Origin of the sequence: Pseudomonas sp. UBA6562, from assembly GCF_002434265.1 — a bacterium.
GTDB lineage: Bacteria > Pseudomonadota > Gammaproteobacteria > Pseudomonadales > Pseudomonadaceae > Aquipseudomonas.
The window spans coordinates 419512-475910 of record NZ_DJJS01000004.1; the positions used below are offsets into that span (position 1 = coordinate 419512).

Sequence of the window (56399 nt, forward strand, 5' to 3'; positions counted from 1 at the left end):
CATGCGCGATTACCAGTGGCTGCACGAGTTCTGCCTGAACCGCTTCGGCTCGGTGAAAGCCTTCGAAGCGTCCCTGCCCAAGCCGCGTACGGACGCGCAGTTGCGTGCCACGCCTGCGGACCGTTACCTCTCCACCCTGGCCTTGCGGGTGTTTCGCGCCGGGCTCAAGCACAGCCTGGTGGACGCCAAGTGGCCGGCCTTCGAGCAGGTGTTCTTTGGTTTCGATCCGGAGAAGGTGGTGCTGATGGGCGCCGAGCACCTGGAGCGGCTGATGCAGGACGCGCGCATCATCCGCCACCTGGGCAAGCTCAAGAGCGTGCCACGCAACGCGCAGATGATCCTCGACGTCGAGCAGACCCACGGCAGCTTCGGTGATTTCATCGCCGACTGGCCGGTGACCGACATCGTCGGGCTGTGGAAATACCTGATCAAGCACGGCAACCAGCTCGGCGGGCTGTCGGCACCGCGCTTCCTGCGCATGGTCGGCAAGGACACCTTCGTGGCCTCGGACGACGTGTCGGCAGCCCTGATCGCGCAGAAGATCGTCGACAAGCGCCCGACCAGCCAGCGCGACCAGGCCGCGGTGCAGGCGGCGTTCAACCAATGGCACGCAGAGAGCGGACGGCCCTTGTGCCAGCTGTCGGTGATGCTGGCGCACACCGTCAATCATTGAGGTGGTCGGGGCGGCACCGCCGCCCCATGACACTCAGCGACCTTCGCCCGCCAAGCGCCGCTCCAACTGATACTTCCAGCGCACATACAGCAGCGCCGCCAGAAACAGCCCCAGGCTCAGCCCGATTTCCATCGCCCCCAGCACGACCCGCGCCGGATCGAACGCCGCCAGCACCCCTTTGATGAAGTACAGGTTGACCACGAAGCAGGTCCAGGCATGGGCGCGCGCGCTACCCAGGAGCATGCCGGGCAGCAACAGCAGCAACGGCAGCAGTTCGATCGCCAGGATCACCCCGGTGCGCGCACCGTGCAGGTTGGCGAAGAACAGCGTATTGAGGCCCAGCAGGGCAATCAGGCCAAGGAAGCAGGCCAGGCTCGCCACGCGCGTGACCGCCACCCGCGGTGCAAGCCAGCTGTGCGTGGGCAGGGCTTTAGGCGTTCTGGCCACGGCTCGGCTCCAGGGCCTTGGCGGTGGCACCGATGCGTTGGCCGAGCGCGCGGCACAGGCTGATCTCGTGGGTGTCCAGCTCGCGTTTGCCGTCGGCACCGGCATGGTGGCTGGCGCCGTACGGCGTGCCGCCCCCGCGGGTGTCGATCAGCGCCGACTCGCTGTAGGGCAGGCCCATCACCAGCATGCCGTGGTGCAGCAAGGGCAACAGCATCGACAGCAAGGTGGTCTCCTGGCCGCCGTGCAGGCTGGCGGTGGAGGTGAACACCGCCGCCGGCTTGCCGACCAGTTCGCCGCCCAGCCACAGGCTGCTGGTGCCGTCGAGGAAATACTTCAAAGGCGCGGCCATGTTGCCGAAGCGGGTGGGGCTGCCGAGGATCAGACCGGCGCAGTGGCGCAGATCGTCGAGGGTAGCGTAGGGCGCGCCGTTGGCGGGAATGTCGGGCGCCATCGCCTCGCACTCGGTCGACACCGCCGGCACCGTGCGCAGGCGCGCTTCCAGGCCGCTCAGCTCGACGCCACGGGCGATGTGCCGGGCCATTTCGCTGGTGGCGCCATGACGGCTGTAGTACAGCACCAGAATGTAAGGCGAGCTCATGGCAGGATCTCCAGGACGTTTTCCGGTGGGCGGCCGATCACGGCGTTGTCGCCGGCGACCAGAATGGGGCGTTCGATGAGGATGGGTTGCTCGACCATCGCGGCGATGAGCTGCTCGTCGGTCAGCGCGGGGTCGGCAAGGCCCAGAGCCTGGTAGGCGTCTTCGCCCGTGCGCAGCAACTGGCGGGCGCCGAGGCCTAGGCGTGCCAGCAGCGTGCGCAGCGTGGCGGCATCGGGCGGCGTTTCCAGGTAGCGCACTACGGTCGGCGCAAGGCCCCGGGCTTCGAGCAGTGCGAGGGCGCTGCGGGATTTCGAACAGCGGGGGTTATGATAGAGCGTCAGTTCAGTCATGACGGGGACCACAGGCAGCTGGAAATGCCGGCTAGTCTAACCGCTCATGCTGACCCACAGGCTGTTAACTTCGAGAAGGATTGACCCATGGCAAGGCGTTTGGCAGTGGCACTGGCCATCACCGCGAGCCTGTTGCTCGCCGGTTGCGGTGCGGACTATGGCGTGGACCAGAACGGCAAGACGGTGAAGACCGAACAACTCGACGGCCACTGGCTGGTGCTCAACTACTGGGCCGAATGGTGCGGGCCCTGCCGCACCGAAGTGCCCGAGCTCAATGCTGCCGCCAAGCAGTGGCAGGCGCAGAACGTCAAAGTGGTCGGGGTGAACTTCGACGGCCTGCAAGGGGCCGATCTGAAGGAGGCGGTGAACGCGCTGGGCATCGAGTTCACCGTACTGGCGCAGGATCCGGCCGAACGCTACGAGCTGCCCCGTAGCGAGGCCTTGCCGGTCACCTACATCATCGACGACAAGGGCAAGGTGCGTGAGCAACTGCTCGGCGAGCAGACCCTCGAAGGCCTGCAAGAGAAGCTCAAAGCGCTCAAGGGCGGCGCCTGATCCGGCATCCGTACCGGCGGCGCCTACGCGGCGCCGTCAGCTTTCCTCAGGCCAGAAGCGCAAGGCCTTGCCATCGTCCAGCCAGAAACGCACCTGCCCTTGATTCGACGTATCCCAGCGCTGTACCCGCTCCAGCGCCTTGAGAAAGCGCCCTTCCTGTTCCATCAGCGCCGGCGCGCAGAGCTTGCGCGTGCTGCCTACCGGACCGAAGTGCAATGCCTCGCCCTGCAAGGTGTAGGGCGCGAACCAGTGGTTGCAGCCGGCATTGCCGTACGCCCGGCCATCGCCGCCCAGGGTCAGGCTGAGGTGACTGTAGTCCATGAGCGGACGTTCGCCGATCCATTCCAGGGTGTAGGCTTGGTCTTGTTGCAGCGGGGTGGGCGCGCTGGCGCAGCCGACCAGCGCTGCAGCCATCAACGCACTGGCCGCCAGCGCCTTCACGACGCGCTCGCCTGGCAGCGTGGGCAGAGGTGGCGCTCGCCTTGGTTGCTCCAACCCAGCTCTTCGAGCCGCGCGTTGGCCGCTGGCTGACGCGCCTTGTTGCCCAGGGAGGAGTCCACCGCGAACTCGAGGTCCAGCGAGGTCTGGCAACCATCGCATTCGACCTGCCAGGTCAGGATCTCCAGCTCTTTGAACGCCGGGCCATTGGCCGTGGCCACCCACTGCCCCTGCGGGTTGATCAGGTGGCGCACGGTCTGCACCGTCAGGCGCATCGACAGGGTTTTACTGCCTTTGAGGCTGACCAGCAGGACATCGTCCTTTCTGATCGAGCCGCCATTGCCGGTGACCTGATAGCGGCCCGGCACCAGTGCGCGGCACTCGATCAGGGTGTGTTGCGGGTTGAAAAGGGTGTAGCGGAAATCGTGCTCGACCATGGGTCCTCCAGAAATGCGGCGTATCCTAGCATCAACCCTCGACCAGATTCTGCGGATTGCCTGCCGCCCAGCCGATGATGTTGGCCAGGGTGGTGCCGGCGATGGCGTCCAGCGCTTCACGGGTGAGGAACGCCTGGTGGGCGGTGACGATCACGTTGGGGAAGGTCAGCAGGCGTGCCAGCACATCGTCCTGCAAGGGGTGGTCGGAGCGGTCCTGGAAGAACAGCTGCGCCTCCTCTTCGTACACGTCCAGGCCCAGGTACCCCAGCTGACCGCTTTTCAGCGCCTCGATCAGTGCCGGGGTGTCGACCAGCGCGCCGCGGCCGGTGTTGATCAGCATGGCGCCGTGCTGCATCTGCGCCAGGGTCCGGGCATCGATCAGGTGGTGGCTGTCGGCGGTCAGCGGGCAGTGCAGGCTGACGATGCGCGACTCGCGCAGCAGCGCATCCAGCGGCAGGTAGCGTGCGCCCAAGGCCAGCAGGCGCGGGTTGGGGTAGGGGTCGTGGGCGAGTATCTGGCAGCCGAAGCCGGCCATGATGCGGGCGAAGGCTTCGCCGATCTGACCGGTGCCGATCACCCCGACGGTCTTGCCGTGCAGGTCGAAGCCGGTCAAGCCGTGCAAGGTGAAGTCGCCTTCGCGGGTGCGGTTGTAGGCACGGTGCAGGCGCCGGTTCAATGCCATCACCAGAGCCACCGCGTGCTCGGCCACGGCGTGCGGCGAGTAGGCGGGCACGCGCACCACACCCAGGCCCAGGCGCTCGGCGGCGGCCAGGTCGACGTGGTTGTAGCCGGCCGAGCGCAAAGCGATCAGCCGAGTGCCGCCTGCGGCCAGTCGTTCGAGCACGGCGGCGTCGAGTTCGTCGTTGATAAAGGCACACACCACCTCGAAACCTTGCGCCAGCGCGGCGGTGTCGACGCTCAGGCGGGTGGGTTGGTAATGCAGGTCCAGGGGCAGCCCGGTGCCGGCGCGGGCGAAGCTTTCCTGGTCGTAATGCTGGCTACTGAACAACAGCACGCGCATGGGCGGCGCTCCTTGTGTTGGGGGCGGGCCAGCAAGGCGCAGACCCGTCAGAAGGGTGGGTTGTTCAGGCGCCCAGATGCGCCTGGGTCGCGAGGCGGCCTATGGCCCGGTCCAGCTCGTCCATGGCCTGCATCATGTGCGGGTGCTCCTGCTTGAGCAGGGTTTCGCTGCGCTGGCAAGCGGCGCGCAGTTGCGGCACGCCGCAATAGCGCGTGGCGCCGTTCAAACGGTGCACACGTTCGATCATCGCCTGCCGATCGCCGCTTTCACGGGCCTGGCGGATGGCTTCGCGGTCGCCTTCGAGCGAGGCCAGGAGCATGGCCAGCATGTCCGCTGCCAGGTCCGGCTTGCCGGCTGCGAGGCGCAGGCCCTCCTGTGGGTCGAGCACTTTCAGTTCGAGGTTGTCGGGGACGCGCTCCTGGGCGCGCTCGGGCGGCGGGGTGTCGAGGCTCAGGCCGGTCCATTTCAGCACCACTTGGGCTAACTGCCGTTCGCTGATGGGTTTGGTCAGGTAGTCGTCCATGCCGCTGTGCAGCAGCGCGCGCTTTTCGTTGGCCATGGCATGGGCGGTCAGGGCCACCACCGGCAAGGGCGGCTGGCCCAGGTCGGCCTCGCGGCGGCGGATCTGCTCGGTGCAGGCCGGGCCGTCCATGCCGGGCATCTGCACGTCCATCAGCACCAGGTCGAAAGGCTCCTCGTCGATGGCGCGCAAGGCCGCCTGGCCGTTGTCCACGGCCACCACCACGGCGCCCATGTCTTCGAGCAGAGTCTGCACCAGCAGCAGGTTGGCCGGGTTGTCGTCGACGCAGAGGATGCGCGGCAGGCGCTGCCCGGTCAGGGGTTGCGAGGCCGGGCGCTGCTGATGACGGGGTTGCACCAGGTCCAGCAGCACCCGGCGCAGCTTGCGCGTGCAGGCCGGCTTGGACAGCAGCTGGCCGTGGCCTTCGCTCAAGTGCGACTGGTACAAGCCCTGCTCGGTGGTGGGGCAGAACACCAGGCACTGGCAGCCATGGCGCTCCAGCTGGTCGTTGATCAGGCCCAGTCGCTCGGGCGCCAGGTTGGCCAGGTTGATGCCGAGCACGGCGAACTCGAACGGCTTGCCCGCCAAGGCGGCCGCTTCGACGGCCTGGATCAGGTGCTCGAAGCTGCCGAACTGGGTGACGCTCAGGCCGCAGTCCTGCAATTGATGCTCCAGCGCCTGACACGCCAGTTCATGGCTTTCGACGATCGCCACACGCCGCTCCAGCAGGGCCTGCAAGGGTGCCTGGTCGATGTCGTCGTGGGCCTTGGGCAGGGTCAGGGTGATCCAGAACTGCGAACCTTCGCCGGGCGTGCTGTCGACGCCGATCTCGCCGCCCATCTGCTCGATCAGGCGCTTGGAGATCACCAGGCCCAAGCCGGTGCCGCCGGGCTCGCGCGACAGCGAGTTGTCGGCCTGGCTGAAGGCCTGGAACAGCGTGCGCACGTCGGCCGGGGTCAGACCGATACCGGTGTCGCGCACGCTGATGCGCAACTGCACGCTGTCTTCCTGTTCGTCTTCGAGCATGGCGCGTACCGCGATGGTGCCCTCGCGGGTGAACTTGATCGCGTTGCTGACCAGGTTGGTGAGGATCTGCTTGAGCCGCAGCGGGTCGCCGACCAGCGACAGCGGCGTGTCGCGGTAGACCAGGCTGACCAGCTCGAGCTGCTTGGCGTGGGCCGCAGGCGCGAGGATGGTCAGAGTGTCCTGGATCAGGTCGCGCAGGTTGAAGGGAATGCTGTCGAGCACCAGCTTGCCGGCTTCGATCTTGGAGAAGTCGAGGATCTCGTTGATGATGCCCAGCAGGTTGCCGGCCGATTTCTCGATGGTGCCCAGGTAGTCCTGCTGGCGCGGGCTGAGCTCGCCTTTCTGCAACAAATGCGTGAAGCCCAGGATGCCGTTGAGCGGGGTGCGGATTTCGTGGCTCATGTTGGCCAGGAACTCGGACTTGATGCGGCTGGCCTCCAGAGCCTCCTTGCGCGCCATGTCCAGTTCGATGTTCTGGATCTCGATGGTTTCCAGGTTTTGCCGCACGTCTTCGGTGGCCTGGTCGACGTTGTTCTGCAGCTCTTCATGGGCGCTGTGCAGGGTCTGCGCCATGCGGTTGATGCCGGCGGCCAGCTCGTCCAGCTCGTGGCTGCCCATGGCCGGCAGCCGTTCTTCGAGGTTGCCGTCCTTGAGCCGGTTGACGGCGTCCTTGATGCGTTCCAGCGGCTGGTTGATGGCGCGGCTCATGCGCATCGCCAGCAGTACCGTCAGGCTCAGGCAGGCGAAGATCAGCAACATGCTGGTGAACAGGTTGCGGTAACCGCGCAGCAGGGTGCCGTCGTGGGACAGCTCCACCTCGACCCAGCCTAGAAGGCGCTCGGCCTCTGCCGGCACCGCGTCGGTGACGAGGTCGCGGTGGTGGCCGAATACCGGCATCAGGTAGCGGGTGGCATCCTTGCCGCTGCGATCGAGCAGCTGCGTGCCACTGCCGCCGCTGGGCGGCGGGTTGAGCATGCTGGGGCCGGCATGCGCCAGGCGCGTGCGGTCGGGGGCGAGGAAGGCCACGGCGCGTACGTCGACCTGTTCCAGCGCCTCGGCGGCGATGCGCTCGAGCTGGGCGCGCGCCTGGGTGTGTCGCGCCAGGGCCGGGGCGGCGAGCGGGGCCAGTTGCTCGGACACCAGCTTGCCGCGCTGCAGCAGTTGCGTGCGCAGCTCGGCCTGCTGCTGCCAGTTGAAATAGATGCCCAGCACCAGCGCCATCAGGCTGGCGGGGAGCAAGGCGAGGATAAGGACGCGGCTTCGTATTCCCAGACGATCGAGCACATTGTTCTCCTGTATGTGCCAGCGCAAGCAACGCGCTGCGAGCGCAAAGGTACTCCCGCTGGCCAAGGCTTGCACTGATTTGTGCCAGGGTCGGCGGTCAAGGGCGAGTGCTGCCCGGGCCTATCGGTCCGTACCGGAACTGCATATAGCCAGCCGCTATAACCTCCAACCATTGCGAGATATGGCCTTGGCGGCTTTGCCGGTATGATAGGCGCCCCCTGTCGCCCGGAATGCGAAATACGCCATGACCTCGCAGTACCCAACCATCGCCGATTGCGTCGGCAATACGCCCCTGGTTCGTCTGCAGCGTCTGGGCGGCGACACCAGCAACACGCTGCTGCTCAAGCTCGAAGGCAACAACCCCGCAGGCTCGGTCAAGGACCGCCCGGCGTTGTCGATGATCGCGCGCGCCGAACAACGCGGCCTGATCAAACCGGGCGACACCCTGATTGAAGCGACGTCGGGCAACACCGGCATCGCGCTGGCCATGGCCGCAGCGATCAAGGGCTACAAGATGATCCTGATCATGCCCGACAACTCCACCAACGAACGCAAGGCGGCCATGACCGCCTACGGCGCCGAGTTGCTGCTGGTGACCAAGGAAGAGGGCATGGAAGGCGCCCGGGACCTCGCCGAAAGGCTCCAGGCCCAAGGCCGCGGCCGCGTGCTGGACCAGTTCGGCAACGGCGACAACCCCATGGCCCATTACCACGGCACCGGCCCGGAAATCTGGCAGCAGACCCACGGCAGCGTGACCCATTTCATCAGCTCCATGGGCACCACCGGCACCATCATGGGCTGCTCGCAGTACCTCAAGGAGCAGAACCCGGCCGTGCAGATCGTCGGCCTGCAACCGATGGACGGCTCGTCCATCCCCGGCATCCGCCGTTGGCCCGAGGCCTATCTGCCGACCATCTTCGACGCCAGCCGCGTCGACCAGGTGCTGGACATGTCCCAGGAGGAAGCCGAGCAGACCATGCTGCGCCTTGCCCGCGAAGAGGGCATTTTCTGTGGCGTGTCCTCCGGTGGTGCGGTGGCAGGCATGTTGCGCCTGTCGCGCGAGCTGGAAAATGCGGTACTGGTGGCGATCATCTGCGACCGCGGCGACCGCTACCTGTCCACCGGCCTGTTCGACGCGCCGTGATGTCGAAGAAGAAAAGTAGCGGCGGCCTGCGCTTCCAGCCCGCCGGCGGCGAGCGCGCCACGCAAGTGCCCGTGGGCAAGAAGCAGCGCCTGGACATCCAGCGCCTGGCCGGTGACGGTCGCGGCATCGCCTTCCATGAAGGGCGCACCTGGTTCGTCAGCGGCGCTCTGGCCGGCGAAAGCGTCGAGGCGCGGGTGCTCAATGCGCGCGGCAAGGTGGTCGAGGCCCGCCTGGAGCGGCTGTTCGAGGCCAGTGCCGAGCGCCGCGAAGCGCCATGCCGGCATTTCGATCGATGCGGCGGCTGCAATTTGCAGCACCTGCCCCATGGCGCGCAACTGGCCCTCAAACAGCGCACCCTGGCCGAGCAGCTGCAACGCGTGGCAGGCCTGCAACCCGAGACCTGGGCCGAACCGCTGGCGGGGCCGGAATTCGGCTACCGTCGGCGCGCCCGCGTGGCGGTGCGCTGGGACGCCAAGGCGCGTGAGCTGCAGGTGGGCTTTCGCGGTGAAGCCAGCCAGGACATCGTCGCCATCGAAGAATGCAGTGTGCTGGTACAACCCTTGCAGTCGATCCTGCGCCATTTGCCGACCGCGCTGCGCAGCCTGAGCCGCCCGCAGGCCCTGGGCCATGTGGAGTTGTTCAGCGGCACGGCCGAGGCGGTGTTGGTGCGGCATGTCGCGCCGCTGCCCGACGAGGACGTGCAACGCTTGCAGGCGTTCTGCGTCGAGGCCGGTGCGCAGCTGTGGTTGCAGGGCGAGGGCGAACCCGCGCCGTTCGTGGCCGATGCCCGTCTGGGTTTCAGCCTGGAGCCCTGGCGGTTGCAGCTGGCCTGGCGCCCGGGCGATTTCGTGCAGGTCAACGCCGCGGTCAACACGGCGATGATCGCCCAGGCCCTGGACTGGCTCGCACCGCAGGCGCACGAGCGGGTGCTCGACCTGTTCTGTGGCCTGGGCAACTTCGCCCTGCCGCTGGCGCGCGTGGCGCGTGAGGTGGTCGCGGTCGAAGGCGTGCAGGCGATGGTCGAGCGCGCAGCGGCCAATGCGCGTCACAACGAAGTGCATAATGCTGCGTTTTTTCAGGCCGATTTAACCCAGCCTTTGGCCGGCGCCGAGTGGGCAGCCGAGGGCTTTTCTGCGGTACTCTTGGACCCACCGCGCGACGGTGCCTACGAGGTTGTGCAACACATCGCACAGCTCAAGGCGAAACGGTTGGTTTACGTCTCTTGCAATCCAGCTACCCTCGCGCGCGATGCTCAGGTGCTGGTCAACCAGGGGTACCGGTTAACGAGAGCCGGGATTCTCGACATGTTTCCTCAAACGGCGCATGTCGAAGCCATGGCGTTATTCGAAGCGGGCTAGCCAGTCTGGCCCCTCGGCGTGTCGTCCAGGGAATGGACGGCGCGCAGGTGATAGCCAGCGCGCCCGTGCGGCGCGCTGTATGGAAAGGTAGAACACAGATGGTACAGGTGAGAGTGCACCAGCCGGTCAACACCGACGGCACTATCAATCTCGAAGGATGGCTGGATCATGTAACCAGCGTCGATGCGGCGCTCGATCGCAATGAGCTGGCCCAGGCCTGCGAATTCGCCCAGACCGTCGAGAAGAACGGCAACCCAGCCAAGCATTCCTGGGCCGATGGCACCTCGAGTTTCCAAGCCGGGCTCGAAATCGCCGAAATCCTTGCCGACCTCAAGCTCGACCAGGATTCGCTGGTCGCGGCGGTCATCTACCGCGCGGTGCGCGAGGGCAAGGTGACCCTGGCCGAAGTCGGCGAGCGTTTCGGCCCGGTGGTGGCCAAGCTGATCGACGGCGTGCTGCGCATGGCCGCCATCAGCGCCAGCCTTAGCCCGCGCCACTCGATGGTGCTAGGCTCGCAGGCGCAGGTCGAGAACCTGCGCAAGATGCTCGTGGCCATGGTCGACGACGTGCGCGTGGCACTGATCAAGCTGGCCGAGCGCACCTGCGCGATCCGCGCGGTCAAAGCCGCCGACGACGACAAGCGTCTGCGCGTCGCCCGCGAAGTGGCCGACATCTATGCGCCGTTGGCCCACCGCCTGGGTATCGGCCACATCAAGTGGGAACTCGAAGACCTTTCGTTCCGCTACCTCGAACCCGAGCAATACAAGCAGATCGCCAAGTTGTTGCACGAACGCCGGCTCGACCGCGAGCGCTTCATCAGCGACGTCATGGGCCAGTTGCAGAACGAGCTGTTGGCTACCGGCGTCAACGCCGACATCAGTGGGCGGGCGAAACATATCTATTCGATCTGGCGCAAGATGCAGCGCAAAGGCCTGGAATTCAGCCAGATCTACGACGTGCGCGCCGTGCGCGTGCTGGTCCCGGAAATCCGCGACTGCTACACCGCGCTGGGCATCGTGCATACCCTGTGGCGGCACATTCCCAAGGAGTTCGACGACTACATCGCCAACCCTAAGGAAAACGGCTACCGCTCGTTGCACACTGCGGTGATCGGCCCCGAGGGCAAGGTGCTGGAAGTGCAGATCCGCACCCATGGCATGCACGAGGAAGCCGAACTGGGCGTGTGCGCGCACTGGAAGTACAAGGGCACCGACGTCAAAGGCGGCTCGAACCACTACGAAGAGAAGATCTCCTGGCTGCGCCAGGTGCTCGAGTGGCACGAAGAGCTCGGCGACATCGGCGGCCTGGCCGAACAGCTGCGCGTCGACATCGAGCCGGACCGCGTCTACATCTTCACCCCCGACGGCCACGCCATCGATCTGCCCAAGGGCGCGACGCCGCTCGACTTCGCCTACCGCGTACACACCGAAATCGGCCACAACTGCCGCGGCGCCAAGATCAACGGGCGCATCGTGCCGCTCAACTACGTGCTGCAAACCGGTGAGCAGGTCGAGATCATCACCAGCAAGCACGGCAGCCCCAGCCGCGACTGGCTGAACTCCAACCTGGGCTACGTCAACACTTCGCGGGCACGGGCCAAGATCGTCCATTGGTTCAAGCTGCAAGCGCGCGACCAGAACGTGGCGGCCGGCAAAACCCTCATCGAACGCGAACTGAGCCGGTTGGGCTTGCCCCAGGTGGACTTCGAACGCCTGGCGGAAAAGGCCAACGTCAAAACCGCCGAGGACATGTTCGCCGCGCTCGGCGCCGGCGACTTGCGCCTGGCACAGATGGTCAACGCGGCCCAGCAATTGCTCGAGCCGGACCGCAGCGAGCAGGTCGAGCTGATCACCCGCAAACCTACCAGCCGCTCCAGCAAGCGCGGCGACGTGCGCATCCAGGGCGTGGGCAACCTGCTCACGCAGATGGCCGGCTGCTGCCAGCCGTTGCCGGGCGACGCCATCGTCGGTTACATCACCCAGGGCCGCGGCGTCAGCATCCACCGCCAGGACTGCGCCTCGGTGCTGCAACTGGGCGGCAAGGAGCCGGAGCGCATCATCCAGGTCAGTTGGGGGCCGATTCCGGTGCAGACCTATCCGGTCGACATCGTGGTGCGTGCCTACGACCGGCCGGGCCTGCTGCGCGACGTGTCGCAGGTGCTGCTCAACGAGAAGATCAACGTGCTGGCGGTCAACACCCGTTCGAACAAGGACGACAACACCGCGCAGATGTCGCTGACCATCGAGATCCCCGGCCTGGACGCCTTGGGGCGCCTGCTCGGGCGCATCTCGCAGTTGCCCAACATCATCGAGACGCGGCGTAACCGCACGCCCTGAGCCCAGGCGGTCGCGTGCCCGGTCGGCCCTGTGCGTGGCCGGGCAACGCTGCCGTGAAGGAGTAGCGCCAATGACCTATACCTTGCCCGACCTTCTGCACCTGATGGCCCGCCTGCGCGACCCGCAGCACGGCTGCCCTTGGGATCTGAAGCAGGACTACGCCAGCATCGTCAAGCACACTCTGGAAGAAGCCTTCGAGGTCGCCGACACCATCGAGCGCGGCGACTTCGAGCACTTGCAGGGCGAGCTCGGTGACCTGCTGTTCCAGGTGGTCTATTACAGCCAGCTGGCGCGTGAAGAAGGCCGTTTCGAGTTCGACGGCGTGGTCGATGCCATCACCCGCAAGCTGATCCGCCGCCATCCCCATGTCTTCCCCACCGGCGAGCTGTATGCGCCGCTGGACACCCCGCACCTGAGCGAAGAGCAGGTCAAGACGCGCTGGGAGGCCATCAAGGCCGAGGAGCGCGCGCAGAAGAGCGCGCCTGAGCAGCTGTCGTTGCTCGACGACGTGCCGGCCGCGCTGCCGGCCCTGTCGCGTGCGGCCAAGTTGCAGAAGCGCGCGGCCACTGTCGGCTTCGACTGGCCGGCTGCCTTGCCGGTGCTGGACAAGGTCCGCGAAGAGCTCGACGAAGTGTTGCAGGCCATGGCCGACGGCGACGCCGACGCATTGGAAGATGAACTGGGCGACCTGCTGTTCGCCACGGTCAACCTGGCGCGCCACCTCAAGCACGACCCCGAACAGGCGCTGCGCCGCGCCAACCGTAAATTCGAACGACGTTTCCGTTTCATCGAGCAGGCATTGCGCGAGCAGGGCCTGCCGATCGAAGATCGCACCCTCGACGAACTGGACGCCCTCTGGGGCGAGGCCAAGCGTCAGGAAAAGAACCTGCCCAGCTGCGGCTGAGTCGATGCATAAGTGAGTAGACACCCATGAGCCTTTCCCTTCGCGACCAATTGCTCAAAGCCGGTCTGGTCAACCAGAAACAGGTTTCCCAGACCAACAAGGCCGAGAAAAAACAGAAACGCCTGGTCCACAAAGGCCAGGCCGAAGCCGACGACACCCAGCAACGCCTGGCCAAAGAGGCTCAGGCGGAAAAGATCAAGCGCGACCAGGAACTCAACCGCGCGCAGCAGGAAAAGGCCGAAGCCAAGGCGCGCGCGGCCCAGGTCAAGCAACTGATCGAGGCGACCCGCCTGCCCAAGCTGACCACCGAGGATTATTACAACTTCGTCGACGACAAGAAGGTCAAGCGCATTGCGGTCAACGCGCTGATGCGCAGCAAACTGAGCAATGGCTCGCTGGCCGTGGTGTCCCATGGCGGGGGTTACGAGGTGATTCCGCGCGAAGCAGCGGTGAAGATCCAGGAGCGCGATCCGCACCGTATCCTGCTGCTCAACACCCATGTCGAAGAAGCCGACGAAGCGGACGATCCGTACGCGGCGTACAAGATTCCCGACGACCTGATGTGGTGAGGCGCTGCTAGCTCTGGGTTGCCAGGCCAACACGTAATAGGGGGTAGACCGGTGTTCCGGTCTACCCCCTATTACGTTCAGTCGCGCGTGTCCAGGGTCAATGCGTTGCGTCGCGCTGACGCTCCTGCTCGGCCAATTCGTTACGGTACTGCTGGGCCTGCTGTTCGTCGTGGAACATGCCGACCAGCTGCCCTTGCTGATGCACATCCCAGATGCGCACGCCGGCAGCCAGACCTTCGTGGGACATTTTCGATTCGTCGCGTTCGGTTACTTGAACTGTCATCGTCATACTCCCCTGTGGGTGGATTGCGACATTGTGTCGCACACCCCAGTTATAGAGTCCGATAGCAGCCTAAGTAAATAAACACGCGATTAAACATCTTTCATGCAACCGCTCTGGCCCGGCTTCTGTCGCCACGCTGCTTCACGAGCGCGGGGCGACTTTGCAAGGCTGGCAGGCGAAGGTGATCAGTGCATGTCAGGCAGACGCGCCTGGTTGCGCACTTCGGTCTTGGCGATGGCTTCCGGGGGCAGCACGATCCGCTGTTTGCTCAACAATTCGCCCATGTTCGCCAGAATCCGGTACATCGAATATTCCTCGGTGTAGCGCACTTCGGTGTAGCGGCGATTGGCGTTGTACAGCTCGTTCTCACTGTCGAGCACATCGAGCAGGGTACGTTGGCCCAGGCCGAACTGGTCCTGGTAGGCCGCACGTACGCGTTGGGTGGTTTCGGCGTATTCCAGGGCGCTTGGGATCTGCTTGCGGGCGTTGTTCATGGCGTTCCACGACAGGCCCAGGTTCTCGTTGATTTCGCGCAGGGCGTTGTTGCGGATGTCCATGGCCTGGTTGATCTTGTAGGAATCGGACTGCAAGCGCGCCTTGTCGCTACCCCCGCGGAACAGGTTGTAGGTCAGTTCGACCCCAGCCTGCCAATCGTTGTTGCTGTGGCCGCGTTCGCCGCCCTGGTTGTTGTTGGCGCCGGTGGCCAACACCGCGTCCAGGCGCGGATAGAACGGCGACTTGGCCACTTCGTATTGTTTCTCGGCCGACTCGACGTCCGCTTGCGCCGACTTCAGGTATGGGTTGTTTTCCAGCATGCCTTGACGGGCTTCGTCGAGGGTTTCAGGCACGATGGGTTTTACGGCAGTCGGCGCTTCCAGTTCGTCGGGCTGCACGCCGATGATGCTGAAGAAGTTGACTTCGGCATCCGCCAGGTCGACCTCGGCGGTGTCCAGGTTGTTTTCGGCGAGGGCACGACGTGCGTGGGATTGATCGAGGTCGGCGGTGCTACCGATGCCGCGCTCGCTGCGCAGGCCGATCTGGTCGTTGACGCGCAGGTGCGCTTGCAGGTTGTTCTTGGCCAGGGTCACCAATTCGCGTCGCTTGAGCACTTCGAGGTAGACCTCGATGGCGCGCAGGGCAACGGTTTCTGCGGTGGCCTGAGTATAGTAGGCCCTGGAATTGGCCACGGCTTGGGTGCGGCCCACTTCATTGGCAGTGTTGAAACCGTCGAACAGCATTTGCCGCAGGCGCAGCTCGGACTGGGTGTAGTTCAGGGTCTCTTTGTTGTGGTTGCGCGAACCGTCGGCGTTGAAACCGCGGGTATTGTTATTGTCGGATCGTTGGCGCCCATATCCCGCCACCAAATCCACTGTGGGGAAGTAACCGCCGCGTGCGAACTTCACGTCTTCGTCGGCCGACGAGCGACTATTACGGTATTCGCTGACTTCCGGATGTTTGTCGACCGCACTCTGCACTGCCTCGGTGAGCGACATGGCTTGCACCGACGCGCCTGTGGTGGCGAGCAAAATGGCAGCGGTGAGCGGGGCTAAAACGCGCATGGGGTACTTCTCCCTAAATCTCGAATTGTCCGATATTCGCCAGAAAAATGGCGCAAAAAATGAGTGTAACCGTTTCATGTTTGTAACATCACAGCTAAGAACATACGACGCCGGAAATAAGAAGATTTTGGCATAACTATTGTTCCAAAAAAAACTTACACCATTACGTTAATTCACGACATTGTTTCTTTCAGTCTGAACGCCAAGTCTCTGTAAAACACGGTTTTCCGGCGTCAATTAAATTTTCCGTAAATTTGCAGCTGAGGATACAGGGGAGGACGGCGAGTACGGAATTGGGGCGACAGAATATTGTCACTCGCGCATTATTTTTCCGTACTCGTTGAACCTGCCGCCGGGCGTGCTTTCGTCCCGGCCATCGCAGCGGTAGTCAGGCATTAGCCAGGCTGCTCCCGAAGTACCTGGCAACCCTTGATGCGAATCAACCACAGCAAGGGAGCAGTGTGCCATGGCGAAATTGATCGGTGTGGTCAGCCGGGTCATCGGAGAAGTGTTTGCGCTAGGTATCGACGGCGCGCGGCGCCTCTTGATCGAAGGCGATCGTCTGTACGTCGGCGATCAGTTGGAAACTGGGGTCGAAGGGGCGGTAGCGGTACGCCTGGACAACGGCGCGCAGTTGACGCTCGGCCGTGACAGCAGCCTGCTGTTGACCGCCCGGTTGCTGGATGACGCGGTGCCCGACATCGTCAGCCCGGACGTGCTACCGAGCGAGGCGGCGTTGGCCGACGTCGTGCGGATCCAGCGGGCCATCGCCGCAGGGGCTGACCCCAGCCAGGAAGCGGAGGCACCTGCGGCCGGCGCGCCACAATCGCTGGGCGGCGGTCATAGTTTCGTGCTGCTGACCGAGGTCGGCGATCGCGTGGACCCTGAGGTGGGCTTCCCCACGACGGGGTTCGCCTATCCGCCAGAGCCCGGCGGACGTGAGCTAGGTGGCCGCGACAACGGCGGTCGCTACCGGGATGGCCCACCGCTGTCGCCCCCCGACAGCCCGGGTACCGTGACGCCGCCTGGCCCAGGAACGCCGCCCGGCCCCACTCCTGAAACACCTCCCGATCCTGGAGCGCCTCCTGGCCCCGGGCCCGAAACGCCTCCGGATCCTGAAACACCGCCCGGTCCCGAAACACCACCTGGCCCGGAGCCGGAGCCGCCTCCCCAGCCGCCTACCGATCAGCCGGTGAGCCTGCGCGGTCTGGAGATTCAGCCAGCGGAACTGCTGCTCGACGAAGCCAATCTGCCGCAAGGGTCAGCCAGTGACGCTACGGCACTGACCCAACGCGGCAGCTTCACCGTGGTCGCGCCGGACGGCGTGTACGACCTCAGTGTCGGCGGCCTGGTGGTCATTGCCGCAGGCGTCGTGACAGGCGTCGGCCAGTCGTTCGTGACCGCGTTGGGCAACACCTTGACCGTTACCGGCTATGACGCGCAGACGGGCCAAGTCAGCTACAGCTACACCCTCAACGGCGCGGAGCAGCACCCAGACGGTAGTGGACGCAATGCGCTCAGCGAACAGTTTCTGGTGCGCGCCAGCGATGTCGATGGCGACACGGCCAGCGGCAGCCTGGACGTGATCATCCGCGACGACGTGCCGACAGCGGTCGACGACCTCGATACCGGCCTGGCCACCCCCGCAGCCGCGCAGCTGACGGGCAACGTACTCGACAACGACGTGCAAGGCGCGGACCGGGTCAGCGACGGCCAGCCCATCGTCGGCGGTACCTTCCAGGGCACCTACGGCACCTTGGTTCTGGCCGGCGACGGCAGCTACACCTACACCCTCGATCCCAACGCCCCGGCCTTCAAGCAACTGCCGGGCGCAGGGCGAGGGGCCGAGGTGTTCACCTACACCCTGCGCGACGCCGATGGCGACACCAGCAACGCGACCCTCACCTTGAACGTGCTACGCCCTGACAACCCCGTGCAACTGCAAGGCCTGGACGTGCAGGGCGGGGAACTGACGCTGTTCGAGCGCTATCTTGCCGACGGCAGCAGCCCAGATCCGGCCGCGCTGACCCAGACGGGCACGTTCCGGGTCACCGCACCGGATGGGTTGAAAACGCTGAAAGTGGGTGGCATCGACGTAGTGAGCGATGGCGTGGCAGCCGGTTTCCCGCAAACGATGCTCACTGGACTGGGCAATCGCCTGACGATCACTGGCTACGATGCCGACACCGGTGTGGTCAGCTACCGCTACACCTTGCAGGACAATGCGACACATCCAACGGGGAACGGCGCCAATGACCTGCAAGAGCAATTCAGCGTCATCGCCCAGGATACCGACGGCAGCACAGCGACCGGCAGCCTCGACGTGAACATCGTCGACGACGTGCCCCTGGCGACTTCTGATTCTGCTCAGGTGCGTGAAGGGGGAACGGTTAGCGGTAATGTGTTGCTCAATGACATCGTTGGCGCCGACGTGCGTACCGATGGTCAGTACGTGGTGGGCGTCAGGGCTGGCAACGACACCAGTACTTCAGCTTCGGGCCAGGTAGGTGTTCAGGTACAGGGCCAATATGGCTTCCTCATCATCGCCGCCGACGGCAACGCGACCTACCATGCCAACCCCAACAGCGTTGGCAGCGCAGGCGGCCGTGACGTGTTCGTCTACACCATCCGCGATGCCGATGGTGACGAAAGTACGACGACTGTGACCTTGGATATCCGGGATAGCGGTCTGATCGCCTGTCCGGACTGGGACATCAAGGTCTACGAAAAAGCCTTGGACCTGAACAAGGACGGCAACGATCTGGCCCCCGGTACCGTAATCGGCAGCAACCCAGGTTCCCGTGGCGAAACCGATACTGGCTCGTTAGTCGGCGCAGTTTCGGGCGGGGTAGGCGCGCTTACCTACAGCCTGGTCGGCAGTGCTGTTGGGCAGTACGGCCAGATCCAGATCCAGCCCGACGGCACGTACACCTACACCCTGACCTCCGCGCCGAAAACCCCAGGCAGCCCCAACAACGGCGCAGACACCCAGACCGAGACCTTCACCTATCAAGCCACCGACGCCAATGGCAACAACGTGACCGGCAGCATCGTCGTGCGCATCGTCGACGACGTGCCTACCGCCCATTGCGATTCGGCCCAGGTGCGTGAAGGCGGTACGGTCAGCGGCAATGTTCTGCTCAATGACATCATCGGCGCTGATGTGCGTGCCGATGGGCAGTATGTGGTGGGCGTCAGGGCCGGCAACGACACCAGTACCTCGGCCCTGGGCCAAGTCGGCACACAGGTACAGGGCCAGTACGGCTACCTCACCCTCGCCGCAGATGGCAACGCCACCTACCACGCCAACCCCAACAGCGTGGGCAGCGCAGGCGGCCGTGACGTGTTCGTCTACACCATCCGCGATGCCGATGGTGACGAAAGTACGACGACTGTGACCTTGGATATCCGGGATAGCGGTCTGATCGCCTGTCCGGACTGGGACATCAAGGTCTACGAAAAAGCCTTGGACCTGAACAAGGACGGCAACGACCTGGCCCCCGGCACCGTAATCGGCAGCAACCCCGGTTCCCGTGGCGAAACCGATACGGGCTCCTTGGTCGGCGCAGTTTCGAACGGGGTAGGCTCGCTTACCTACAGCCTGATTGGCAGCGCTGTGGGTCAATACGGCCAGATCCAGATCCAACCGGATGGCACTTACACCTACACCCTGACCTCCGCGCCGAAAACACCTGGCAGCCCCAACAACGGCGCAGACACCCAGACCGAAACCTTCACCTATCAAGCCACCGACGCCAACGGCAACAACGTGACCGGCAGCATCGTGGTGCGCATCGTCGACGATGTGCCCACCGCCCATTGCGATTCGGCCCAGGTGCGCGAAGGCGGCACCGTCAGCGGCAATGTTCTGCTCAATGACATCATCGGCGCTGATGTGCGTGCCGATGGGCACTATGTGGTGGGCGTCAGGGCTGGCAACGACACCAGTACCTCGGCTTCTGGCCAAGTCGGCGCGCAGGTACAGGGCCAGTACGGCTATCTCACCATCGCCGCCGACGGCAACGCCACCTACCACGCCAACTCCAACAGCGTTGGCAGCGCAGGCGGGCGTGACGTGTTCGTCTATACCATCCGCGACGCCGATGGTGACGAAAGCACCGCCACCGTCACGCTTGATGTCAGGGATAGCGGCTTAGTCGCCTGTCCAGATTGGGAAATCAAGGTCTACGAAAAAGCCTTGGATTTGAACAAGGACGGCAACGACCTGGCCCCCGGTACCGTAATCGGCAGCAATCCCGGTTCCCGTGGCGAAACCGATACTGGTTCCCTAGTCGGCGCAGTCTCCGGTGGTGTTGGGCAGCTCAGCTATAGCTTGATCGGTAGTGCCATCGGCCAGCACGGTCAAATCCACATTCAGCCCGACGGCACGTACACCTACACCCTGACCTCCGCGCCGAAAACACCTGGCAGCCCCAACAACGGCGCAGACACCCAGACCGAAACCTTCACCTATCAAGCCACCGACGCCAATGGCAACAACGTGACCGGCAGCATCGTGGTGCGCATCGTCGACGATGTGCCCATCGCCCATTGCGATTCGGCCCAAGTGCGTGAAGGCGGTACGGTCAGCGGCAATATTCTGCTCAATGACATCATCGGCGCTGATGTGCGTGCCGATGGGCAGTATGTGGTAGGCGTCAGGGCTGGCCACGACACCAGTACCTCGGCCCTGGGCCAAGTCGGCACGCAGGTACAGGGCCAATATGGCTTCCTCATCATCGCCGCCGACGGCAACGCCACCTACCACGCCAACCCCAACAGCGTGGGCAGCGCAGGTGGGCGTGACGTCTTCGTCTACACCATCCGCGACGCCGACGGCGACGAAAGCACCGCCACCGTCACGCTCGACGTAAAAGACAACGCGCCACCCCTGTGCAGCATCGCCTACGCTCAGGCCGCGCCCCTGTTCCTTGATCGCACCGAATTCGCTAGGCCCATCGCGCGCGGCGATTTCATCAGCACCCCTGGCAACCTGACCGCCGTCTTGGTGGTGGCGGGCCTGCTTGGCGCTGCTCAGGCGCACGAACAGGCCGACCCGCAGCATTTCACCGTGGATTTGCACCAAGGCGAACGACTGAGCTTGAAGCAGGACACGACCAGCGCCGAGGTCTCGCTGGCCTGGCAAGACCCCACTGGCCAAATCCACACCCTCGACGAGCATGGCCAGTTCGTGGCAGCGCACGATGGCATGTACAGCTTGTTGGTTTCTAGCACAGCCGACAGCGGCGCGGGCCATGTACCGCAGGATTATCGGCTGAGCCTGGTGCTCGACCATCCGACGCTGGCCGATCAAGCCTCGCAGCCGCTTGCAAGCCCGGTCGATGCGCACACGGCCGCCGCCCTTGTCGTCACGGCGGGGGCCGCACATGCCGCAGCAGTCGCCCACCCGCAATCGGCCGAGGCGAACGGCGCTGCTCAAGGTGCCGAGAGCATTTCCGCGACCACGCACCCTGCCACAGGGGAGCCTATAGTTAGCACCCTCGGTGCCGAGGGGTTGCCAGAAAGCAATGGGGTGTATGCGACCAACGCCCAGCCGGCCGGCACCAGCGCAACGGCCGATTCCTCCGGCGCACACGCCGACCCGAACGCCGCTCAGCGCGCAGATGCGCTGATCGATTTCGACGAAGACAGCGGTTTGTTCATCAGCATCCATGACACGCTGGGCTCGGAGGGCCACGCGAACGGCATTGCCAGCGTCGACACCCCGGTCTGGCACCCCGTCGAATCAGAGCGGGCGCCTTCTGACGACGCCCTCGCCAGCACGGACCCGCTGGATCTGTCGCAGCTCCTGCAAGGTGAGGGCGTGGACACCGATTCGCTGGAGCATTACCTGCACCCCTCTGCTAGCGCTGCGCCAATCCCGCTGCACACCGGCGATCCGCTGCAAGCGAGTGCCGAGCGGACGGACCAACCCGACCCTCACCTGGCACCCCTGCCCACGGTCGAGGCCGCGCACCTGATGACTTCGGACAACGCCGCACTGCTCAACACACTGTTCGGTACCTCACCGCCGCCGGTCGACAACGTCTGAGGCCCTGCGGGCGCTGTCAGGCCGTGCGGGGTTTGAGGATCAGCAAGGTCAGAAGACCGGCGACGATCCCCCAGAAGGCCGAGCCGACCGACAGCAGGGTGAAGCCCGAGGCGGTGACCATGAAGGTGACCAGCGCCGCCTCGCGCTCGCGCGACTCGGCCATGGCGATGTGCAGGCCGTTCATGATCGAGCCGAGCAGGGCCAGGGCGGCGATCGACAGCACCAGCTCCTTGGGCAGGGCGGCGAACAGCGCCGCCAGGGTAGCGCCGAAGATGCCGGCCACGCCGTAGAACGCCCCGCACCAGACTGCGGCGCTGTAGCGCTTGGTCGAATCCTCATGGGCTTGCGGGCCGGTGCAGATCGCCGCGCTCAGGGCCGCCAGGTTCAGGCCATGGCCGCCGAAAGGCGCCACCAGCAACGACGCCACGCCCGTAGCGGTGATCAGCGGCGAGGCCGGCACGTCGTAGCCGTCGGCGCGCAGCACGGCCATGCCAGGCATGTTCTGCGAGGTCATCACTACCACGAACAGTGGGATACCGATGCTGATGGTGGCGGCCAGGGAGAAGCTTGGGGTGGTCCACACCGGTGTCGCCACTTGCAGGTGGAAACCGCTGAAGTCCAGCAGGCCCAGACCGCCGGCCAGGGCCGTGCCGACCAGCAGCGCCACCAGTACGCAGTAACGCGGCGAGACGCGCTTGACCAGCAGGTAACTGAAGAACATGCCCACCACCAAGAGCGTCTGGTGCTGGGCGGCGACGAAGATTTCACTGCCGATGCGAAACAGAATGCCGGCCAGCAGCGCCGAGGCCAGCGAGGCGGGGATGCGTCGCACCAAGCGCTCGAAGCTGCCTGTGAGCCCGCAGACCAGCACCAGCACCGCGCTGGTGATGTAGGCGCCGACGGCCTCGTTGTAGCTAACCCCGCCCAGGCTGGTGATCAGCAGTGCCGCGCCCGGTGTCGACCAGGCGATGGTCACGGGCGTGCGATAACGCAGCGATAGGCCGATGCTGCACACCGCAATGCCGATCGACAGCGCCCAGATCCACGAGGAAATCTGCGCGCTGGTCAGGCCGGCCGCTTGCCCGGCCTGGAACATCAGCACCAATGAGCTGGTGTAGCCGGTGAGCATGGCGATGAAGCCGGCGACCACGGCGGACGGTGAGGAGTCTGCCAGCAGATGCGGGCGAACGGGTTTGGCGAGCGACATGGATCGTTCCCTGAGCGGATGTAAGCAGTGTTTTCAGCCTACCGGCTGGGCGCACAGGCTTTGCCATACAGCCGCGTGCGGGTTGGGCCGTACAGTCGTCGGTCAAGGGTGGGGGCAGTGGGAAAGTGGCCGCGCTCGGTGTGCGAGGGCAAGCATCGCTCGGCAGCTGTGCAGTTGACCGCAGTCGCCGTTCTAACCGCAGGCGATGCCGGTGCCAATCACGCTGCGGCAGTGGCCCCTGGGCCACCGCAGCAACGGCGCAGCAGCCGTAGACTCAGACGTTGCCGAAGCGCCGTTCGAGGTAGGCGATGATGTCGTTGGACTCGTACATCCAGCGCACTTCGTTGCCTTCTTCGATACGCAGGCACGGCACCTTGATGCGGCCGCCGCCTTCGAGCAGGGCCTGGCGGTGCTGCGGGTCGTGCTTGGCGTCGCGCAGGGCCACCGGTACGTTGAGGCGGTGCAGGGCACGGCGGGTCTTGACGCAGAACGGGCAGGCATGGAACTGGTACAGCGCCAGGTCGCGCGCCTGTTCCTCCACCTGCGCCTGGGCGGCAGGGTCGCGTTTGCGCTTGGCCGGGCGGCTGATCCAGTCGCCGAAGACGATAAGCTGGCCGAGACCGACGCGCAGGGCTTTGACGATCATGGAGCACTCCTGAAAGCAGATAAACGAAAAAGCCGACCCAAAGGCCGGCTCGCGCTCAGCGGGCGATCACTTGATCAGGCTGAGGAATTCGGTGCGGGTGGCGGCGTTGGCGCGGAATTCGCCGAGCATCACCGAGGTGATCATGCTGGAGTTCTGCTTCTCGACACCGCGCATCATCATGCACATGTGCTTGGCCTCGATGACCACGGCCACGCCCGCGGCGCCGGTCACCTGTTCGATGGCTTCGGCGATCTGCCGGCTGAGGTTTTCCTGAATCTGCAGGCGGCGGGCGAACATGTCGACGATCCGCGCGACCTTCGACAGGCCAAGGACCTTGCCCTTGGGCAGGTAGGCGACGTGGGCCTTGCCGATGAAGGGCAGCATGTGGTGCTCGCACATCGAATACAGCTCGATGTCGCGCACCACCACCATTTCGCTGTTATCAGAACTGAACAGGGCGTTGTTGGTGACTTCTTCGAGGGTCTGCTCGTAACCGCGGCAAAGGTACTTCATGGCCTTGGCTGCCCGCTTGGGCGTGTCGCGCAGGCCCTCGCGGGAGATGTCCTCGCCGATCTGGCCAAGGATCTCGGTGTAGTTCTGTTCCAGGGACATGGATCTACCTGTGGGAATTTTCGCAAAAATGAAGGGTAAGTCGGAGGACGCAGCGCTGCAAGCGCGATGTTACTCGTCGCGGCCTTCGAGCATGGTGCGTTTGAGCATCACATACACCGCGCCCGTACCGCCGTGGCGCGGCTGGCAGGAAACGAAGCCGAGCACCTGCGCATGCTGACGCAGCCAGGTGTTGACGTGGCTCTTGATCATCGGCCGCTTGCCGTCCAGGCGCGCGGCCTTGCCGTGGGTGACCCGCACGCAGCGCACTTCCAGCTTGGTGGCTTCGGCGATGAAGTCCCAGAGGGTTTCGCGGGCCTTTTCCACACTCATGCCGTGCAGGTCGAGGCTGCCCTCGAAGGCGATCTGGCCGAGCTTGAGCTTGCGCAGCTGGGCTTCCTGCACGCCGTCGCGGCGCCAGAGCAGCTCGTCTTCGGCGCCCACGTCGATGACGAACTGATCGGACAGGCCGTCGATCACCAGTGTCTGGTCGCTGCGAACCGTCGCCTTCTGGCGCAAACCGGCCAACTGCTGGCGGTCGGCCTTGGGCTTGCCGACTTCGGCGCGGTCGTGGGTGATCGGCTTGACGCCGCGCACTTCGCTACGAAAGAGGGAAAAATCGTCGTCTTGCATGTTGCCTCCACCTGAGGCGGCGTAGTTTACGCCACTGCGCAGGGCAGCGGCAGTCTGGCCGCGACATGCGCAGGCGTCGGCCTCAGATCAGGCTGGCGGTCGGCGCCACGCAGGCGAAGTTGTCGGCCATCACCGCCATCTCGCACTGGTGGATCTGCGCGGCGGGAATCACGCTGTCCTTGAAGGCCAGGTCACGGGTGGCGCTGGCGTCTTCGACCAGGGTGCAGCGGTAGCCGTAGTCCTTGGCGCGGCGCACGGTGGTGCTGACGCTCGAGTGGCTCATGAAGCCGCAGACGATCAGGTCGAGGTGGCCGAGGCCCTGCAGGGTTTCATGCAGCTTGGTGTTCTTGAAGGCATTGGGCATGCGCTTTTCGATCACCAATTCGCCCTCGCGTGGCTCGAGCCCCGGAATGAATTCGCCGCGTGGACCCTGCGGGTCGAACAGACCGCCCACGGTGCCCAGATGACGCACATGGATGATCGGGCGCCCGGCCAGGCGGGCGGCATCGAGCAGACGGGCGATGTTGGCCGTGGCCTCGTCCATGCCCGACAGCGCCAGCGGACCGCTGAGGTACTCCTTCTGCGCATCGATGATGATCAGGCTGGCCTGGCTCAACTTGGCCGGCGGATAATCGCGACCGCTCAGACGCAGCATCGTGGTTGCAACGGACATCAAGGGCTCCTTTGGGATAGGGCTGTTGCGCGCCATTGTCCTCTGCCGCGACGACAATGGGAATGCTTGACAGCGCAAGCGGCGCAGTTGCTGGCCTGTGGCTACATGACGGCACGTTCGGAGAAACATTTACAGACGCAGACTGATAGACTTTCCCGCTGCCTTCCAAGGAGTCCACCGTGATCACTTCCCGCCTGCGCACCTTGCGCGACCACATTCGCTGGGCGGTCAGCCGCTTCCACGAACACGACCTGTTCTTCGGCCACGGCGCCGACAACGCCTGGGACGAAGCGCGCCAACTGGTGCTCGGCGCCTTGCACCTGCCGTTCGAAGTGGCCGACGCCTACCTCGACTGCCAGCTCGAAGACGACGAGCGCGTGCGCCTGCAACACCTGTTCAAGCGCCGCATCGAAGACCGCATTCCCACCGCCTATCTGCTGGGCGAAGCCTGGTTCTGCGGCTTGTCGTTCATCGTCGACGAGCGCGTGCTGATTCCCCGCTCGCCCATCGGCGAACTGCTCGAAGCGCGCCTGGAACCCTGGTTGGGCAGCGAGCCGACGCGCATCCTCGACCTGTGCACGGGCTCGGGTTGCATCGGCATCCTGGCCGCCGACGTGTTCCCGGACGCCGAAGTGGTCTTGGCCGACCTGTCGTTCGACGCCCTGGAGGTCGCCAACCAGAACATCGAACGCCATGGCCTCGAAGAGCGCGTCTTCACCGTGCAGGGCGACGGTTTCGCCGGCCTGCCGCAGCAGCGCTTCGACCTCATCCTGTCGAACCCGCCTTATGTCGATGCGCAGGATTTCGCCGACATGCCGGCCGAATACCAGCACGAGCCGGAGCTGGGCCTGGCCTGCGGCGACGATGGCCTGGACCTGGTGCGGCGCATGCTGGCCGAAGCGGCCGACCACCTGACCGAGAAGGGCCTGCTGATCGTCGAAGTCGGCAACAGCCAGGTGCACGTCGAACAGCGCTATCCGGAAGTGGACTTCGCCTGGCTCGAGTTCAAGCGCGGCGGGCATGGCGTGTTCATGCTGTCCGCCGAGCAGTGCCGCCAGCACCAGGATCTGTTCCGCGCACGGGCCTGATGGGTTTGCCGTGCTCGCCGCGTTGGCGGGCGTCGTGCAACAGGCGTCGTGCGACGGGTGCCGTGCAGTGGACGCCGCACAGCGGCGCGCTGCAGCACGCGCAGCTAGCGGGTGGCGATGAAGATCAGCAGGCCGGCCTGGAACACCGCGAAGGCCACCAGGCAGGTGATGGTGAAGCGCAGGCCGCTGTCTTCGCGCTCGACCCGCGCCATGCGTTCGTCGCGTTCGCGCAACTGCGCGGTCATTTCCTGCAGTTGCTGTTCGGCCTGCTGCAGCATCGCCGCGCTGTCGAGCACCTGCAGGGCCTGCACCTTTTCCTCGTTCCAGTAAGGCCGCAACTGACTGACCACGCTGTCGAGGGTATGGCCCTTGGTCGGCTGGCCGTCGGCGTAGGCGATTTCCAGGCCGAAACTGCGCAGCACCTGATCGCGGCGCAGGCGCAGGTCGTCGTTCATGGCGTCACGCGCCGGCAGTTCAAGGGATTCGATCCGGTAGTCGGGCCAGCGCCCTTGCAGCCACTTGCCGGCCTGGGCCAGCAGGAAACGCCCCAAGCCGCGGTTGCTCGGCTCCAGGTTCAGGCTCTGCCCGCCGCCCAGTTGCACCTGGCGCAGGCCGTGGTCGACGCGCACGTCCAGACGATTCTGCTCCTTGTGCGTCATTTGTCCGGGCAGGCGGATCTCCAGGCGCAGCAAGCTGTGGGCCGGGCTGTGCCTTTCCACATGGCCGAACTGCACGAAACGCAGCGGGTGCGCGCCGTGGCGGTCGGTGGGCAGCGGGCTCAGGCGCAGCAGTTGGAATTGTTCGGCGGCGGCGTCGGCCCAGGGCAGGGGCGCACTGGGCGGGTCCTGCGGCGCGGCGGCAGGTTCAGCGCCGGTAGGGGCGACGGTCATGGAAAGTCCTCGGGTACGTGTCGGCGATGCACAGGGCAGGGCGGGGCGGCGCGTTCCAGCATCGATGCCGGGTTATCGGCCGCCCGCGCCGCAACCTGAGGGCCGCCGCTCAGTCCTGGGGCAGGGCGCGGATGAAGGCCACCACGCGCTCGCCCAGCTCCCGCGCCAAGGGCAGTTCCGGGTTGCTGTAACTGTCGCGCTGTTCGCTCATGTCCCGCGGGCTGATGCGCAGCATGTGGTTCATGCCGTCGATCAACACCAACTGCGCATCGGGTTTGGCCGCTTGCAACTTCTCGGCATCGAGCACCTCGACCTGCACGTCGTTGCGGCCCTGGACGATCAGGGCGGGCATCTTCAGGCGGCCGAAGGCGGCGGCCGGGTCCTGGCGCAACAGGGAAATCACGTAAGGCTGCACGCTTGGGCGGAAGGCCTGGCGCAAGGGCCTGGGCACATCGAGGCTGGTCTGGCCGGCTTGCAGGCGGTCGAGCAGCAGGTTGCCGCGCAGCATGTCGGCCGGATTCAAGCGCTTGGCCAGTTGCTCGCGCAGCACCTGGGCGATGGGCCGGCCGCTGCCGGCCAGGGTGACCACGGCGCTGGCCCCGGCGTCTTCGGCGGCAAGGCTGGCGATCAGCGCGCCTTCGCTGTGGCCGACGATGATCAGCGGCCCGAAGCGCGGGTCGGCACGTAGCTGGCGGCCCCAGGCGACGGCGTCGGCGACGTAGCGCTCGACGCTCAGGTCGCGCTCGTCGGGCGTGGCCGGCTGGCTCGCGGCGACGCCACGTTTGTCGTAGCGCACACTGGCGATGTGCTGCTTGGCCAGCAGCAAGGCCAGACGCTTGAGATTGTCGACCCGGCCCGAAGCCGGGTTGTTGCCGTCGCGGTCGGTCGGGCCGGAGCCGGGGATGATCAGCACTACCGGCGGCGGGGTGTCCTGCTGCGGCAACAGCAGGCTGCCATGCAGTACGCCCTGGCCGGTGTCGAGCTCGATCGGGCGTTGCGACACGGTCGGCGCCGCGGCGTAGGAGAGAGGTGCGAACAGGCACAACAGGAGCACAGCGACGAGACGCGAAGGCATGGAAGGGCGCTACATGGAGGGATGGTGTTCTGACCGGGGCGTCTGCCGAAGGTTCTGGCGTGCTGTTCAGGCACCTGGGCCGAGACCGGCCGGCATGACCAAACGGCAGCGCCTAACCCCGGCCATTTTCCGTATACTGCTGCGCTTCGTTCACTTCAGGCAGATTCGCGGAGCGTCCATGTCCGGCAATACCTACGGCAAGCTGTTCACTGTCACCACCGCAGGCGAAAGCCATGGCCCGGCGTTGGTCGCCATTGTCGATGGGTGCCCTCCGGGCCTCGAACTGTCCCTGGCCGACCTGCAGCACGACCTCGACCGGCGCAAGCCCGGCACCAGCCGGCACACCACCCAGCGCCAGGAAGCCGATGAGGTGGAAATCCTCTCCGGGGTCTTCGAGGGGCGCACCACTGGCTGCTCGATCGGCCTGCTGATCCGCAACACCGACCAGAAGTCCAAGGACTACTCGGCGATCAAGGACCTGTTCCGCCCGGCCCACGCCGACTACACCTACCACCACAAGTACGGCACCCGCGACTACCGCGGCGGCGGCCGCAGCTCGGCACGGGAAACCGCCATGCGCGTGGCCGCCGGCGCCATCGCCAAGAAATACCTGGCCACCCAGGGCATCCGGGTGCGCGGCTACATGAGCCAGCTCGGCCCCATCGAAATCCCGTTCAAAGGCTGGGAAAGCGTCGAGCAGAACGCCTTCTTCAGCCCGGACCCGACCAAGGTGCCGGAGCTGGAGGCCTACATGGACCAGCTGCGCCGTGACCAGGATTCGGTCGGTGCGAAGATCACCGTGGTGGCCGAGGGCGTGATGCCGGGGTTGGGGGAGCCGATCTTCGACCGCCTCGACGCCGAGCTCGCCCACGCGCTGATGAGCATCAACGCGGTCAAGGGCGTGGAAATCGGCGCAGGCTTCGCCAGCGTCGCCCAGCGCGGCAGCGAGCACCGCGACGAGATGACGCCAAAAGGCTTCCTGAGCAACGACGCCGGCGGCATTCTCGGCGGCATTTCCTCCGGCCAGCCGATCGTCGCGCACCTGGCGCTCAAGCCCACGTCGAGCATCACCGTGCCAGGCCGTTCGATCGACGCCGACGGCAATGCCGTGGAGATGGTCACCAAGGGTCGCCACGACCCGTGCGTGGGCATCCGCGCCACACCCATCGCCGAGGCGATGATGGCCATCGTGCTGATGGACCACCTGCTGCGCCACCGTGGCCAGAACGCCGACGTGCGCGTCACCACCCCGGTACTCGGCCAGGCCTGAGCGCATCCGGCAGGGCGGGCGAAGTCGGGCCTGCCGGCATCACCCTCGCGACGACCCGCAACGGTCGTCGCCTTGCCCCGACGTGGAGCCCATGCCCAGCATTCCCTACTGGCGGCTGTCCAGCTTCTACCTCTGCTATTTCGCCCTGCTGGGCGCCACGGCGCCGTTCCTGGCGCTGTACTTCGACCATCTGGGCTTCGCCCCGGCACGCATCGGCGAGCTGGTGGCAATCCCCATGCTGATGCGCTGCCTGGCGCCCAACCTGTGGGGCTGGCTGGGCGACCGGACCGGGCGGCGCTTGTTGATCGTGCGCCTGGGCGCCTTGTGCACCCTGGCCAGTTTCTCGCTGATCTTCTTCGGCCACAGCTACGCCTGGCTGGCACTGGTGATGGCCTTGCACGCGTTCTTCTGGCACGCGGTGCTGCCGCAATTCGAAGTCATCACCCTGGCGCACCTGCATGGGCAGACCGGACGTTACAGCCAAGTGCGCCTATGGGGCTCGGTGGGTTTCATCATTGCGGTGGTCGGCTTGGGCAGGTTGTTCGAACACGTGCGGTTGGACGCCTACCCCTGGGCGGTGGTGGCGATCATGGGCGGTATTCTGCTCGCCAGCCTGTGGGTGCCCAACGCGCAGCCGGTGGAGCAGGGCGAGCGGCGCGGCGCCGAGGGTTTCGTGGGCCAGCTGCGCGCGCCGGGAGTGTTGCCGTTCTACGTCTGCGTGGCGCTGATGCAGCTCAGCCATGGGCCGTACTACACCTTCCTCAGCCTGCACTTGCAGCATTTGGGTTACGAGCGCGGCGCCATCGGCTTGCTGTGGGCGCTGGGCGTGGTCGCCGAAGTGCTGATGTTCCTGCTGATGAGCCGCCTGTTCGCACGCATTTCGATCCAAGGCCTGCTGCTAGGCAGTTTCGTGCTGGCGGCGCTGCGTTGGGCATTGCTCGGCACCCTGGCCGACGTACCGGCCATCCTGCTGCTGGCGCAACTGCTGCACGCGGCCACCTTCGGCTGTTTCCACGCGGCCAGCATCGCGTTCGTGCAGGCCAGCTTCGGTGCCCGCCAGCAAGGCCAGGGCCAGGCGCTGTACGCCGCACTGTCCGGCACCGGCGGCGCCTTGGGCGCGCTGTACGCCGGCTATGCCTGGAATCAGTTGGGCGCCACCTTTACCTTCGCCGTGGCCAGCCTCGCTGCACTGGCGGCCGCCTCGATCACCGCGTTCACCCTGAACGCCACCCGGAGAACCCTGCGATGAGCATTCTCAGCGTCTATCACCACCGTACCCCTGAGCAACCGAACAAGGTCCTGACCCATGCCACCGACATCGCCGCCACCTTGGCCGAGCACGGCCTGGATTTCAGCCAGCACGCACTGACCGCACGGCCCCGTCCCGGCGGCGGGCGCGAAGCGGTCGCCCAGGCGCTTGGCGATGAGCTGCAAGCGCTACTCGGCACGCAACGTTGCACGGCCTTCGAAGTGCTCGACTGCGATGGCGAGGAAGGGCGGCCACAGCCAGGCGAAGAGGAACATGCCTACTCGGTCGATGAAGTCTTCGTGGTTGTCAGCGGACGTGCGCAGCTCGTCGTGCGCCGTGGCGAATGGGTATTTGCGGTGCTGTGCGAGCGCGGCGATGCCCTACGGGTGCCCGGCGGCAGCGGTCGTTGGTTGAGCCTAGGAGAACGACCGTTCTGTGTCGCGGTACGCTTGCTGAAGGGCGAGGGGAACAGCGTGCCGGTGCATGGCGATGGTGCCAAGCCCAGCGAATTTCCGGGGATGGATGAACTCTGATGCATCTAAGGGGCCATAGACATGGCCCCACGTCATGAACATTACGGCTTAGCGGTAGGTCGGCAGGGCAAAACGTTGTTGGCTTTGCAGCATCGAGATCACCGGCAGTTCGCTGGCTTGTTCGGCCAGATCGCGGCGGATGGCGCTGATGGCCCAAGACAGTTGCTCGGCGCTGTGCAGTTGAGCGTAGGACAGTACGCGGCGGCTAACTTTGTTGTCGGCAGCGCGCAGGGTCAGCAGAACGCCGCCGTCTGGGCGAGGCTGGGTGCTGACTTGATAGCCTGGGAAGACGGAAGTGAATTTTTGCTGAATGAGGTCCATGGTGACTCCTGAGCGTTGAAGGTTGCAGATTCTGTCCTCTAACGTTGCAGTGACCATGCCAGCTTTGAGCTCATGAAAAAACCCAGCAAAATCAACGGCTTGTAATGTTTCAGAAATATGCGCCCCATGCAGGCTGCAAGGTCATGCATTTTGCACAGTGCATTTTGCAATGCTGCGATGTCAGATAGCCTGCCTCTTTCATTCCGATAGTTTCTGAACCTTTGTCGCCACGCAGTGGCCTGACAGATCATTGGGTGAACAATCTGCCAGGAGAATCACGATGCAAGACGCTGCCCCTGCCACCATGACCGATGAAGAGACCGCTGCGTTCGCCGAACAGGTGTTCAACTGCGCACGCAGTGGCGATGCCGACCTGCTGGAGCGTTTGCTCGACAGCGGCCTGCCGGTCAACCTGCGTAACGGCAAGGGCGACAGTCTGTTGATGCTGGCCAGCTACCACGGCCACTTCCAGGCAGTCCAGGTTTTGCTCAAACATGGCGCCGATCCGTTGCTGGCCAACGACAACGGGCAGATGCCGATCGCCGGCGCTGCGTTCAAAGGCGATCTGCCGATGATCAAACTGCTGCTCGAACACGGTGTACCGGTCGATGCCGCTGCCGCCGACGGCCGTACGGCTCTGATGCTGGCGGCGATGTTCAACCGTATGGACATCCTCGAATTCCTGCTGAGCCGCGGCGCCGATCCCGCCCATCGGGACGCACGCGGTGCGACCGCTTTGGTCGCGGCGCAGACCATGGGGGCCGTAGAGGCCATGGCACGCCTGCAAGCGCTGGCCGACTGACCGAGCCAGGGGTATCCTTGGCGCCTTTTCACTCTGCCAGGCTACCCCTTCATGAAGAACTCGTTGCGCGAACTCATCAGCCTCATCGGCGCCGGCTGCATGCTCGACGAGGACATCGACCGCATCGCCGACGAAGCAGCACAGGCTTACGCCGACCCAGCGGCTTTCCTCGCCGCCAACCCCGACATCAACTACGACGACAGCTTCCCCATGCCTTTGGGCGAGTGGGTCGTGGTCGGCAGCCTGCCCGATACCGTGCTGTTCCAGGCCGAGACCTACCAGCAGTTGTTCGAAGCCATCAGCGGTTCGTTCGACCAGGGCGTGGCGTTCAACCTCAAGCCCAAACAGTTGGCGCGCACCGAGCCGTTGACGGCGCTCAACCGCATGCAGGTGCAGATGGCGGCGCTGAACAAGGAGGGCGGGGGTTATGTGTTGTTGAACTTCAGCCAACTGCTCGACGATCCTTTGCAGATGGTGATCGTGGCACGCAATGACTTACCACGTGTGCTGGAGTTGGCTGCCGAAGTAGGCATTGTCGCCGAGCCCGCCCTGGATGCCTTGAAAGCTGCCCAAGCCTGAACGGGCGCCTCAAGGAGCGCCGAACCGGTCGCTCCTAGAGGCGCTTGATGCCTTCCTCCAGACCTTGCAGGGTCATGGGAAACATCCGCCCCTCCAGCATCTCGCGCACCAGCTCGATCGAGGCCGTGTAGTCCCAAGCGCGGGTAGGGTAGGGGTTGATCCAGATGACCTTGCTGAATTTCTCCAGCACCCGCTGCATCCACACGTAGCCGGCTTCCTCGTTCCAGTGTTCGACGCTGCCGCCCGGCTGGGTGATCTCGTAGGGCGCCATGGCCGCATCGCCCACGAAGATCACGCAGTAGTCGTCGCCGTACTTGTGCAACAGGTCATAGGTGCCCATGCGCTCGCCGTTGCGCCGCTGGTTGTTCTTCCATACCGACTCGTAGACGAAGTTGTGGAAGTAGTAGTACTCCAGGTGCTTGAACTCGCTGCGGCAGGCCGAAAACAGCTCTTCGCAGACTTGCACGTGGGCATCCATGGAGCCGCCGATGTCGAACAGCAACAGCAGCTTCACCGCGTTGCGCCGCTCGGGGCGCATCTGGATGTTGAGCAGCCCGCCGTCGCGCGCCGTCTGGTCGATGGTGCCGCCGATGTCGAACTCGTCCGCCGCGCCTTGCCGCGCGAACTTGCGCAGGCGCCGCAGTGCCAGCTTGATGTTGCGCGTGCCCAGCTCGACCTGATCGTCGAGATTCTGGTAGTCACGCTGTTCCCACACCTTGACCGCCTTGCCCTGGCGCTCGCCGGCATCGCCCACGCGGATGCCCTCGGGGTTGTAGCCCCCCGAGCCGAACGGGCTGGTGCCCCCGGTGCCGATCCACTTGCTGCCGCCGGCGTGGCGTTCCTTCTGTTCGGCCAGGCGCTGCTTGAACGCTTCGATCAGTTTGTCCAGGCCGCCCAAGGACTGGATCTGCGCCCGCTCTTCGGCGCTCAGCGAGCGCTCGAACTCCTTGCGCAGCCAGTCTTCGGGAATCAGCGCTTCCAGGTGTCGGTCGAGGTCGCTCAGCCCATCGAAGTAGGCGCCGAAGGCACGGTCGAACTTGTCGAAGTGCCGTTCGTCCTTGACCAGAATGGTGCGTGCCAGGAAATAGAACTGCTCCATGTCGGCGAACACCACGTGCTGCTCCAGGGCGGCATGCAGGTCGAGCAGTTCGCGCAGCGACACCGGCACCTTGGCCGCGCGCAGTTCGGTGAACAGGTTGAGCAGCATGGGCCAGGTTCCTCAGCGGTTGCCGCGGCGGCTCATGAACGCCAGGCGCTCGAGCAGTTGCACGTCCTGCTCGTTCTTCACCAGGGCACCGGCCAGCGGCGGAATCGCCTTGCTGGGGTTGCGCTCGCGCAGCACGGCCTCGCCGATGTCGTCGGCCATCAACAGCTTGAGCCAGTCGACCAGTTCGGACGTGGAAGGCTTCTTCTTCAGGCCCGGCACCTTGCGCACGTCGAAGAACACGTCCAGCGCTTCGCTGACCAGGGAGGTGCTGATGTTCGGATAGTGCACATCGACGATGCGTTGCAGGGTGGCGCGGTCGGGGAAGGCGATGTAGTGGAAGAAGCAGCGGCGCAGGAAGGCGTCCGGCAACTCCTTCTCGTTGTTCGAGGTGATGATGATGATCGGGCGGTGCCGCGCTTTGATGGTCTCGTTAGTCTCGTAGACGTAGAACTCCATGCGGTCGAGTTCCTGCAACAGGTCGTTGGGGAACTCGATGTCGGCCTTGTCGATTTCGTCGATCAGCAACACCACGCGCTCGTCGGCTTCGAACGCCTCCCAGAGCTTGCCTTTCTTCAGGTAGTTGCGCACGTCGTGGACCTTGTCCACGCCCAGTTGCGAGTCGCGCAGGCGGCTGACCGCGTCGTACTCGTACAGGCCTTGCTGGGCCTTGGTGGTCGACTTGATGTGCCAAGTGATCAGGCGCGCGCCGAACGAGGCGGCCAGTTGCTCGGCGAGCAGGGTCTTGCCGGTGCCCGGCTCGCCCTTGACCAACAACGGGCGCTGCAAGGTGATCGAGGCGTTGACCGCGAGTTTCAGGTCGTCGGTGGCGACGTAGTCGCGGGTCCCTTCAAATTTCATCGAAACGGTCCTCAGGGCGGAAATGGGCAATGGCAGCGACTATAACCGCCGCCGCCCAGGCTGCAAATGCGGCCTGGGCAGGTTGGCGGTTGGTCAGTCGGTATCGGGCTTGGGCTGCTCGTAGCGCGCGTTGAACGCCTGCACGAAGCCGTTGCGCAGGATCTGCAGGAAGGCCTGGAAGGCGCTGATGTCCTGCTGGTGCACACTGCCGCTTAGGTTCACGCGGGTGGCGAACTGGTTCTTGGGTTGGTTCTTCAGCACGTTCTGGCCGGCGCCGACCACCGCTTCCCAGATCGAGCGGAAGAAGCCCTTGTCCTTGTTTTCGACGTCCTGCTGCCAGTCGAACACTTCCACATCGCGCAGCAGGGGTTTGATGTAGCCGCTCAGGCGGCCGTCCTCGGCCTGGGCTTCGATCACCACTTCGCCGTGGCCAGCGTTGAAGTCGAACTTGCCGTAGGCGCTGGCGAAGTCGTTGAGTTGGCGCAGGGTGATGTCGCTGGCGCGCAGGCGGAACTCGAAGTCGTCGAAGTCGCTGAAGGGGTCGAAGGTGGCGCTGCTTTCCACCCGCGCATCGCCGAATAACCGCGCCTTGGCGTCGAAGCTGGCGTCGCGGCGCCCTTGCTGGTCGCGCACGTTGGTCAGGTTGTGGATGCTGGCGTTGAGCTGGGTGGCCTGCAAGCGTACGGGCGGCTTGGACTGGAAATTGCGAAAGCTCACGGTGCCGTTGTGGATCAACACTTCGTTGAGGGTGATGGGCAACAGCTTGTCCAACTGCTGGCGCCAGTCGGTGCCACTACCGGACTGCGAGGCCTGCTTGCTGCCGCCGTCGACGAAGTTGATCACCGGTTCGTCGAAGGTCACCTTGGCCACCACGGCCTGGTCGTACCACAGCGAATGCCAGCTCACCGAAATGTCGATCACCGGCGCTTCGAGCAGCGGCACCGGCACCTTGCCGCTGGTCTTGACGATCTTCAGGCCGTTGACCTTGTAGGCGCCACGCCATAGCGCGATGTCCACGTCGCTGACCTGGCCGCGGTACTCGCCCATGTCGGCGAGTTTGTCGTTGAGGTAGTCGCGCACCAGGATCGGTAGCGCCACATGCAGCGCCACCAGCAGCACGACCAGGGTGGCCACACCGATCAGCGGCCAACGGTAGCGGGCTTTCATCGACAACTCTCCATATCCATTGCTCGAAGCGACAAGGCGGTTGACCCTGGGCGCGTCGCGCGAGTTCGAACGGGCTTTACGGGCTACCGGGGCAGGCTTACCCTTGATGGCTCAATCGCCTGCACAAGGACCCAGCATGAGCCGCATCTACGCAGACAATGCCCACTCCATCGGCAACACGCCGCTGGTGCAGATCAACCGCATCGCGCCGCGCGGCGTGACCATCCTGGCCAAGATCGAAGGGCGCAACCCCGGTTATTCGGTCAAGTGCCGGATCGGCGCGAACATGGTCTGGGACGCGGAAGCCAGCGGCAAACTCAAGCCGGGCATGACCCTGGTCGAGCCCACCTCGGGCAACACCGGCATCGGCCTGGCGTTCGTCGCCGCCGCGCGCGGCTACAAGCTGCTGCTGACCATGCCAGCCTCGATGAGCCTGGAACGGCGCAAGGTGCTCAAGGCGCTGGGCGCCGAGCTGGTGCTCACCGAGCCCGCCAAGGGCATGAAGGGCGCCATCGAGAAGGCCGCCGAAATCGTCGCCTCCGATCCCGCTACCTATTACATGCCGGGGCAGTTCGAGAACCCGGCCAACCCGGCCATCCACGAGAAGACCACCGGCCCGGAGATCTGGAACGACACCGACGGCGCGGTCGACGTGCTGGTGGCGGGCGTCGGCACCGGCGGCACCATCACCGGCATTTCGCGCTACATCAAACACACGCAAGGCAAGCCGATCACCAGTGTGGCGGTGGAGCCCGCCAGCTCGCCGCTGATCACCCAGACCCTGGCCGGCCAGGAACTGCAACCCAGCCCGCACAAGATCCAGGGCATCGGCGCGGGCTTCGTGCCGCAGAACCTCGACCTGTCGATCGTCGACCAGGTGGTGACGGTCACCGACGAAGAGTCCAAGGCCATGGCCCTGCGCCTGATGCAGGAGGAGGGCATCCTCTGCGGCATTTCCTGTGGCGCAGCCATGGCGGCGGCCGTGCGTCTGGCGGAGAAACCGGAGATGCAGGGCAAGACGATCGTGATGATCCTGCCCGACTCCGGCGAGCGCTACCTGTCGAGCATGCTGTTCAGCGACCTGTTCAGCGAGCAGGAAAACCAGCAGTAGGCCCCACGTCGCGCAAGTCCACTGACCAGGCGCAATGCGGCAGTGGTCGGTAACCCGCACACTCCTGCCCCGACCCATCCGTCCCCGGTTGTTTTGCCGTGGGGCGGATGGGTTTATGATGTCCGGCGATTTCTGGCAGCCATCGCCTGTTTTTCCTCTCCAAGGAGTGTTGCATGACGTTTTCCTTCATCGCCAAGGCGGGTGTCCTGCTGGTGTTCTTCGCCAGCGTGCTGTACGTGCACCTGCGCGGCAAGGCGCGTTTGCCGGTACTGCGCCAGTTCGTCAACCATTCGGCGCTGTTCGCGCCGTACAACGCGTTGATGTACCTGTTCTCCGGCGTGCCGTCCAAGCCCTACCTGGACCGTCAGCGCTTTCCCGAGCTGGACGTGCTCAAGGACAACTGGCAGGAAATCCGCGTCGAGGCCATGCGCCTGTTCGACGAGGGCTACATCCGCGCCGCCGAAAAAGACAACGACGCAGGCTTCGGCTCGTTCTTCAAGAAAGGCTGGAAGCGTTTCTACCTGAAGTGGTACGACAAGCCGCTGCCGTCGGCCGAGGCGCTGTGCCCGCGCACCGTCGAGCTGGTCAGCAGCATTCCCAACGTCAAGGGCGCGATGTTCGCCCTGCTGCCCGGCGGCAGCCACCTCAACCCGCACCGCGATCCGTTCGCCGGTTCCCTGCGCTATCACTTGGGGCTGTCCACGCCCAACTCGGATAACTGCCGCATCTACGTCGACGGTCAAGCCTATGCCTGGCGCGACGGCGAAGACGTGATGTTCGACGAGACCTACGTGCACTGGGTGAAGAACGAAACCGACATGACCCGGGTGATCCTGTTCTGCGACGTCGAGCGCCCGCTCACCAGCCCGCTGATGACCCGCCTCAACCGCAAGGTCAGCGCTTTCCTCGGCCGTGCCACCGCACCGCAGAACACCGACGACGAGCGCGTCGGCGGCATCAACCAGGCGTATGCCTGGAGCAAGCGCTTCAGCAACCGGTTCAGCGCCCAGGTGAAGCAGTTCAAGCGCGCCAACCCTAAGGCCTACCGCATTCTGCGGCCCATCCTGGCGGTCGTGGTGGCGTACTTGCTGTACCGTTGGTTGTTCTGACGAACTTGTTCTGATGGACCTGTTCTGACGGACCTGCTCCGATCGATCGCGCTAGCCGGGCAGCAACCCGTCCGGCAGCGCATGACGCAACACACCTTCCTCGAAATCCAGCACGCCGGCCTCGCGCTGTACCCATAGAAAGTACAGCAGCGGGTCGATGTTGACCTGCGCCGGCACATGGATCGCCAGCAAGCGCGTGGACCGCTCCAGCTCGCAGGGGCAGGCGAAGGCTTGTAGCGCGGCCTGTATTTCGTCCAGTTCCTCGCCTGCCTTGATCCGCACCCGCAGCATCGAGCCGCCGAGGGCGTGCAGCACCTCGTCCACCCACAACACCTGGCCTTCGCGGCGTACGCTGACCCAGTCGCCTGGGGCGATGTCGTAGGCATGGAACGGCAGGCTGTCGATCCGATATACACCATCCAGGAACTGAGCCCACAGCCCCTCCACCGACGACGTCGGGTAGCCGTCGGCATCGTGCGGCAGACGCACCAGCACTTTGTAATAGCCCGGGTCGGCGTGCCCGCTCATGCTTGAACCGGGCGTTTGACCCGCGCTGGGCGCAGCACCAACCACAGGGCGATGGCGATCAGCACGCCGCCGTACAGGTGGCCGAGCGACAGCGGCTCGTCCAGCAGCCAAGCGCCCCACAGCACGCCGAACACCGGAATCAGGAAGGTCACGGTGCTGGCCTTGACCGGGCCGATCTCGCCCAGCAGGCGGAAATACAGCACATAGGCGAAAGCCGTGCACAGCAGGCCCAGGCCCAGCAGCGACCCCCAGACCTGCCAGCCGCCCCAGCTGGCGGGCGGCTGCGTGGCGACGCTCCAGGCGAACGCCGGGGTCAGCAGCAACGTGGCGCCGAGCATGCTGCCCAAGGCCGACAGCCGACTGTCCAGGCCGCCGACCCAGCGCCGCGCCAGGTACCCGGCGAAGCCATAGCAGGTGGTCGCCGCCAGGCAGGCGAGGGCGCCTTGCAGCAAGGTCGCGTCCAGCGCCACCGGCCCGGCGCCGCTGAGCACGCCGACGCCGAGCAGGCCCAGCACGATGCCGCACAGCTTGGCGGGGGTCATGGCTTCCTGGAAGAACAGCGCGCCGATCAGCACGCCCATCAACGGCGTGGTGGCGTTGAAGATCGCCGAATAGCCGGCCGGGAGCACTTGTGCGGCTACGGCGTAGAAGGTCGCCGGAATGCCCGAGTTGATCATGCCCAACAGCAGGCAGGCCTTGAGCTTGCCCTGGAAGTGCCAGCCAACGGGCGAGGCGGCGACGATGGCGATCAGGCCCAGGCAGGCGATCGACACGCGAAAGAACGCAGTAGGCACGGTGCCGAGTTCCGGCGCGATGATGCGCATGAACAAGAAGCTCGCCCCCCAGACGGCGGCGAGCATGAGCAGGCGAACAAGAGCGATGGCAGGCAAAACGAACTCCGGGGAATAGGGGCGCAGGCTGGCCACCCCTGACATCGAGGCTTACTGCGCGTTGAGCGCCTGGCCGTTCACGGCCTTGCTGTCCGGCCCCATCAGGTACAGGTACACCGGCATGATCTCTTCGGGCAGCGGGTTGTTCTGCGGGTTTTCGCTGGGGTAGGCCTGGGCGCGCATGCTGGTGCGCGTGCCGCCCGGGTTGATGCTGTTGGCGCGCACGGGCGCCACGCCTTCGAGCTCGTCGGCCAGGGTCTGCATCAGGCCCTCGGTGGCGAACTTCGACACGCCATAGGCGCCCCAGTAAGCCCGGCCCACACGCCCCACGCTGCTGGAAGTGAACACCACCGAAGCGTCCTGGGACAGCTTGAGCAGCGGCAGCAGGGTGCTGGTGAGCATGAAGGTGGCGTTGACGTTGACGTGCATCACCCGCATGAAGTGGTCGCCCGACAACTGCTCCAAGGGCGTGCGCGGGCCGATGATCGAGGCGTTGTTGAGCAAGCCGTCGAGGCGCCCGAACTGGTTCTCGATCATGACCGCCAACTCGTCGTACTGGTGCGGCAGCGCGGTTTCCAGGTTGAACGGAATGACCACCGCTTCCGGGTGCCCGGCCGCCTGGATCTGGTCGTAGACCTCGTTCAGGTTGGCCTCGGTCTTGCCCAGCAGCAGTACGGTGGCACCCAGCGCCGCATAGGCCTTGGCGGCCGCGGCGCCGATGCCGCGCCCGGCGCCGGTGACCAGGATCACACGGTCTTTGAGCAGCTCGGGACGGGCGGTGTAGTCGAACATGGCGGGTGTCCTTGCAATCGGGTGAACGTGAAGGGGCTCAGCAGCCGCACAGGGCGCTGTCGAGCACCTTGCGCAACTCCAGCGGATGGTCCACCACCACGTCGGCGCCCCAGTGGTTGGGGTTGTCGTCGGGGTGGATGTAGCCGTAGCGCACCGCAGCGGTACGGGTGCCGGCATCGCGGCCGGACTCGATGTCGCGCAGGTCGTCGCCGACGAACAAGACGCTGGCCGGGTCCAGGTCGAGGGTGGTGCAGGCCAGGGTCAGCGGCTCGGGGTCGGGCTTGCTGCGCTTGACGTGGTCCGGGCAGATCAATACGGCGGAACGCTCGGCCAGGCCCAGGCGCTGCATGATCGGTTCGGCGAAGCGCAGGGGCTTGTTGGTCACCACGCCCCACAGCAGGTTGCCCTTCTCGATGTCGGCGAGCAGGGTTTCCATGCCGTCGAACAGGCGGCTGTGCACCGCGCAATCGCGCTGGTAGCGCTCGAGAAACTCCAGGCGCAGCGGCTCGAAGGTCGGGTCTTCCGGTTCGATGCCGAAGGTCGCGCCGACCATCGCCCGCGCGCCGCCGGAGATGACGTCGCGCACCACTTTATCGGCAACCGGCGGCAAGCCGCGGTCGGCGAGCATGGCCTGGCTGATGGCGATGAAGTCGGGCGCGGTGTCCAGCAGGGTGCCGTCCATGTCGAAGAGTACCGCTCGCAAACGCATGCTCATTCCTCGCGCAGGGTCTGGATCATGTAATTGACGTCCACGTCGCTGCTGAGCTTGTAGTGCTTGGTCAGCGGGTTGTAGGTCAGGCCGATGATGTCCTTGACCTCCAGCCCGGCGCTGCGGCCCCAGGCGCCCAGCTCGGACGGGCGGATGAATTTCTTGAAGTCGTGGGTGCCGCGCGGCAGCATCTTGAGGATGTATTCGGCGCCGACGATGGCCAGCAGGTAGGCCTTGGGGTTGCGGTTGATGGTCGAGAAGAACACCTGGCCGCCGGGCTTGACCAGGCGCTTGCAGGCCTCGATCACCGACGACGGGTCGGGCACGTGCTCGAGCATCTCCAGGCAGGTGACCACGTCGAATTGCCCCGGCTGCTCGGCGGCCAGGGCCTCGGCGGTGATCTGCCGGTATTCGACCTGCACGCCCGATTCGAGCTGGTGCAGACGCGCCACCGACAACGGCGCCTCGCCCATGTCGATGCCGGTCACGCTGGCGCCGCGCAGGGCCATGGCTTCGCTGAGGATGCCGCCGCCGCAACCGACGTCGAGCACCTTCTTGCCGACCAGGCTCACGCGCTCGTCGATCCAGTTGACGCGCAGCGGGTTGATGTCGTGCAGCGGCTTGAACTCGCTCTCGCGGTCCCACCAGCGGTGGGCCAGGGCTTCGAACTTGGCGATTTCGGCGCGATCGACGTTGCTCATGGAAAAGGTCCTCGGAAGAGCTTCATTAATAAGGGTGGCCAACGGCGAAGGTCATGGGCGTTCCGCGCGCATGCGCTCGCCCCAGGTGCGCGCCATGGCGGCCAGGGCGTCGGCGTCCATGCGCGTCAGGCGGCGGTCGTCGAGCAGTTGTTCGCCTTCGACCCACACATGGCGTACACAATCCCGGCCAGTGGCGTAAATAAGTTGCGAAACCGGGTCGTGCACCGGTTGCTGGGCCAGGCCCGAGAGGTCGAAGGCCACCAGGTCTGCGGCCTTGCCGGTTTCCAGCGAGCCGACGCAGGCCTCCATGCCCAGGGCGCGGGCGCCGTTGAGCGTGGCCATGCGCAGCGCGCGGTGGGCGTCCAGGGCGCTGGCCGAACCGGCGACAGCCTTGGCCAGCAGCGCGGCGGTGCGGGTTTCCCCAAGCAGGTCGAGGTCGTTGTTGCTGGCCGCACCGTCGGTGCCGACCGCCACGTTGACCCCCGCCTGCCACAACCGCTCCACCGGGCAGAAGCCGCTGGCCAGCTTGAGATTGGATTCGGGGCAATGCACCACGCTGGTGTTGCTTTCCACCAGCAGGGCCAGGTCGTCGTCGTTGACCTGGGTCATGTGCACCGCCTGCATGCGCGGGCCCAGCAGGCCCAGGCGCGACAGCCGCGCCAAGGGGCGTTCGCCATGCTCTTCGACGGCCTGTTCGACTTCGCGGGCGGTCTCGTGCACGTGCATCTGCAAGGGCGCATCGAGCTGGTCGGCGATGACGCGGATCTTTTCCAGGTTGGCGTCGCTGACCGTGTACGGCGCATGCGGGCCCAGCGCGATGTTGATGCGCGGGTGGTGGCGCAAATCGCCGAACAGCTCGATGGCCTGGTGCAGGCCGTCCTCGGGGGTGCGTGCGCCGGGGATGGCGAAGTCCAGCAAGGGTACGGCGATCTGCGCGCGCATGCCGCTACGGTGCACGCGGTCGCAGGCTTCGCGGGGGAAGAAGTACATGTCGGCGAAACAGGTGACGCCGCCTTGCAGTTGCTCGGCGATGGCCAGGTCCGTGCCGTCGCGTACGAAGGCTTCGTCGACCCAGCGGCTTTCCGCCGGCCAGATGTGCTGTTCGAGCCAGGTCATCAGCGGCAGGTCGTCGGCAAAGCCGCGCAACAGGCTCATGGCGGCGTGGCCGTGGGCGTTGATCAGGCCGGGGGCGAGCAGGCAGTCGGGCAGTTCGCGCACCTCCGCGGCCGCCGGCGCCCGATGGCGCGGGCCGATCCAGGCGATCAGGCCGTCACGCACGCCCAGCGCATGCTCGGTCAGCACGACGCCCGCAGGTTCGACCGGTACCAGCCATTGCGGAACGAGCAGCAGGTCGACGGGGGGTACGGCGCTGGGCATGCAGGGTGTACCTGGTTCTAGGCGAAGCGTGCAGTATACCGCAATGGCAGAGGGTTGAGCTTCCCGCGCAGGCCGCCAGGCGAGGCGGCTCGACGGTTTCCCGAGCACCCCCGGAAACAGCTCGGTATACTCCGCCGTTTTTCACAGGCGAACGGCGGGTAAAGGTAATGCGCGAGCGACTCTTGGCGGCAGAGAAGGTGGTCAGCATCCGCTGGCGCGACGGCGCGCTGCACCTGCTCGACCAGCGCCTGTTGCCCGCGCAGGAGCATTGGCTGGCGTGCACCGAGGTGGCGCAGGTGGTGTCGGCGATCCAGGGCATGGCCGTGCGCGGCGCCCAGGCCATCGGCATCAGCGCGGCCTACGGCCTGGTGCTGGCGATGCGCGAGCGCTTGGCCGAGGGCGACGATTGGGAGCAGGCGCTGGAGGAAGACTTCCTGTCTCTCGCCGAATCGCGGCCCACCGTCGCCAACCTGTTCTGGGCGCTCAATCGCATGCGCGAGCGCTGGCTGCGCGTGCGCCCCGGCGAAGACCTGGTCGCCGCGCTGCTGGCCGAGGCCGTGGCGATCCACGAAAGCGACCGCGAAGCCAACCTGACCATGGCCCAGTATGGCGTCGAGCTGATTCGCCGGCATCAGGGCAGCGAGCAGATCTTCTTCACCCACGGCAACGCCGGCGCCCTGGCCTGTGGCGGCATCGGCACCGCCCTGGGGGTGATCCGCGCGGCGCAACTCGAGGGCATGGTCGAGCGGGTCTATGCCGACGAAACCCGGCCCTGGCTGCAAGGCTCGCGCCTGACCGCCTGGGAGCTGGCCAACGAAGGCGTGGCCGTGACCCTGTGCGCCGATTCCGCCGCCGCGCACCTGATGAAGACCAAGGGCATCACCTGGGTCATCGTCGGCGCCGACTGCATCGCCGCCAACGGCGACGTCGCCGGCAAGCTCGGCACGTACCAGCTGGCCGTCGCGGCCATGCACCACGGCGTGCGCTTCATGGTGGTGGCGCCCAGCACCAGCATCGACCTGAACCTGGAAAGCGGCGAAGACATCCCGCTGGAAGAGCGCTACCCCGACGAGTTGCTGGAAGCGCCGGGCGAGCGCGTGGCGGCGGTCGAGGTGGTCAATCCGGTGTTCGATGTGACGCCGGCCGACCTGATCGATGCCATCGTCACCGAACGCGGGGTCATCGAGCGCCCCGACACGGCCAAGATCGCGCAGCTGGTATGCCGCAAACGGCTGCACTGACGCACCGGCAGGGGCGGGTGGCGCTGCGTGGACGGCAGGCTTTGCATGCCTGGCGCATCTCCCATCGCCCCGGTCGTTGTGGTAACATCCGGCAGTTTCCAAGGCGGCCCATGTCGGCCGTCCTCATTGCGCAGATCCATGTCACAACTCATTGATTTGTCGTAAGTCGTCGCACCCTTGTGCGTTGCGGCGGCGAGCTTCGTTCGTCCCAGGTGGGATTTGACGGAGTTTCACCAGAAAAAGGAATCAGGCTTCTCATGGGCGAACTGGCCAAAGAAATCCTCCCGGTCAATATCGAAGACGAACTGAGACAGTCTTACCTCGACTACGCGATGAGCGTGATTGTCGGGCGAGCGCTGCCCGATGCGCGTGACGGCTTGAAGCCCGTGCATCGCCGCGTTCTGTTTGCGATGAGCGAGCTGGGCAACGACTGGAACAAGCCGTACAAGAAATCCGCCCGTGTGGTCGGTGACGTCATCGGTAAGTACCACCCCCACGGCGACACCGCCGTGTACGACACCATCGTGCGCATGGCCCAGCCGTTCTCGCTGCGCTATCTGCTGGTCGACGGTCAGGGCAACTTCGGTTCGGTCGACGGCGACAACGCCGCGGCCATGCGATACACCGAAGTGCGCATGTCCAAGCTGGCCCACGAGCTGCTGGCCGACCTGCACAAGGAAACCGTCGACTGGGTGCCCAACTACGACGGCACCGAGCAGATCCCGGCGGTCATGCCCACGCGCATCCCCAACCTGCTGGTCAACGGCTCCAGCGGCATCGCCGTGGGCATGGCCACCAACATTCCGCCGCACAACCTGGGCGAAGTCATCGACGGCTGCCTGGCGCTGATCGACAATTCCGAGATCACGGTCGATGAGCTGATGCAGTTCATCCCGGGCCCGGACTTCCCCACCGCCGGGCAGATCAACGGTCGCCAGGGCATCATCGAGGCCTACCGCACCGGTCGCGGGCGTATCTACATGCGCGCACGCTCCAGCTTCGAAGACATCGACAAGGTCGGCGGTCGTCAGCAGATCGTCATCACCGAGCTGCCCTACCAGCTGAACAAGGCGCGTCTGATCGAGAAGATCGCCGAGCTGGTCAAGGAGAAGAAGCTCGAAGGCATCACCGAGCTGCGCGACGAGTCCGACAAGGACGGCATGCGCATCGTCATCGAGCTGCGTCGCGGCGAGGTGCCGGAGGTGGTGCTCAACAACCTCTACTCGCAGACCCAGCTGCAAAGCGTGTTCGGCATCAACATCGTCGCCCTGATCGATGGCCGTCCGCGTCTGCTCAACCTCAAGGACCTGCTCGAAGCCTTCGTCCGCCACCGCCGCGAAGTGGTGACCCGGCGTACCGTCTTCGAGCTGCGCAAGGCCCGCGAGCGCGGCCACATCCTCGAAGGCCAGGCGGTCGCGCTGTCCAACATCGACCCGGTCATCGCCCTGATCAAGGCCTCGCCGACCCCGTCGGAAGCCAAGGAAGCCCTGGTCTCCACGCCATGGGAATCCTCGGCCGTGCAGGTCATGGTCGAGCGCGCCGGTGCCGAGTCGTGCCGCCCCGAAGACCTGCCCGAGCAGTACGGCCTGCACGAAGGCAAGTACTGGCTGTCGCCGGAACAGGCCCAGGCCATCCTCGACCTGCGCCTGCACCGCCTGACCGGCCTGGAGCACGAAAAGCTGCTGGCCGAGTACCAGGAAATCCTCGCCCAGATCGGCGAGCTGATCCGCATCCTCAGCAGCGCCCAGCGCCTGATGGAAGTGATCCGCGAAGAGCTCGAAGCCATCCGTGCCGAATACGGCGACGTGCGCCGCACGGAAATCCTCGACGCCCGCCACGACCTCAACTACGGCGACATGATCCCGGAAGAAGAGCGCGTGGTGACCATCTCCCACGGTGGCTACGCCAAGACCCAACCGCTCACCGCCTACCAGGCCCAGCGCCGCGGCGGCAAGGGCAAGTCGGCGACCGGCGTGAAGGACGAGGACTATATCGAACACCTGCTGGTCGCCAACAGCCACGCCACCCTGTTGCTGTTCTCCAGCAAGGGCAAGGTGTACTGGCTCAAGACCTACGACATCCCCGAAGCGTCGCGCGCCGCGCGCGGCCGGCCGATGGTCAACCTGCTGCCGCTCGAAGAGGGCGAACGCATCACCGCGATGCTGCAGATCGACCTCGAGGCCCTGCAACAACAGGCCGATCCGGACGAAGAGCTGGAAGAGGGCGACGACACCGTGCTCGAAGGCGAAGTCATCGAGCCCGAAGAAGTCGACGAAGAAGACGGCGACACCGCCGAACTGGTGGCCGAGCCGACCGGCGCGTTCATCTTCATGGCCACCGCCCTCGGTACGGTCAAGAAGACCCCGCTGGCCCAGTTCGCCCGTCCGCGCAGCAGCGGCCTGATCGCCGTCAAGCTCAAGGAAGGCGACACCCTGATCGCCGCAGCCATCACCGACGGCGCCAAGGAAGTCATGATGTTCTCCAGCGCCGGCAAGGTGATCCGCTTCGCCGAGGGCGTGGTGCGTCAGATGGGCCGTAGCGCCCGTGGCGTGCGCGGTATGCGCCTGCCGAAAGGGCATGAAGTCATTTCGATGCTGATCCCCGAGTCCGGCGCGCAGATCCTCACCGCGTCCGAGCGCGGCTTCGGCAAGCGCACCCCGCTGTCCAAGTTCCCGCGTCGCGGTCGCGGTGGCCAGGGCGTCATCGCCATGGGCACCAAAGGGCGCAACGGCAACCTGATCGGCGCCATCCAGGTGCACGAAGGTGAGGAAATCATGCTCATCTCCGACCAGGGCACCCTGGTCCGCACCCGCGTCGGCGAGGTGTCGAGCCTGAGTCGCAACACTCAGGGCGTGACCCTCATCAAGCTGGCCAGCGACGAGACTCTGGTGGGCCTGGAGCGGATCCAGGAGCCTTCCGAAGACTTGGACGAACTGATCGAGCTTGACGAAGAAGGGCTCGAGCCATTGGCGCCCGAGGGCCAGGACGAAGACGGCCAGGCGGCTGCCGAAGAGCCCGGCCAGGAATAACATGTAGCAAACCCGACGGGGCGACAAAGGTCGCCCCGTTGACTGACCAGAGCAGAGCGAGAGTGGATGTGAGCAAACGAGCCTTTAACTTCTGCGCAGGCCCTGCTGCGCTTCCTGACGCCGTCCTGCAGCGTGCCCAGTCGGAAATGCTCGACTGGCATGGCAAAGGCCTGTCGGTGATGGAGATGAGCCACCGCAGCGACGATTACGTCGCCATCGCGGAAAAGGCCGAGCAAGACCTGCGCGATCTGCTGTCCATCCCCTCGAACTACAAGGTGCTGTTCCTCCAGGGCGGCGCCAGCCAGCAATTCGCCGAGATTCCGCTGAACCTGCTGCCGGAAAACGGCACGGCCGATTACGTGGAAACCGGCATCTGGTCGAAAAAAGCCATCGACGAAGCGCGCCGCTTCGGCAACGTCAACGTCGCGGCCAGCGCCAAGCCCTACGACTACCTGGCCATCCCCGGCCAGAACGAATGGCAGCTGACGCCCGACGCGGCCTACGTGCACTACGCCTCCAACGAAACCATCGGCGGCCTGCAGTTCGACTGGGTACCGGCGACCGGCGACGTGCCGCTGGTGGTCGACATGTCGTCCGACATCCTCTCGCGTGCGATCGACGTGTCGCAGTACGGCCTGATCTATGCCGGTGCGCAGAAGAACATCGGCCCCAGCGGTCTGGTGGTGGTGATCGTGCGCGAAGACCTGCTCGGCCGTGCCCGCAGCAGCTGCCCGACGATGCTCGACTACAAGGTCTCGGCCGACAACGGCTCGATGTACAACACCCCGGCCACCTACGCCTGGTACCTCTCGGGCCTGGTGTTCGAGTGGCTCAAGGAGCAGGGCGGCGTCCAGGCCATGGAGCAGCGCAACCGGGCCAAGAAAGAGCGCCTGTATGGCTTCATCGACGCCAGCGCGTTCTACAGCAACCCGATCAGCCACAACGCCCGCTCCTGGATGAACGTGCCGTTCCGCCTGGCCGACGAGCGCCTGGACAAGGCCTTCCTGGCCGGCGCCGACGCCCGTGGTCTGCTCAACCTCAAGGGCCACCGTTCGGTGGGCGGCATGCGCGCTTCGATCTACAACGCCCTGGGCCTGGAAGCGGTCGAGGCACTGGTGGCCTACATGGCCGAGTTCGAGAAGGAGCACGCCTGATGTCCGAGCATGAACTCAAGGCGCTGCGGGTGCGCATCGACAGCCTCGACGAAAAGATTCTGGAACTGATCAGCGACCGCGCCCGCTGTGCTCAGGAAGTCGCCCGGGTCAAGACCGCCAGCCTCGCCGAGGGCGAGCAGCCGGTGTTCTACCGCCCCGAGCGCGAGGCGGCGGTGCTCAAGCGGGTCATGGAGCGCAATCCGGGGCCATTGGGCAACGAGGAAATGGCCCGGCTGTTCCGTGAAATCATGTCCTCCTGCCTGGCCCTGGAAGAACCGCTGAAAGTGGCCTACCTCGGCCCTGAAGGCACCTTCACCCAAGCCGCGGCCATGAAGCATTTCGGCCACGCGGTGATCAGCCGACCCATGGCGGCCATCGACGAAGTGTTCCGCGAAGTGGCCGCCGGTGCGGTGAACTTCGGCGTGGTGCCGGTGGAGAACTCTACCGAGGGCGCCGTCAGCCACACCCTCGACAGCTTCCTCGAGCACGACATGGTCATCTGCGGCGAAGTCGAGCTGCGCATCCACCACCACCTGCTGGTGGGCGAGAACACCAAGACCGACAGCATCACGCGCATCTACTCCCATGCCCAGTCCCTGGCCCAGTGTCGCAAATGGCTGGACGCACATTACCCGAACGTCGAGCGCATCGCCGTGTCGAGCAACGCCGAAGCGGCCAAGCGCGTCAAAGGCGAGTGGAACTCGGCGGCGATCGCCGGTGAAATGGCGGCCAACCTGTATGGGCTGAGCCGTCTGGCCGAGAAGATCGAAGACCGCCCGGACAACTCCACGCGCTTCTTGATGATCGGCAACCAGGAAGTGCCGCCGACCGGCGACGACAAGACCTCGATCATCGTCTCCATGAGCAACAAGCCCGGCGCGCTGCACGAACTGCTGGTGCCGTTCCACGACAACGGCATCGACCTGACGCGCATCGAGACGCGCCCTTCGCGCAGCGGCAAGTGGACGTACGTGTTCTTCATCGACTTCGTCGGCCACCACCGCGATCCGCTGATCAAGGCTGTGCTGGAAACCATCAGCCAAGAGGCGGTGGGCTTGAAGGTGCTGGGCTCTTATCCGAAGGCCGTGCTGTGAAAACGCAGGGTCGGCTCATGAGCGCCGGCCAGCAATGGGCCTCGACGGCCGTACGGAACAGGATGTACACGCGTGGTTGAAGCGGTAGTGAAAGCAGCGGACCCGATCGTCGGTCGGTTGGTCGTCGTCGGCCTCGGCCTGATCGGCGGTTCGTTTGCAAAGGGTCTGCGCGAAAGCGGCGTGTGCCGCGAAGTGGTGGGTGTCGATCTCGACGCCGAGTCGCGTCGCCAGGCAGTGGCTCTGGGCGTGGTGGACCGCTGCGAGGCCGATCTGGCGGTGGCCTGCGTCGGTGCCGACGTGATCCAGTTGGCGGTGCCGATCCTGGCCATGGAAAAGGTGCTGGCCGTGCTGGCTACGCTCGACCTGGGCCGGGCGGTGATCACCGACGTCGGCAGCGCCAAGGGCAATGTGGTGCGCGAGGCGCAGCGGGTCCTGGGCCAGCGCCTGGCGCGTTTCGTGCCGGGCCATCCCATCGCCGGCTCCGAGCAGAGCGGGGTGGAGGCGTCGAACGCGGCGCTGTTCCGTCGCCACAAGGTCATCCTCACGCCTTTGGCGAACACCGAGAGTGACGCCTTGCAAGTGGTCGACCGGCTATGGCGCGTGTTGGAGGCGGACGTCGAGCACATGACCGTGGAGCGCCACGACGAAGTGCTGGCCGCCACCAGCCATTTGCCGCACCTGCTGGCGTTCGGTCTGGTCGACTCATTGGCCAAGCGCAACGAGAACCTGGAAATCTTCCGCTATGCGGCGGGCGGTTTCCGTGATTTCACCCGGATCGCAGGCAGCGATCCGATCATGTGGCACGACATCTTCCTCGCCAATCGCGAGGCCGTCCTGCGCACACTGGACACATTTCGCAGCGATCTCGACGCCTTGCGCGACGCGGTCGATGCTGGGGATGGGCACCAGCTGCTGGGTGTATTCACCCGCGCCAAGGTCGCCCGCGAACATTTCAGTACAATCCTGGCCCGCCGGGCCTATGTGGACGCTATGAACGCCAACGACCTGATCTTCCTGGCCCAACCGGGTGGCCGCCTGTCCGGGCGTATCCGCGTACCGGGCGACAAATCCATTTCCCACCGCTCGATCATGCTCGGCTCGCTGGCCGAAGGCACGACCGAGGTCGAAGGCTTCCTCGAGGGCGAAGACGCCCTGGCGACGCTGCAGGCCTTCCGTGACATGGGCGTTGTCATCGAAGGGCCGCACCATGGCCGCGTGACCATCCATGGCGTCGGCCTGCACGGCCTCAAGCCGCCGCCCGGGCCGATCTACCTGGGCAACTCCGGCACCTCCATGCGTCTGCTGTCCGGGCTGCTGGCCGCCCAGCCGTTCGACGTGACCATGACCGGCGACGCCTCGCTGTCCAAGCGTCCGATGAACCGTGTGGCCAACCCGCTGCGCGAGATGGGCGCGGTGGTCGAGACCGGCCCGGAAGGGCGCCCGCCACTGACCATCCGCGGTGGACAGACGCTCAAGGCGCTGGACTACAAACTGCCGATGGCCAGTGCACAGGTCAAATCCTGCCTGCTGTTGGCAGGCTTGTACGCACAGGGCCGTACCACCGTCACCGAGCCTGCGCCGACCCGCGACCACACCGAGCGCATGCTGCGCGGCTTCGGCTATGCGGTGGACTCGAACGGCCCGGTCGCCTCGCTGACCTCCGGCGGCACGCTGCGCGCGACCCGCATCGAAGTGCCGGCCGACATCTCCTCGGCAGCCTTCTTCCTGGTGGCGGCTTCCATCGCCGAAGGCTCGGAGCTGGTCCTCGAGCATGTCGGCATCAACCCGACCCGCACGGGCGTGATCGACATCCTGCGCCTGATGGGCGGCGACATCGCCTTGGAAAACCAGCGCGAAGTCGGCGGCGAGCCGGTGGCCGACCTGCGCGTGCGCGGCGTCAAGCTCAAGGGCATCGAGATTCCAGAAGAGCTAGTACCGCTGGCCATCGACGAATTCCCGGTGCTGTTCGTGGCGGCGGCCTGCGCCGAAGGGCGCACGGTGCTGCGCGGCGCCGAAGAATTGCGGGTCAAGGAATCGGATCGCATCCAGGTGATGGCCGATGGTTTGATCGCCCTGGGCGTCAAATGCGAACCCACGCCGGACGGCATCGTCATCGAAGGCGGCATCATCGGCGGTGGCGAAGTGCACGGTCACGGCGACCATCGCATCGCCATGGCCTTCAGCGTCGCTTCGCTACGCGCCACTGCGCCGATCCGTATCCACGATTGCGCCAACGTCGCCACGTCGTTCCCCAACTTCCTCAGCCTGTGCGCCGAAGTCGGCATCCGCGTGGCGGAAGAGGGCAAGTCGTGATCGCCCCCGTCATTACCATCGACGGCCCGAGCGGTTCGGGCAAGGGCACGGTAGCCGGTTTGCTGGCGCGCGAACTGGGTTGGCGGCTGCTCGATTCAGGCGCGCTGTACCGTCTGCTGGCTTTCAATGCGTCCAACCATGGCGTCGACCTGACCAACGAAGAGTCGCTCAAGATCCTGGCCGCCCACCTGGACGTGCAGTTCGTCGCGGCTCAGCCGGGCGGGCTGCAGCAGATCATCCTAGAGGGCGAAGACGTCAGTGGCGTCATCCGCACCGAAACGGTCGCCGCCGGCGCTTCGGCGGTGGCTTCGCTACCGGCCGTGCGCGATGCGCTGTTGCAGCGCCAGCGGGCCTTCCGCGAGCTGCCGGGGCTGATCGCCGACGGTCGGGACATGGGCACGGTGGTGTTCCCCGACGCGCCGTTGAAGATTTTCCTCACGGCCAGCGCCGAGGAACGGGCGCGCCGTCGTTACCTGCAGTTGAAGGGCAAGAACGAAGCTGTTAGTCTGTCGAGTCTGCTAGATGAGATACGGGCACGCGATGAGCGTGATACCCAGCGTACAGTGGCCCCGCTCAAGCCGGCGGCCGATGCCATACAGCTGGACTCGACCGAGTTGTCCATCGACCAGGTGCTGCAACGTATCAGAAGCGAGATCGCCCTCCGCGATCTGGCCTGATCACCAGGAAAGCCGTCAGGTGCACCAGTCATCGTCCTGCCGGCTTTTCTTTATCTAAACGAAACCCACATTGTCTGGAGTGTGGCGATGGGCGTCTGTTTCGCCCAAATCTACAGGAATGAAAATGAGCGAAAGCTTTGCAGAACTCTTTGAAGAAAGCCTGAAAACCCTCAATCTTCAGCCGGGTGCAATCATCACCGGTATCGTTGTCGACATCGACGGCGACTGGGTTACCGTTCACGCTGGCCTGAAGTCCGAGGGCGTCATCCCGCTCGAGCAGTTCTTCAACGAAGCTGGCGAGCTGACCATCAAGGTCGGTGACGAAGTTCACGTTGCGCTGGACGCGGTCGAAGACGGCTTTGGCGAAACCAAGCTGTCCCGTGAAAAAGCCAAGCGCGCCGAGTGCTGGATTGTTCTGGAAGCTGCTTTCGCTGCCGAAGAAGTGGTCAAGGGCGTTATCAACGGTAAGGTTAAAGGCGGCTTCACTGTCGACGTTAACGGCATCCGTGCGTTCCTGCCGGGCTCCCTGGTTGATGTCCGCCCAGTGCGCGACACCACCCACCTCGAAGGCAAAGAGCTGGAATTCAAGGTCATCAAGCTGGACCAGAAGCGCAACAACGTTGTCGTTTCCCGTCGCAGCGTCCTGGAAGCCGAGAACAGTGCAGAGCGCGAAGCGCTGCTGGAATCGCTGCAGGAAGGCCAGCAGGTCAAGGGTATCGTCAAGAACCTCACCGACTACGGCGCCTTCGTGGACCTGGGCGGCGTCGACGGCCTGCTGCACATCACCGACATGGCCTGGAAGCGCATCAAGCATCCTTCCGAGATCGTCAACGTTGGTGACGAGATCGACGTCAAAGTCCTGAAGTACGACCGTGAGCGCAACCGCGTTTCGCTGGGTCTGAAACAGCTGGGCGAAGATCCATGGGTCGCTATCAAAGCGCGCTACCCAGAAAGCACCCGCGTGACCGCGCGTGTCACCAACCTGACCGACTACGGCTGCTTCGCTGAGCTGGAAGAAGGCGTCGAAGGTCTGGTACACGTTTCGGAAATGGACTGGACCAACAAGAACATCCACCCGTCGAAAGTCGTTCAGGTTGGCGACGAAGTGGAAGTCATGGTTCTGGACATCGACGAAGAGCGTCGTCGTATCTCCCTGGGCATCAAGCAGTGCAAGTCGAACCCATGGGAAGACTTCTCTGGCCAGTTCAACAAGGGCGACAAGATCTCCGGCACCATCAAGTCGATCACCGATTTCGGTATCTTCATTGGTCTGGAAGGCGGCATCGACGGTCTGGTCCACCTGTCCGACATCTCCTGGAACGAAGCCGGCGAAGAAGCCGTGCGTCGCTTCAAGAAGGGCGACGAGCTGGAAACCGTCATCCTGTCGGTTGATCCAGAGCGCGAGCGCATCTCCCTGGGCATCAAGCAGATGGAAGACGATCCGTTCTCCAACTTCGTTGCTGTCAACGACAAGGGCGCTATCGTCAAAGGTATCGTCAAGGAAGTTGACGCCAAAGGCGCTATCGTGACCCTGGGCGACGACATCGAAGCTTCCCTGAAAGCCTCCGAAATCAGCCGTGACCGCGTTGAAGACGCGCGCAACGTGCTGAAAGAAGGCGAAGAGATCGAAGCCAAGATCATCAGCGTCGACCGCAAGTCCCGCGTCATCAGCCTGTCCATCAAATCGAAGGACGATGCTGAAGAGCGCGAAGCGATCCAGAGCCTGAAAGCCGCTCCGGAAGCCGCTGCCGATACCACCATGGCTGCGCTGCTGCGCGAAGCGATGGCTAAACAGAACTAAGTTCTGTTCGGTACGAAAAAAGGGTGACTTCGGTCACCCTTTTTTTTGGTCGATGTTTTGTCGTATTCGATCTTTATTGCCCATATGGCATCGAAAGGCGAACCTTTGGTTATCGATTCGGGTCTGTTTGCAGGCGCTCATTACGCTGTTCTTGAAATTTTCGATCAAGTCAAGAAGCGGCCTGTTCAAATCCGGCCGAGCGTGCTACAACCTGAGTAAGCAATGATCTAGCTGCTTGATAACGAAGGGAAAAACATGACCAAGTCGGAGCTGATCGAACGCATCGTTACCCACCAGGGGCTGCTCTCGCCTCGGGATGTGGAACTTGCAATCAAGACCATGCTTGAACAAATGTCGCAATGCCTGGCCACTGGGGATCGTATCGAGATCCGTGGTTTTGGCAGCTTTTCTCTGCACTATCGCTCCGCGCGAGTAGGGCGTAATCCCAAAACCGGGCAGTCGGTCAGCCTCGAAGGCAAGTTCGTACCGCACTTCAAGCCGGGCAAAGAACTACGGGACCGAGTCAACGAAGATGAGCACGAGGCAGAAGCCTTGAGTGCCGCAAGGAATGCCTGATGCGTAATCTCAAACGTGCCCTGGTGGCAGTGCTGGTGTTGTTGCTGGCAGCGATCGTGTTGTTCTTCGTGCTCGAGAATCAGCAGGACGTATCGCTGGGGCTATTTGGTTGGGTGTCTCCGGCCATGCCCGTAGCCGTGCCGGTTCTGGCCGCCCTGATCGTCGGTTTGGCTGTTGGTCCGCTGCTGGGCAGCTACGCCGTGCTGCGTGCGCGCCGACGCATCCGTCTACAGGCCCGCGAAGCCGCACTCGCTGGTAAGTAAGAAAGCTCCTACGCAATCAGGGGAAGGGGTCTGATTTCGCTAAAATCCCCCTTCTGCCGTAATACCGCGCCTTGCCTTTGCAGAGCGCGCATTGCAATGCCTTATCCCAACCTTTCCCACCATGGCGGAGACCAAACGGTCACCGGCTCCTGCCACCAACTGCACCTTGACGCTGCTACCAGCCTGCTCATCGATTGCGGCTTGGAGCAAGGCGCGCACGCGGCCCTCGGCCTGCAAAGCGTCGCATTCGACATCACCGGTATAGAAGCCGTGGTGCTGACCCACGTCCACCTGGATCACGTCGGTCGCCTGCCCGCACTGTTCGCAGCGGGTTATCGAGGGCCGATCCTGTGCAGTCAACCGTCTGCCAAACTCCTGCCGCTGGTTCTGGAAGATGCCTATAAGTTGAGCATCAGCAACGATCCTGCCGAGATTGCCCGTTACCTGGCGTTCGTGCAGGCGCGTTTGCAGCCCTTGCCGTTCGATCATTGGCACAGCCTCGTCGAGCGTCCGGGCTTGGTGTGTCGCATGCGCCTGCGGCGAGCGGGGCATCTGCTCGGCTCGGCCTATGTGGAATGCGATGTGCTCGATTCGGCGGGCGAGCAGGGTACTCGAATCGTGTTCTCAGGGGATCTGGGTGCCAGCGATAGCGCCATGCTGCGCCCGGTCGAGC

52 protein-coding genes (1 of these 52 running past the window's edge) are annotated in these 56399 nt (G+C 64.9%); 26 read left to right on the top strand and 26 right to left on the bottom strand.

The window, feature by feature from the left end:
* Position 1: 1 nt before the first annotated feature.
* On the top strand, positions 2-673 hold the full coding sequence (locus B4M43_RS06175) for a DNA-3-methyladenine glycosylase I (protein ID WP_296265133.1): 672 nt from the start codon (positions 2-4) through the stop codon (positions 671-673).
* Positions 674-706: 33 nt separating this feature from the next.
* Here B4M43_RS06175 and B4M43_RS06180 read toward each other — a convergent pair whose 3' ends face one another.
* The 3 genes from B4M43_RS06180 to arsC are packed head-to-tail and all read right to left on the bottom strand — an operon-like array spanning position 707 to position 2068.
* Positions 707-1120, bottom strand: coding sequence for a DUF2069 domain-containing protein (locus tag B4M43_RS06180; RefSeq protein WP_296265135.1), 414 nt, complete (start codon positions 1118-1120; stop codon positions 707-709).
* Positions 1104-1718, bottom strand: coding sequence for an NAD(P)H:quinone oxidoreductase (gene wrbA / locus B4M43_RS06185; protein ID WP_296265136.1), 615 nt, complete (start codon positions 1716-1718; stop codon positions 1104-1106). The genes B4M43_RS06180 and wrbA overlap by 17 nt, the downstream gene beginning before the upstream one ends.
* Positions 1715-2068: an arsenate reductase (glutaredoxin) gene (arsC, locus tag B4M43_RS06190; protein ID WP_296265138.1), complete on the bottom strand. Its 354-nt coding sequence runs from the start codon at positions 2066-2068 to the stop codon at positions 1715-1717. The genes wrbA and arsC overlap by 4 nt, the downstream gene beginning before the upstream one ends.
* A gap of 87 nt (positions 2069-2155) precedes the next feature.
* On the opposite strand from arsC, the gene B4M43_RS06195 reads away from it, so the two are divergent.
* Entirely contained in the window at positions 2156-2623 is a 468-nt protein-coding gene (locus B4M43_RS06195) for a TlpA disulfide reductase family protein (RefSeq protein WP_296265140.1), read from the top strand.
* 36 nt (positions 2624-2659) lie between these two features.
* Here B4M43_RS06195 and B4M43_RS06200 read toward each other — a convergent pair whose 3' ends face one another.
* The 4 genes from B4M43_RS06200 to B4M43_RS06215 all read right to left on the bottom strand — a co-directional run bounded on the left by B4M43_RS06200 (position 2660) and on the right by B4M43_RS06215 (position 7349).
* A complete protein-coding gene (locus B4M43_RS06200) occupies positions 2660-3064 on the bottom strand; it encodes an META domain-containing protein (protein ID WP_296265142.1) in 405 nt (134 codons plus the stop codon).
* Entirely contained in the window at positions 3061-3498 is a 438-nt protein-coding gene (locus B4M43_RS06205; RefSeq protein ID WP_296265144.1) for a hypothetical protein, read from the bottom strand. The genes B4M43_RS06200 and B4M43_RS06205 overlap by 4 nt, the downstream gene beginning before the upstream one ends.
* A 31-nt stretch (positions 3499-3529) precedes the next feature.
* On the bottom strand, positions 3530-4519 hold the full coding sequence (locus B4M43_RS06210; protein WP_296265146.1) for a 2-hydroxyacid dehydrogenase: 990 nt from the start codon (positions 4517-4519) through the stop codon (positions 3530-3532).
* 64 nt (positions 4520-4583) lie between these two features.
* A complete protein-coding gene (locus B4M43_RS06215; RefSeq protein WP_296265148.1) occupies positions 4584-7349 on the bottom strand; it encodes a response regulator in 2766 nt (921 codons plus the stop codon).
* A gap of 244 nt (positions 7350-7593) precedes the next feature.
* Here B4M43_RS06215 and cysM point away from each other — a divergent pair, with 244 nt between their 5' ends.
* The 5 genes from cysM (at position 7594) to B4M43_RS06240 (ending at position 13660) form a co-directional block, all read left to right on the top strand.
* Positions 7594-8493 (top strand): cysteine synthase CysM, encoded by a 900-nt coding sequence (gene cysM / locus B4M43_RS06220; RefSeq protein WP_296265150.1) that lies wholly within the window; start codon positions 7594-7596, stop codon positions 8491-8493.
* Complete coding sequence (gene rlmD / locus B4M43_RS06225; protein ID WP_296265152.1) at positions 8493-9851, top strand: 23S rRNA (uracil(1939)-C(5))-methyltransferase RlmD; 1359 nt, start codon at positions 8493-8495, stop codon at positions 9849-9851. The genes cysM and rlmD overlap by 1 nt, the downstream gene beginning before the upstream one ends.
* 98 nt (positions 9852-9949) lie before the next feature.
* Positions 9950-12187, top strand: a complete 2238-nt coding sequence (gene relA, locus B4M43_RS06230; protein ID WP_296265154.1) for a GTP diphosphokinase — start codon at positions 9950-9952, stop codon at positions 12185-12187.
* 70 nt (positions 12188-12257) lie between these two features.
* Positions 12258-13091: a nucleoside triphosphate pyrophosphohydrolase gene (mazG, locus tag B4M43_RS06235; protein ID WP_296265157.1), complete on the top strand. Its 834-nt coding sequence runs from the start codon at positions 12258-12260 to the stop codon at positions 13089-13091.
* 26 nt (positions 13092-13117) lie between these two features.
* Positions 13118-13660 (top strand): DUF2058 domain-containing protein, encoded by a 543-nt coding sequence (locus B4M43_RS06240; protein WP_296265159.1) that lies wholly within the window; start codon positions 13118-13120, stop codon positions 13658-13660.
* A gap of 97 nt (positions 13661-13757) precedes the next feature.
* Here B4M43_RS06240 and B4M43_RS06245 read toward each other — a convergent pair whose 3' ends face one another.
* Both B4M43_RS06245 and B4M43_RS06250 read right to left on the bottom strand, forming a co-directional pair.
* Positions 13758-13943 carry a hypothetical protein gene (locus tag B4M43_RS06245; RefSeq protein ID WP_296265160.1) on the bottom strand — a complete coding sequence of 62 codons (186 nt, stop codon included), beginning with the start codon at positions 13941-13943 and terminating at the stop codon, positions 13758-13760.
* 185 nt (positions 13944-14128) lie between these two features.
* Positions 14129-15502, bottom strand: coding sequence for a TolC family outer membrane protein (locus B4M43_RS06250; protein ID WP_296265162.1), 1374 nt, complete (start codon positions 15500-15502; stop codon positions 14129-14131).
* 466 nt (positions 15503-15968) lie between these two features.
* Here B4M43_RS06250 and B4M43_RS06255 point away from each other — a divergent pair, with 466 nt between their 5' ends.
* Positions 15969-21554 (top strand): retention module-containing protein, encoded by a 5586-nt coding sequence (locus tag B4M43_RS06255; RefSeq protein WP_296265164.1) that lies wholly within the window; start codon positions 15969-15971, stop codon positions 21552-21554.
* Positions 21555-21570: 16 nt separating this feature from the next.
* Here B4M43_RS06255 and B4M43_RS06260 read toward each other — a convergent pair whose 3' ends face one another.
* From B4M43_RS06260 to B4M43_RS06280, 5 genes are all read right to left on the bottom strand, one after another.
* A complete protein-coding gene (locus B4M43_RS06260) occupies positions 21571-22761 on the bottom strand; it encodes a benzoate/H(+) symporter BenE family transporter (RefSeq protein WP_296265165.1) in 1191 nt (396 codons plus the stop codon).
* 274 nt (positions 22762-23035) lie between these two features.
* Positions 23036-23407, bottom strand: coding sequence for a glutaredoxin family protein (locus B4M43_RS06265; protein WP_296265167.1), 372 nt, complete (start codon positions 23405-23407; stop codon positions 23036-23038).
* A gap of 66 nt (positions 23408-23473) precedes the next feature.
* A complete protein-coding gene (gene folE, locus B4M43_RS06270) occupies positions 23474-24019 on the bottom strand; it encodes a GTP cyclohydrolase I FolE (RefSeq protein ID WP_296265169.1) in 546 nt (181 codons plus the stop codon).
* A 69-nt stretch (positions 24020-24088) separates the two neighbouring features.
* Positions 24089-24649 carry a Smr/MutS family protein gene (locus B4M43_RS06275; RefSeq protein ID WP_296265171.1) on the bottom strand — a complete coding sequence of 187 codons (561 nt, stop codon included), beginning with the start codon at positions 24647-24649 and terminating at the stop codon, positions 24089-24091.
* Positions 24650-24731: 82 nt separating this feature from the next.
* Positions 24732-25322, bottom strand: coding sequence for a cysteine hydrolase family protein (locus B4M43_RS06280; protein WP_296265173.1), 591 nt, complete (start codon positions 25320-25322; stop codon positions 24732-24734).
* 179 nt (positions 25323-25501) lie between these two features.
* On the opposite strand from B4M43_RS06280, the gene prmB reads away from it, so the two are divergent.
* Positions 25502-26410 carry a 50S ribosomal protein L3 N(5)-glutamine methyltransferase gene (prmB, locus tag B4M43_RS06285; RefSeq protein WP_296265175.1) on the top strand — a complete coding sequence of 303 codons (909 nt, stop codon included), beginning with the start codon at positions 25502-25504 and terminating at the stop codon, positions 26408-26410.
* A 104-nt stretch (positions 26411-26514) separates the two neighbouring features.
* On the opposite strand, the gene B4M43_RS06290 is transcribed toward prmB, so the two are convergent.
* Positions 26515-27300 (bottom strand): hypothetical protein, encoded by a 786-nt coding sequence (locus B4M43_RS06290; RefSeq protein WP_296265177.1) that lies wholly within the window; start codon positions 27298-27300, stop codon positions 26515-26517.
* Positions 27301-27409: 109 nt separating this feature from the next.
* Positions 27410-28375, bottom strand: a complete 966-nt coding sequence (locus B4M43_RS06295; RefSeq protein WP_296265179.1) for an alpha/beta hydrolase — start codon at positions 28373-28375, stop codon at positions 27410-27412.
* Between the two features lie 178 nt (positions 28376-28553).
* On the opposite strand from B4M43_RS06295, the gene aroC reads away from it, so the two are divergent.
* The 3 genes from aroC (at position 28554) to B4M43_RS06310 (ending at position 31427) form a co-directional block, all read left to right on the top strand.
* A complete protein-coding gene (gene aroC / locus B4M43_RS06300; protein WP_296265181.1) occupies positions 28554-29645 on the top strand; it encodes a chorismate synthase in 1092 nt (363 codons plus the stop codon).
* Positions 29646-29736: 91 nt separating this feature from the next.
* Positions 29737-30894, top strand: a complete 1158-nt coding sequence (locus tag B4M43_RS06305; protein ID WP_296265183.1) for an MFS transporter — start codon at positions 29737-29739, stop codon at positions 30892-30894.
* Positions 30891-31427 carry an oxidase gene (locus B4M43_RS06310; RefSeq protein ID WP_296265185.1) on the top strand — a complete coding sequence of 179 codons (537 nt, stop codon included), beginning with the start codon at positions 30891-30893 and terminating at the stop codon, positions 31425-31427. Before B4M43_RS06305 ends, B4M43_RS06310 begins: the two co-directional genes overlap by 4 nt.
* A 48-nt stretch (positions 31428-31475) precedes the next feature.
* Here B4M43_RS06310 and B4M43_RS06315 read toward each other — a convergent pair whose 3' ends face one another.
* Positions 31476-31748, bottom strand: coding sequence for a DUF3509 domain-containing protein (locus tag B4M43_RS06315; RefSeq protein ID WP_296265188.1), 273 nt, complete (start codon positions 31746-31748; stop codon positions 31476-31478).
* A 280-nt stretch (positions 31749-32028) separates the two neighbouring features.
* On the opposite strand from B4M43_RS06315, the gene B4M43_RS06320 reads away from it, so the two are divergent.
* Positions 32029-32550 carry an ankyrin repeat domain-containing protein gene (locus tag B4M43_RS06320; protein ID WP_296265190.1) on the top strand — a complete coding sequence of 174 codons (522 nt, stop codon included), beginning with the start codon at positions 32029-32031 and terminating at the stop codon, positions 32548-32550.
* A 51-nt stretch (positions 32551-32601) separates the two neighbouring features.
* Complete coding sequence (locus B4M43_RS06325) at positions 32602-33129, top strand: hypothetical protein (protein WP_296265192.1); 528 nt, start codon at positions 32602-32604, stop codon at positions 33127-33129.
* Positions 33130-33163: 34 nt separating this feature from the next.
* Here B4M43_RS06325 and B4M43_RS06330 read toward each other — a convergent pair whose 3' ends face one another.
* From B4M43_RS06330 to B4M43_RS06340, 3 genes are all read right to left on the bottom strand, one after another.
* Positions 33164-34336, bottom strand: a complete 1173-nt coding sequence (locus B4M43_RS06330; protein WP_296265194.1) for a vWA domain-containing protein — start codon at positions 34334-34336, stop codon at positions 33164-33166.
* 12 nt (positions 34337-34348) lie between these two features.
* Positions 34349-35194: an AAA family ATPase gene (locus tag B4M43_RS06335; protein WP_296265195.1), complete on the bottom strand. Its 846-nt coding sequence runs from the start codon at positions 35192-35194 to the stop codon at positions 34349-34351.
* A 93-nt stretch (positions 35195-35287) separates the two neighbouring features.
* The gene (locus tag B4M43_RS06340) at positions 35288-36361 is read right to left on the bottom strand and encodes a DUF748 domain-containing protein (RefSeq protein WP_296265197.1); all 1074 of its coding nucleotides are present in this window, start codon (positions 36359-36361) and stop codon (positions 35288-35290) included.
* A gap of 136 nt (positions 36362-36497) precedes the next feature.
* Here B4M43_RS06340 and cysK point away from each other — a divergent pair, with 136 nt between their 5' ends.
* Entirely contained in the window at positions 36498-37472 is a 975-nt protein-coding gene (cysK, locus tag B4M43_RS06345) for a cysteine synthase A (RefSeq protein WP_296265199.1), read from the top strand.
* A 173-nt stretch (positions 37473-37645) separates the two neighbouring features.
* Complete coding sequence (locus tag B4M43_RS06350; protein ID WP_296265201.1) at positions 37646-38581, top strand: aspartyl/asparaginyl beta-hydroxylase domain-containing protein; 936 nt, start codon at positions 37646-37648, stop codon at positions 38579-38581.
* Positions 38582-38632: 51 nt separating this feature from the next.
* On the opposite strand, the gene B4M43_RS06355 is transcribed toward B4M43_RS06350, so the two are convergent.
* Genes B4M43_RS06355 through B4M43_RS06380 form a run of 6 tightly spaced genes read right to left on the bottom strand, consistent with a single transcriptional unit; the run spans position 38633 to position 43578 of the window.
* A complete protein-coding gene (locus tag B4M43_RS06355) occupies positions 38633-39109 on the bottom strand; it encodes a DUF4265 domain-containing protein (RefSeq protein WP_296265203.1) in 477 nt (158 codons plus the stop codon).
* Positions 39106-39999 (bottom strand): DMT family transporter, encoded by an 894-nt coding sequence (locus B4M43_RS06360; protein WP_296265205.1) that lies wholly within the window; start codon positions 39997-39999, stop codon positions 39106-39108. The genes B4M43_RS06355 and B4M43_RS06360 overlap by 4 nt, the downstream gene beginning before the upstream one ends.
* Positions 40000-40050: 51 nt before the next feature.
* Positions 40051-40791: a YciK family oxidoreductase gene (locus tag B4M43_RS06365; protein ID WP_296265206.1), complete on the bottom strand. Its 741-nt coding sequence runs from the start codon at positions 40789-40791 to the stop codon at positions 40051-40053.
* Positions 40792-40828: 37 nt separating this feature from the next.
* Positions 40829-41500, bottom strand: a complete 672-nt coding sequence (gene mupP / locus B4M43_RS06370) for an N-acetylmuramic acid 6-phosphate phosphatase MupP (RefSeq protein WP_296265208.1) — start codon at positions 41498-41500, stop codon at positions 40829-40831.
* 2 nt (positions 41501-41502) lie between these two features.
* On the bottom strand, positions 41503-42201 hold the full coding sequence (gene ubiG / locus B4M43_RS06375) for a bifunctional 2-polyprenyl-6-hydroxyphenol methylase/3-demethylubiquinol 3-O-methyltransferase UbiG (protein ID WP_296265210.1): 699 nt from the start codon (positions 42199-42201) through the stop codon (positions 41503-41505).
* Between the two features lie 51 nt (positions 42202-42252).
* Positions 42253-43578 carry a TRZ/ATZ family hydrolase gene (locus B4M43_RS06380; RefSeq protein ID WP_296265212.1) on the bottom strand — a complete coding sequence of 442 codons (1326 nt, stop codon included), beginning with the start codon at positions 43576-43578 and terminating at the stop codon, positions 42253-42255.
* Positions 43579-43745: 167 nt separating this feature from the next.
* On the opposite strand from B4M43_RS06380, the gene mtnA reads away from it, so the two are divergent.
* The 10 genes from mtnA to B4M43_RS06430 form a co-directional block, all read left to right on the top strand.
* On the top strand, positions 43746-44819 hold the full coding sequence (mtnA, locus tag B4M43_RS06385; RefSeq protein ID WP_296265214.1) for an S-methyl-5-thioribose-1-phosphate isomerase: 1074 nt from the start codon (positions 43746-43748) through the stop codon (positions 44817-44819).
* 257 nt (positions 44820-45076) lie between these two features.
* Complete coding sequence (gyrA, locus tag B4M43_RS06390; RefSeq protein ID WP_296265215.1) at positions 45077-47848, top strand: DNA gyrase subunit A; 2772 nt, start codon at positions 45077-45079, stop codon at positions 47846-47848.
* Positions 47849-47916: 68 nt separating this feature from the next.
* Entirely contained in the window at positions 47917-49002 is a 1086-nt protein-coding gene (serC, locus tag B4M43_RS06395) for a 3-phosphoserine/phosphohydroxythreonine transaminase (protein ID WP_296265217.1), read from the top strand.
* Complete coding sequence (gene pheA, locus B4M43_RS06400) at positions 49002-50096, top strand: prephenate dehydratase (protein WP_296265219.1); 1095 nt, start codon at positions 49002-49004, stop codon at positions 50094-50096. The genes serC and pheA overlap by 1 nt, the downstream gene beginning before the upstream one ends.
* A 72-nt stretch (positions 50097-50168) precedes the next feature.
* Positions 50169-52409 carry a bifunctional prephenate dehydrogenase/3-phosphoshikimate 1-carboxyvinyltransferase gene (locus tag B4M43_RS06405; RefSeq protein WP_296265221.1) on the top strand — a complete coding sequence of 747 codons (2241 nt, stop codon included), beginning with the start codon at positions 50169-50171 and terminating at the stop codon, positions 52407-52409.
* The gene (gene cmk, locus B4M43_RS06410; RefSeq protein WP_296265348.1) at positions 52409-53086 is read left to right on the top strand and encodes a (d)CMP kinase; all 678 of its coding nucleotides are present in this window, start codon (positions 52409-52411) and stop codon (positions 53084-53086) included. The genes B4M43_RS06405 and cmk overlap by 1 nt, the downstream gene beginning before the upstream one ends.
* 124 nt (positions 53087-53210) lie before the next feature.
* On the top strand, positions 53211-54887 hold the full coding sequence (gene rpsA / locus B4M43_RS06415; protein WP_296265350.1) for a 30S ribosomal protein S1: 1677 nt from the start codon (positions 53211-53213) through the stop codon (positions 54885-54887).
* A gap of 255 nt (positions 54888-55142) precedes the next feature.
* The gene (gene ihfB, locus B4M43_RS06420; RefSeq protein WP_296265223.1) at positions 55143-55463 is read left to right on the top strand and encodes an integration host factor subunit beta; all 321 of its coding nucleotides are present in this window, start codon (positions 55143-55145) and stop codon (positions 55461-55463) included.
* The gene (locus tag B4M43_RS06425; protein WP_296265225.1) at positions 55463-55726 is read left to right on the top strand and encodes a LapA family protein; all 264 of its coding nucleotides are present in this window, start codon (positions 55463-55465) and stop codon (positions 55724-55726) included. Before ihfB ends, B4M43_RS06425 begins: the two co-directional genes overlap by 1 nt.
* A 96-nt stretch (positions 55727-55822) precedes the next feature.
* Positions 55823-56399 carry the 5' end (the start) of an MBL fold metallo-hydrolase RNA specificity domain-containing protein gene (locus B4M43_RS06430; protein ID WP_296265227.1) on the top strand. 857 nt of this gene lie beyond the right edge of the window, so the window shows 577 of its 1434 coding nt (coding positions 1-577); its start codon is at positions 55823-55825; the stop codon falls past the right edge of the window.

Bases quoted from the DNA above. Each gene is read 5' to 3' on its own strand.
- B4M43_RS06175 (WP_296265133.1), top strand. From the start codon at position 2: ATGCGCGATTACCAGTGGCTGCACGAGTTCTGCCTGAACCGCTTCGGC.
- wrbA (WP_296265136.1), bottom strand. From the start codon at position 1,718: ATGAGCTCGCCTTACATTCTGGTGCTGTACTACAGCCGTCATGGCGCC.
- arsC (WP_296265138.1), bottom strand. From the start codon at position 2,068: ATGACTGAACTGACGCTCTATCATAACCCCCGCTGTTCGAAATCCCGC.
- B4M43_RS06195 (WP_296265140.1), top strand. From the start codon at position 2,156: ATGGCAAGGCGTTTGGCAGTGGCACTGGCCATCACCGCGAGCCTGTTG.
- B4M43_RS06205 (WP_296265144.1), bottom strand. From the start codon at position 3,498: ATGGTCGAGCACGATTTCCGCTACACCCTTTTCAACCCGCAACACACC.
- B4M43_RS06210 (WP_296265146.1), bottom strand. From the start codon at position 4,519: ATGCGCGTGCTGTTGTTCAGTAGCCAGCATTACGACCAGGAAAGCTTC.
- cysM (WP_296265150.1), top strand. From the start codon at position 7,594: ATGACCTCGCAGTACCCAACCATCGCCGATTGCGTCGGCAATACGCCC.
- rlmD (WP_296265152.1), top strand. From the start codon at position 8,493: ATGTCGAAGAAGAAAAGTAGCGGCGGCCTGCGCTTCCAGCCCGCCGGC.
- relA (WP_296265154.1), top strand. From the start codon at position 9,950: ATGGTACAGGTGAGAGTGCACCAGCCGGTCAACACCGACGGCACTATC.
- mazG (WP_296265157.1), top strand. From the start codon at position 12,258: ATGACCTATACCTTGCCCGACCTTCTGCACCTGATGGCCCGCCTGCGC.
- B4M43_RS06240 (WP_296265159.1), top strand. From the start codon at position 13,118: ATGAGCCTTTCCCTTCGCGACCAATTGCTCAAAGCCGGTCTGGTCAAC.
- B4M43_RS06245 (WP_296265160.1), bottom strand. From the start codon at position 13,943: ATGACAGTTCAAGTAACCGAACGCGACGAATCGAAAATGTCCCACGAA.
- B4M43_RS06250 (WP_296265162.1), bottom strand. From the start codon at position 15,502: ATGCGCGTTTTAGCCCCGCTCACCGCTGCCATTTTGCTCGCCACCACA.
- B4M43_RS06255 (WP_296265164.1), top strand. From the start codon at position 15,969: ATGGCGAAATTGATCGGTGTGGTCAGCCGGGTCATCGGAGAAGTGTTT.
- B4M43_RS06260 (WP_296265165.1), bottom strand. From the start codon at position 22,761: ATGTCGCTCGCCAAACCCGTTCGCCCGCATCTGCTGGCAGACTCCTCA.
- B4M43_RS06265 (WP_296265167.1), bottom strand. From the start codon at position 23,407: ATGATCGTCAAAGCCCTGCGCGTCGGTCTCGGCCAGCTTATCGTCTTC.
- folE (WP_296265169.1), bottom strand. From the start codon at position 24,019: ATGTCCCTGGAACAGAACTACACCGAGATCCTTGGCCAGATCGGCGAG.
- B4M43_RS06275 (WP_296265171.1), bottom strand. From the start codon at position 24,649: ATGCAAGACGACGATTTTTCCCTCTTTCGTAGCGAAGTGCGCGGCGTC.
- B4M43_RS06280 (WP_296265173.1), bottom strand. From the start codon at position 25,322: ATGTCCGTTGCAACCACGATGCTGCGTCTGAGCGGTCGCGATTATCCG.
- B4M43_RS06290 (WP_296265177.1), bottom strand. From the start codon at position 27,300: ATGACCGTCGCCCCTACCGGCGCTGAACCTGCCGCCGCGCCGCAGGAC.
- B4M43_RS06295 (WP_296265179.1), bottom strand. From the start codon at position 28,375: ATGCCTTCGCGTCTCGTCGCTGTGCTCCTGTTGTGCCTGTTCGCACCT.
- aroC (WP_296265181.1), top strand. From the start codon at position 28,554: ATGTCCGGCAATACCTACGGCAAGCTGTTCACTGTCACCACCGCAGGC.
- B4M43_RS06305 (WP_296265183.1), top strand. From the start codon at position 29,737: ATGCCCAGCATTCCCTACTGGCGGCTGTCCAGCTTCTACCTCTGCTAT.
- B4M43_RS06310 (WP_296265185.1), top strand. From the start codon at position 30,891: ATGAGCATTCTCAGCGTCTATCACCACCGTACCCCTGAGCAACCGAAC.
- B4M43_RS06315 (WP_296265188.1), bottom strand. From the start codon at position 31,748: ATGGACCTCATTCAGCAAAAATTCACTTCCGTCTTCCCAGGCTATCAA.
- B4M43_RS06320 (WP_296265190.1), top strand. From the start codon at position 32,029: ATGCAAGACGCTGCCCCTGCCACCATGACCGATGAAGAGACCGCTGCG.
- B4M43_RS06325 (WP_296265192.1), top strand. From the start codon at position 32,602: ATGAAGAACTCGTTGCGCGAACTCATCAGCCTCATCGGCGCCGGCTGC.
- B4M43_RS06330 (WP_296265194.1), bottom strand. From the start codon at position 34,336: ATGCTGCTCAACCTGTTCACCGAACTGCGCGCGGCCAAGGTGCCGGTG.
- B4M43_RS06335 (WP_296265195.1), bottom strand. From the start codon at position 35,194: ATGAAATTTGAAGGGACCCGCGACTACGTCGCCACCGACGACCTGAAA.
- B4M43_RS06340 (WP_296265197.1), bottom strand. From the start codon at position 36,361: ATGAAAGCCCGCTACCGTTGGCCGCTGATCGGTGTGGCCACCCTGGTC.
- cysK (WP_296265199.1), top strand. From the start codon at position 36,498: ATGAGCCGCATCTACGCAGACAATGCCCACTCCATCGGCAACACGCCG.
- B4M43_RS06350 (WP_296265201.1), top strand. From the start codon at position 37,646: ATGACGTTTTCCTTCATCGCCAAGGCGGGTGTCCTGCTGGTGTTCTTC.
- B4M43_RS06355 (WP_296265203.1), bottom strand. From the start codon at position 39,109: ATGAGCGGGCACGCCGACCCGGGCTATTACAAAGTGCTGGTGCGTCTG.
- B4M43_RS06365 (WP_296265206.1), bottom strand. From the start codon at position 40,791: ATGTTCGACTACACCGCCCGTCCCGAGCTGCTCAAAGACCGTGTGATC.
- mupP (WP_296265208.1), bottom strand. From the start codon at position 41,500: ATGCGTTTGCGAGCGGTACTCTTCGACATGGACGGCACCCTGCTGGAC.
- ubiG (WP_296265210.1), bottom strand. From the start codon at position 42,201: ATGAGCAACGTCGATCGCGCCGAAATCGCCAAGTTCGAAGCCCTGGCC.
- B4M43_RS06380 (WP_296265212.1), bottom strand. From the start codon at position 43,578: ATGCCCAGCGCCGTACCCCCCGTCGACCTGCTGCTCGTTCCGCAATGG.
- mtnA (WP_296265214.1), top strand. From the start codon at position 43,746: ATGCGCGAGCGACTCTTGGCGGCAGAGAAGGTGGTCAGCATCCGCTGG.
- gyrA (WP_296265215.1), top strand. From the start codon at position 45,077: ATGGGCGAACTGGCCAAAGAAATCCTCCCGGTCAATATCGAAGACGAA.
- pheA (WP_296265219.1), top strand. From the start codon at position 49,002: ATGTCCGAGCATGAACTCAAGGCGCTGCGGGTGCGCATCGACAGCCTC.
- rpsA (WP_296265350.1), top strand. From the start codon at position 53,211: ATGAGCGAAAGCTTTGCAGAACTCTTTGAAGAAAGCCTGAAAACCCTC.
- ihfB (WP_296265223.1), top strand. From the start codon at position 55,143: ATGACCAAGTCGGAGCTGATCGAACGCATCGTTACCCACCAGGGGCTG.
- B4M43_RS06425 (WP_296265225.1), top strand. From the start codon at position 55,463: ATGCGTAATCTCAAACGTGCCCTGGTGGCAGTGCTGGTGTTGTTGCTG.